Source organism: Phreatobacter sp. AB_2022a (genome assembly GCF_026847585.1).
In the GTDB taxonomy this organism is placed as follows: domain Bacteria; phylum Pseudomonadota; class Alphaproteobacteria; order Rhizobiales; family Phreatobacteraceae; genus Phreatobacter.
This window is the reverse complement of sequence record NZ_JAPSET010000030.1, coordinates 1-57,671: the sequence shown is the minus strand read 5'-3', so window position 1 is coordinate 57,671 and position 57,671 is coordinate 1. Positions and strand designations below refer to the sequence as shown.

At 69.2% G+C, this 57,671-nt stretch carries 49 protein-coding genes (1 of these 49 running past the window's edge); 20 read left to right on the top strand and 29 right to left on the bottom strand.

Annotated features, from left to right (window positions below):
- Positions 1-1,173, top strand: partial view of an efflux RND transporter periplasmic adaptor subunit gene (locus OZ671_RS20640; protein ID WP_442957110.1) — the 3' portion only. Its footprint begins 141 nt before the window's first position; the window shows 1,173 of its 1,314 coding nt (coding positions 142-1,314); its start codon lies beyond the left edge, outside the window; it ends in the stop codon at positions 1,171-1,173.
- Between the two features lie 85 nt (positions 1,174-1,258).
- Positions 1,259-4,456 (top strand): efflux RND transporter permease subunit, encoded by a 3,198-nt coding sequence (locus OZ671_RS20635; RefSeq protein ID WP_268862502.1) that lies wholly within the window; start codon positions 1,259-1,261, stop codon positions 4,454-4,456.
- A 94-nt stretch (positions 4,457-4,550) separates the two neighbouring features.
- Here OZ671_RS20635 and OZ671_RS20630 read toward each other — a convergent pair whose 3' ends face one another.
- Complete coding sequence (locus OZ671_RS20630) at positions 4,551-4,865, bottom strand: YdhR family protein (RefSeq protein WP_268862501.1); 315 nt, start codon at positions 4,863-4,865, stop codon at positions 4,551-4,553.
- Positions 4,866-4,983: 118 nt separating this feature from the next.
- On the opposite strand from OZ671_RS20630, the gene OZ671_RS20625 reads away from it, so the two are divergent.
- On the top strand, positions 4,984-5,571 hold the full coding sequence (locus OZ671_RS20625; protein WP_268862500.1) for a TetR/AcrR family transcriptional regulator: 588 nt from the start codon (positions 4,984-4,986) through the stop codon (positions 5,569-5,571).
- Positions 5,572-5,592: 21 nt separating this feature from the next.
- Here the strand turns inward: OZ671_RS20625 and OZ671_RS20620 are convergent, their stop codons facing one another.
- From OZ671_RS20620 to OZ671_RS20535, 18 genes are all read right to left on the bottom strand, one after another.
- Positions 5,593-6,279 carry an ankyrin repeat domain-containing protein gene (locus OZ671_RS20620; RefSeq protein ID WP_268862499.1) on the bottom strand — a complete coding sequence of 229 codons (687 nt, stop codon included), beginning with the start codon at positions 6,277-6,279 and terminating at the stop codon, positions 5,593-5,595.
- 33 nt (positions 6,280-6,312) lie between these two features.
- Complete coding sequence (locus OZ671_RS20615) at positions 6,313-6,822, bottom strand: GlcG/HbpS family heme-binding protein (protein ID WP_038306040.1); 510 nt, start codon at positions 6,820-6,822, stop codon at positions 6,313-6,315.
- Between the two features lie 106 nt (positions 6,823-6,928).
- Positions 6,929-7,546 carry a response regulator transcription factor gene (locus tag OZ671_RS20610; RefSeq protein ID WP_038305993.1) on the bottom strand — a complete coding sequence of 206 codons (618 nt, stop codon included), beginning with the start codon at positions 7,544-7,546 and terminating at the stop codon, positions 6,929-6,931.
- A complete protein-coding gene (locus OZ671_RS20605) occupies positions 7,543-9,144 on the bottom strand; it encodes a sensor histidine kinase (RefSeq protein WP_268862498.1) in 1,602 nt (533 codons plus the stop codon). Before OZ671_RS20605 ends, OZ671_RS20610 begins: the two co-directional genes overlap by 4 nt.
- A 58-nt stretch (positions 9,145-9,202) precedes the next feature.
- The gene (locus OZ671_RS20600; protein ID WP_268862497.1) at positions 9,203-12,325 is read right to left on the bottom strand and encodes a multidrug efflux RND transporter permease subunit; all 3,123 of its coding nucleotides are present in this window, start codon (positions 12,323-12,325) and stop codon (positions 9,203-9,205) included.
- Positions 12,322-13,653, bottom strand: coding sequence for an efflux RND transporter periplasmic adaptor subunit (locus OZ671_RS20595; RefSeq protein WP_268862496.1), 1,332 nt, complete (start codon positions 13,651-13,653; stop codon positions 12,322-12,324). Before OZ671_RS20595 ends, OZ671_RS20600 begins: the two co-directional genes overlap by 4 nt.
- A 247-nt stretch (positions 13,654-13,900) precedes the next feature.
- Positions 13,901-14,926 carry a glycosyltransferase family 2 protein gene (locus tag OZ671_RS20590; protein ID WP_268862495.1) on the bottom strand — a complete coding sequence of 342 codons (1,026 nt, stop codon included), beginning with the start codon at positions 14,924-14,926 and terminating at the stop codon, positions 13,901-13,903.
- A 1-nt stretch (position 14,927) separates the two neighbouring features.
- Positions 14,928-15,839 carry a Gfo/Idh/MocA family protein gene (locus OZ671_RS20585; protein ID WP_268862494.1) on the bottom strand — a complete coding sequence of 304 codons (912 nt, stop codon included), beginning with the start codon at positions 15,837-15,839 and terminating at the stop codon, positions 14,928-14,930.
- A complete protein-coding gene (locus tag OZ671_RS20580; protein WP_268862521.1) occupies positions 15,836-16,357 on the bottom strand; it encodes a dTDP-4-dehydrorhamnose 3,5-epimerase family protein in 522 nt (173 codons plus the stop codon). Before OZ671_RS20580 ends, OZ671_RS20585 begins: the two co-directional genes overlap by 4 nt.
- A 210-nt stretch (positions 16,358-16,567) precedes the next feature.
- Positions 16,568-17,650, bottom strand: coding sequence for a glycerol dehydrogenase (locus tag OZ671_RS20575; protein ID WP_268862493.1), 1,083 nt, complete (start codon positions 17,648-17,650; stop codon positions 16,568-16,570).
- A complete protein-coding gene (locus tag OZ671_RS20570) occupies positions 17,647-18,423 on the bottom strand; it encodes an SDR family NAD(P)-dependent oxidoreductase (RefSeq protein WP_268862492.1) in 777 nt (258 codons plus the stop codon). The genes OZ671_RS20575 and OZ671_RS20570 overlap by 4 nt, the downstream gene beginning before the upstream one ends.
- 6 nt (positions 18,424-18,429) lie before the next feature.
- Positions 18,430-19,257 carry a carbohydrate ABC transporter permease gene (locus tag OZ671_RS20565; protein ID WP_268862491.1) on the bottom strand — a complete coding sequence of 276 codons (828 nt, stop codon included), beginning with the start codon at positions 19,255-19,257 and terminating at the stop codon, positions 18,430-18,432.
- Positions 19,258-19,262: 5 nt separating this feature from the next.
- Positions 19,263-20,123, bottom strand: coding sequence for a carbohydrate ABC transporter permease (locus OZ671_RS20560; RefSeq protein WP_038306006.1), 861 nt, complete (start codon positions 20,121-20,123; stop codon positions 19,263-19,265).
- Between the two features lie 54 nt (positions 20,124-20,177).
- Positions 20,178-21,494, bottom strand: coding sequence for an ABC transporter substrate-binding protein (locus OZ671_RS20555; RefSeq protein WP_268862490.1), 1,317 nt, complete (start codon positions 21,492-21,494; stop codon positions 20,178-20,180).
- A 27-nt stretch (positions 21,495-21,521) separates the two neighbouring features.
- Positions 21,522-22,592, bottom strand: a complete 1,071-nt coding sequence (locus OZ671_RS20550) for an ABC transporter ATP-binding protein (protein WP_268862489.1) — start codon at positions 22,590-22,592, stop codon at positions 21,522-21,524.
- A 3-nt stretch (positions 22,593-22,595) separates the two neighbouring features.
- Positions 22,596-24,113, bottom strand: a complete 1,518-nt coding sequence (gene xylB / locus OZ671_RS20545; RefSeq protein ID WP_268862488.1) for a xylulokinase — start codon at positions 24,111-24,113, stop codon at positions 22,596-22,598.
- Positions 24,106-25,587, bottom strand: coding sequence for an FAD-binding oxidoreductase (locus OZ671_RS20540; RefSeq protein WP_268862487.1), 1,482 nt, complete (start codon positions 25,585-25,587; stop codon positions 24,106-24,108). The genes xylB and OZ671_RS20540 overlap by 8 nt, the downstream gene beginning before the upstream one ends.
- Before the next feature lie 191 nt (positions 25,588-25,778).
- A complete protein-coding gene (locus OZ671_RS20535; protein ID WP_268862486.1) occupies positions 25,779-26,789 on the bottom strand; it encodes a LacI family DNA-binding transcriptional regulator in 1,011 nt (336 codons plus the stop codon).
- 131 nt (positions 26,790-26,920) lie between these two features.
- On the opposite strand from OZ671_RS20535, the gene OZ671_RS20530 reads away from it, so the two are divergent.
- The 3 genes from OZ671_RS20530 to OZ671_RS20520 all read left to right on the top strand — a co-directional run bounded on the left by OZ671_RS20530 (position 26,921) and on the right by OZ671_RS20520 (position 29,729).
- On the top strand, positions 26,921-28,543 hold the full coding sequence (locus OZ671_RS20530) for an ABC-F family ATP-binding cassette domain-containing protein (protein WP_268862485.1): 1,623 nt from the start codon (positions 26,921-26,923) through the stop codon (positions 28,541-28,543).
- Between the two features lie 10 nt (positions 28,544-28,553).
- A complete protein-coding gene (locus tag OZ671_RS20525; RefSeq protein ID WP_268862484.1) occupies positions 28,554-28,874 on the top strand; it encodes a cupin domain-containing protein in 321 nt (106 codons plus the stop codon).
- Between the two features lie 81 nt (positions 28,875-28,955).
- The gene (locus OZ671_RS20520) at positions 28,956-29,729 is read left to right on the top strand and encodes a crotonase/enoyl-CoA hydratase family protein (RefSeq protein ID WP_268862483.1); all 774 of its coding nucleotides are present in this window, start codon (positions 28,956-28,958) and stop codon (positions 29,727-29,729) included.
- A 17-nt stretch (positions 29,730-29,746) separates the two neighbouring features.
- On the opposite strand, the gene OZ671_RS20515 is transcribed toward OZ671_RS20520, so the two are convergent.
- The gene (locus OZ671_RS20515; protein WP_268862482.1) at positions 29,747-30,364 is read right to left on the bottom strand and encodes a LysE family translocator; all 618 of its coding nucleotides are present in this window, start codon (positions 30,362-30,364) and stop codon (positions 29,747-29,749) included.
- A 144-nt stretch (positions 30,365-30,508) separates the two neighbouring features.
- Positions 30,509-31,612, bottom strand: a complete 1,104-nt coding sequence (locus OZ671_RS20510) for a DNA alkylation repair protein (RefSeq protein WP_268862481.1) — start codon at positions 31,610-31,612, stop codon at positions 30,509-30,511.
- Positions 31,613-31,807: 195 nt separating this feature from the next.
- Here OZ671_RS20510 and OZ671_RS20505 point away from each other — a divergent pair, with 195 nt between their 5' ends.
- The 5 genes from OZ671_RS20505 to OZ671_RS20485 all read left to right on the top strand — a co-directional run bounded on the left by OZ671_RS20505 (position 31,808) and on the right by OZ671_RS20485 (position 36,895).
- Complete coding sequence (locus OZ671_RS20505; RefSeq protein WP_268862480.1) at positions 31,808-32,245, top strand: PaaI family thioesterase; 438 nt, start codon at positions 31,808-31,810, stop codon at positions 32,243-32,245.
- A 132-nt stretch (positions 32,246-32,377) separates the two neighbouring features.
- Positions 32,378-33,352 carry a GAF domain-containing protein gene (locus tag OZ671_RS20500; RefSeq protein ID WP_268862479.1) on the top strand — a complete coding sequence of 325 codons (975 nt, stop codon included), beginning with the start codon at positions 32,378-32,380 and terminating at the stop codon, positions 33,350-33,352.
- Positions 33,353-33,519: 167 nt separating this feature from the next.
- Positions 33,520-35,037 (top strand): aldehyde dehydrogenase, encoded by a 1,518-nt coding sequence (gene adh / locus OZ671_RS20495; RefSeq protein WP_268862478.1) that lies wholly within the window; start codon positions 33,520-33,522, stop codon positions 35,035-35,037.
- Between the two features lie 107 nt (positions 35,038-35,144).
- On the top strand, positions 35,145-35,543 hold the full coding sequence (locus tag OZ671_RS20490; RefSeq protein WP_038306070.1) for a DUF779 domain-containing protein: 399 nt from the start codon (positions 35,145-35,147) through the stop codon (positions 35,541-35,543).
- A 134-nt stretch (positions 35,544-35,677) separates the two neighbouring features.
- Positions 35,678-36,895, top strand: a complete 1,218-nt coding sequence (locus tag OZ671_RS20485) for a glycosyltransferase (RefSeq protein WP_268862477.1) — start codon at positions 35,678-35,680, stop codon at positions 36,893-36,895.
- Here the strand turns inward: OZ671_RS20485 and OZ671_RS20480 are convergent, their stop codons facing one another.
- A complete protein-coding gene (locus tag OZ671_RS20480) occupies positions 36,896-37,756 on the bottom strand; it encodes a DMT family transporter (protein ID WP_268862476.1) in 861 nt (286 codons plus the stop codon).
- 273 nt (positions 37,757-38,029) lie between these two features.
- Here OZ671_RS20480 and OZ671_RS20475 point away from each other — a divergent pair, with 273 nt between their 5' ends.
- Positions 38,030-39,568, top strand: a complete 1,539-nt coding sequence (locus tag OZ671_RS20475) for an amidohydrolase family protein (protein ID WP_268862475.1) — start codon at positions 38,030-38,032, stop codon at positions 39,566-39,568.
- Between the two features lie 4 nt (positions 39,569-39,572).
- Positions 39,573-40,526: a CobW family GTP-binding protein gene (locus OZ671_RS20470; protein ID WP_268862474.1), complete on the top strand. Its 954-nt coding sequence runs from the start codon at positions 39,573-39,575 to the stop codon at positions 40,524-40,526.
- 54 nt (positions 40,527-40,580) lie between these two features.
- Here the strand turns inward: OZ671_RS20470 and OZ671_RS20465 are convergent, their stop codons facing one another.
- The 4 genes from OZ671_RS20465 to OZ671_RS20450 form a co-directional block, all read right to left on the bottom strand.
- On the bottom strand, positions 40,581-41,939 hold the full coding sequence (locus OZ671_RS20465; RefSeq protein WP_268862473.1) for a serine hydrolase: 1,359 nt from the start codon (positions 41,937-41,939) through the stop codon (positions 40,581-40,583).
- A gap of 196 nt (positions 41,940-42,135) precedes the next feature.
- Positions 42,136-43,620, bottom strand: a complete 1,485-nt coding sequence (locus tag OZ671_RS20460; protein WP_268862472.1) for a porin — start codon at positions 43,618-43,620, stop codon at positions 42,136-42,138.
- 720 nt (positions 43,621-44,340) lie between these two features.
- Positions 44,341-45,801: a porin gene (locus tag OZ671_RS20455; protein WP_268862471.1), complete on the bottom strand. Its 1,461-nt coding sequence runs from the start codon at positions 45,799-45,801 to the stop codon at positions 44,341-44,343.
- An 811-nt stretch (positions 45,802-46,612) separates the two neighbouring features.
- On the bottom strand, positions 46,613-47,164 hold the full coding sequence (locus tag OZ671_RS20450; RefSeq protein ID WP_268862470.1) for an NADPH-dependent FMN reductase: 552 nt from the start codon (positions 47,162-47,164) through the stop codon (positions 46,613-46,615).
- Between the two features lie 238 nt (positions 47,165-47,402).
- On the opposite strand from OZ671_RS20450, the gene OZ671_RS20445 reads away from it, so the two are divergent.
- The gene (locus OZ671_RS20445; protein ID WP_268862469.1) at positions 47,403-48,449 is read left to right on the top strand and encodes a DmpA family aminopeptidase; all 1,047 of its coding nucleotides are present in this window, start codon (positions 47,403-47,405) and stop codon (positions 48,447-48,449) included.
- 63 nt (positions 48,450-48,512) lie between these two features.
- On the opposite strand, the gene OZ671_RS20440 is transcribed toward OZ671_RS20445, so the two are convergent.
- The 3 genes from OZ671_RS20440 to OZ671_RS20430 all read right to left on the bottom strand — a co-directional run bounded on the left by OZ671_RS20440 (position 48,513) and on the right by OZ671_RS20430 (position 50,796).
- Positions 48,513-48,830 carry a YbbC/YhhH family protein gene (locus tag OZ671_RS20440; protein ID WP_268862468.1) on the bottom strand — a complete coding sequence of 106 codons (318 nt, stop codon included), beginning with the start codon at positions 48,828-48,830 and terminating at the stop codon, positions 48,513-48,515.
- Positions 48,831-48,993: 163 nt separating this feature from the next.
- Positions 48,994-49,473 carry a methyltransferase family protein gene (locus OZ671_RS20435; RefSeq protein WP_268862467.1) on the bottom strand — a complete coding sequence of 160 codons (480 nt, stop codon included), beginning with the start codon at positions 49,471-49,473 and terminating at the stop codon, positions 48,994-48,996.
- A 129-nt stretch (positions 49,474-49,602) separates the two neighbouring features.
- On the bottom strand, positions 49,603-50,796 hold the full coding sequence (locus OZ671_RS20430) for a GGDEF domain-containing protein (protein ID WP_268862466.1): 1,194 nt from the start codon (positions 50,794-50,796) through the stop codon (positions 49,603-49,605).
- A 370-nt stretch (positions 50,797-51,166) separates the two neighbouring features.
- Here OZ671_RS20430 and OZ671_RS20425 point away from each other — a divergent pair, with 370 nt between their 5' ends.
- From OZ671_RS20425 to OZ671_RS20400, 6 genes are all read left to right on the top strand, one after another.
- Complete coding sequence (locus OZ671_RS20425; RefSeq protein WP_268862465.1) at positions 51,167-53,242, top strand: DEAD/DEAH box helicase; 2,076 nt, start codon at positions 51,167-51,169, stop codon at positions 53,240-53,242.
- A gap of 213 nt (positions 53,243-53,455) precedes the next feature.
- The gene (locus OZ671_RS20420) at positions 53,456-54,259 is read left to right on the top strand and encodes an energy-coupling factor ABC transporter ATP-binding protein (RefSeq protein WP_268862464.1); all 804 of its coding nucleotides are present in this window, start codon (positions 53,456-53,458) and stop codon (positions 54,257-54,259) included.
- Entirely contained in the window at positions 54,256-54,867 is a 612-nt protein-coding gene (locus tag OZ671_RS20415) for an energy-coupling factor transporter transmembrane component T (protein ID WP_268862463.1), read from the top strand. The genes OZ671_RS20420 and OZ671_RS20415 overlap by 4 nt, the downstream gene beginning before the upstream one ends.
- 10 nt (positions 54,868-54,877) lie before the next feature.
- Positions 54,878-55,432, top strand: a complete 555-nt coding sequence (locus OZ671_RS20410; protein ID WP_268862462.1) for a biotin transporter BioY — start codon at positions 54,878-54,880, stop codon at positions 55,430-55,432.
- Positions 55,429-56,898: an AMP-binding protein gene (locus OZ671_RS20405; protein ID WP_268862461.1), complete on the top strand. Its 1,470-nt coding sequence runs from the start codon at positions 55,429-55,431 to the stop codon at positions 56,896-56,898. Before OZ671_RS20410 ends, OZ671_RS20405 begins: the two co-directional genes overlap by 4 nt.
- 10 nt (positions 56,899-56,908) lie before the next feature.
- Positions 56,909-57,671: beta-ketoacyl synthase N-terminal-like domain-containing protein (locus OZ671_RS20400; RefSeq protein ID WP_268862460.1), on the top strand; the 763-nt coding region annotated here is incomplete at its 3' end.

Here is a 57,671-nt window from a genome sequence, read left to right as displayed (position 1 = left end):
ACCGCGCTCGCCGCCGGTGTCGCCGTCTTCGGCGGCCCCGGCGAGAAGGCGCGCGCCGACAATCCCGCCGCCGCCGCGCCGCCGGCCCTGCCCGTGTCGGTCGCGACCGTCGAACCACGCGATGCCATCGCGTGGGACGAATTCTCCGGCCGTCTCGAAGCCGTCGAACGGGTCGATGTCCGCTCGCGCGTCGCGGGCGCGGTCCAGTCGGTGCATTTCCGTGAAGGCGCGCTCGTCAAGCAGGGCGATCTGCTCGTGACCATCGATCCGGCCCCCTATGCGGCCGAGGTCGAAAGGGCGGAGGCGCAGGTCGCTGCGGCCGAGGCGCGCGTCGCGCTGGCCCGCACCGAGCTCGCGCGCGGCCGGCAGCTGGTCGATTCGCGCGTCGTTTCGGTCCGCGATCTCGATCAGCGCACCAATGCCTTCCGCGAGGGCGAGGCCAATCTGCGCGCGGCGCAGGCGGCCCTGCAGTCGGCCCGCCTCAACCTCGGCTACACGGAAGTGCGCGCGCCCGTCGCCGGACGCGTCGGCCGGCTCGAGGTGACCGTCGGCAATCTCGTGCCGGCAGGCCCCGGCGCGCCGCTGCTGACGACCCTCGTATCGGTCAATCCGATCTATGCCAGCTTCAACGCCGACGAGCAGGCGGTGGCCCGCGCGCTCAATTCGCTTGGCGCCGGCAGCAACGTCACCGCCGAGCTCGGCCGGATCCCCGTGGAGATGCTGACCGCGACACGCGGCAGCGAACGGGTGCGCGGCACGCTTCAGCTCGTCGACAACCAGGTCGATGCGCGCACCGGCACGGTGCGCATGCGCGCCGTCTTCGACAATCCCGACGGCACGCTGATGCCTGGCCAGTTCGCCCGGCTGCGCATGGGCCAGGCCCGCGCCGAGCCGGCGCTGCTGATCACCGACCGGGCTGTCGGCACCGACCAGGACAAGAAATTCGTCATGGTGGTCGGCGACGATGGCAAGGCGATCTATCGCGCGGTGGTGCTGGGCGCGGCCAATGACGGGCTGAGGGTGGTCACGAGCGGCCTGCAGCCGGGCGAGCGCATCATCGTCAACGGCCTGCAGCGCGTGCGTCCCGGCGACCGCGTGCTGGCCCAGCCGGTGCCGATGGACCTGCGCAACACCGCCGAGGCACGCGTCACGGCGGCGACGCCCCGGAACTGAACGGGCGGCCGCTCGGCCCCGCCGCGGCGGCCGCTTTTTTCCTCCTTCCAGACAAAAACCTGCCATCCCCTCGCGGGAGGACGTGATGAATCTGTCCAAATTTTTCGTGGATCGCCCGATTTTCGCAGGCGTTCTGTCGGTGCTGATCTTCCTGGCCGGCCTCCTCGCCCTGCGCGTCATGCCGATCTCGGAATATCCCGAGGTCGCGCCGCCCTCGGTCGTGGTGCGCGCGCAATATCCGGGCGCCAATCCGCGGGTGATCGCGGAAACGGTGGCGACGCCCATCGAGGAAGCCATCAACGGCGTCGAGGGCATGCTCTACATGTCGAGCCAGGCGACGACCGACGGCCTGATGACGCTGACCGTCACCTTCCGGCTCGGCATGGACCCGGACAAGGCCCAGCAGCTGGTGCAGAACCGCGTCTCGCAGGCCGAGCCGCGCCTGCCGGAAGAGGTGCGCCGGCTCGGCGTCACCACGGTCAAGAGCTCGCCCGACCTCACCATGGTCGTGCACCTCCTGTCGCCGAACGATCGCTACGACATGACCTATCTGCGCAACTACGCCATCCTCAACGTCAAGGACCGGCTGGCGCGCATCAACGGCGTCGGCCAGATCCAGCTGTTCGGCGCGGGCGACTATTCCATGCGCGTCTGGCTCGACCCGCAGAAGGTCGCCGAGCGCGGCCTGTCGGCGAGCGACGTGGTGCGCGAGATCCGCGCCCAGAACGTCCAGGCGGCCGCCGGCGTCGTCGGCGCCTCGCCCGGCCTGCCGGGCCTCGACCTGCAGCTCTCGGTCAATGCCCAGGGGCGCCTGCAGACGGAGGAGCAGTTCGGCGACATCGTGGTCAGGACCGGCGCGAACGGCGACGTGACGCGGCTGCGCGACATTGCCCGCCTTGAGCTCGGGGCCTCCGAATATGCGCTGCGCTCGCTGCTCGACAACAAGGCGGCGGTGGCGGTGGCGGTGTTCCAGTCGCCCGGCTCGAACGCCCTGCAGATCTCCGACCAGGTGCGCGCCACCATGGCCGAGCTGAAGGGCTACATGCCCGACGGCGTCGACTACCGCATCGTCTACGACCCGACCCAGTTCGTCCGCGCCTCGATCGACGCGGTCGTCCACACCCTGCTCGAAGCGGTGCTGCTGGTGGTGCTGGTGGTGATCCTGTTCCTGCAGACCTGGCGGGCCTCGATCATCCCGCTGATCGCCGTGCCGGTCTCGATCGTCGGCACTTTCGCGGTGATGTATGTCTTCGGCTTCTCGATCAACGCGCTGACCCTGTTCGGCCTGGTGCTGGCGATCGGCATCGTCGTCGACGACGCCATCGTGGTGGTCGAGAACGTCGAGCGCAACATCGAGGAAGGCCACGGTCCGCGCGAGGCGACCTATCGCGCCATGCGCGAGGTGTCCGGCCCGATCATCGCCATCGCGCTGGTGCTGGTCGCGGTTTTCGTGCCTCTCGCCTTCATCACCGGCCTGACCGGCCAGTTCTACAAGCAGTTCGCGCTGACCATCGCGATCTCGACCGTCATCTCGGCGGTCAACTCGCTGACCCTGTCGCCGGCGCTCGCTGCGCTCCTCCTGAAGGGTCATGACGCGCCGAAGGACCGGCTGACCCGCGCGCTCGAATTCCTGTTCGGCTGGCTGTTCCGCGGCTTCAACCGCACCTTTGCCCGCGGCTCGAACGCCTACAGCGCTTCGGTCGGCCGGATCATCTCGCGCAAGGCGCTGATGATGGGCCTCTATGTCGTGCTGGTCGGCCTCACCTTCGGCCTGTTCCGCGCCGTGCCGGGCGGTTTCGTGCCCGGCCAGGACAAGCAGTATCTGGTCGGCTTCGCCCAATTGCCCGACGGCGCGACCCTCGATCGCACCGAAGAGGTGATCCGCCGGATGAGCGAGATCGCCCTGAAGCAGCCCGGCGTCGAAAGCGCCGTCGCCTTTCCCGGCCTCTCGATCAACGGTTTCACCAACTCGTCGAATTCCGGCATCGTCTTCGTGACGCTCAAGCCCTTCGCCGAACGCCGTGCGCCGGAACTGTCGGGCAATGCCGTGGCCGGTGCGCTGAACCAGAAGTTCGCCGCGATCCAGGAAGCCTTCATCGCCATGTTCCCGCCGCCGCCGGTGGCGGGTCTCGGCACGATCGGCGGCTTCAAGCTGCAGATCGAGGACCGTGCCGGGCTCGGCTATGCCGCGCTCGACGAGGCGACCAAGGCCTTCCTGGCGCGCGCCGCGCGCGCGCCAGAGCTGGCAGGCCTGTTCTCGAGCTTCCAGATCAACGTGCCGCAGCTCTATGCCGATATCGACCGGACCAAGGTGCGCCAGCTCGGCGTGACCCTGACCGACGTCTTCGACACGATGCAGATCTATCTCGGCTCGCTCTACGTCAACGACTTCAACCGCTTCGGCCGCACCTATTCGGTGCGCGTGCAAGCCGACGCGCCGTTCCGCGCCCGCGCCGAGGACATCGGCCAGCTGCAGGTGCGCTCGGGCAATGGCCAGATGGTGCCGCTCGCCGCGCTGATGCATGTCAACGCGAGCGCCGGACCGGAGCGGGCCATGCGCTACAACGGCTTCCTGACCGCGGACGTCAATGGCGGCGCTGCGCCCGGTTACTCCACGGGCGAAGCCCAGGCGGCCGTCGAGCGCATTGCCCGGGAGACGCTGCCGCGCGGCATCGCCTTCGAATGGACCGACCTCACCTATCAGGAGATCCTCGCCGGCAATTCCTCGCTCGTCGTCTTCCCGCTCGCCATCCTCCTGGTCTTCCTGGTGCTGGCGGCGCAATACGAGAGCCTGACCTTGCCGCTGTCGATCATCATGATCGTGCCCATGGGCCTGCTCGCCGCCATGGCCGGCGTCTGGCTGTCCAACGGCGACAACAACGTCTTCACCCAGATCGGTCTCATCGTGCTGGTCGGGCTGTCGGCGAAGAACGCCATCCTGATCGTGGAGTTCGCGCGCGAGCTGGAATTTGCCGGGCGCACGCCGGTGCAGGCCGCGATCGAGGCGAGCCGCCTGCGGCTGCGCCCGATCCTGATGACCTCGCTCGCCTTCATCATGGGCGTGCTGCCGCTGGTCACCTCGACCGGCGCAGGCGCCGAGATGCGCCATGCCATGGGCGTCGCGGTGTTTGCCGGCATGCTCGGTGTGACGCTGTTCGGCCTGTTCCTGACGCCGGTCTTCTATGTGCTGCTGCGGCGCCTTGCCGGCAACCGCCGGCTGAAGCACCAAGGCGAGGTGCCGGCCGCGGCGCCGGCGAAGATGCCGGCCGACGCCCACGCGTGAATGAAAGCTCACGATTTCAAAGCCTTGCGGCGGCCTTCCGATTCAGGATCGGAAGGCCGCCGTGGCGTTGAAAGAATATCCCGGCCGGTCCGGCCTATGCGTCCGAGAGAATCTCGTTGGTGACGTTGTCGACCACGATCGGGCTCTCGAAATAGACGATCGAGGGATCGGTCCCGTATTTCTCGCGGACGAAGGCCTTCCAGCTTTCCGTATAGAGCGCCTCGGCATCCGCGCGCGACCGCCAGAGATAGAGGCCGCCGGCCGTCACCCCGTCTTCCGACAGGATGTAGGTCTTGCGCAGGAGGCCCGCGACCCCGCGATATTTGGGGGCCGTGCTCTGAAAAATGCGCTGCGCCTCGTCCCGCGTGATCGGCTTGTGCAGCTTGAACGTCGTGATGCTGGTGATCATCGGATCCCTCCTTGTGCGGTCGAGATGCATGGGACGGCGATGTGATCTTGCACCCGGTGCGCCGACCTGCCATTTTTGTCATTGATGTCAATCTTGACAATGATGTCAAGATCCATCGATGGAGGAGCGATTGGCCGGCGTCAGGCAGTTCGATGAGGCAGCGATGCTCGAGGAGGCGCTCGCACTGTTCTGGCGCCAGGGTGCCGCCGCAACCTCCATGCTCGACGTCGCCGCGGCGACCGGCGTACAGCGCGGCTCGCTCTACAACGCCTATGGCGACAAGGAGGCGATCTTCCTGCGCGCCTTCGACCTCTATGCCGCCCGCTTCCTGGACGGCGCCAGAGCCAGCCTGGAAGGCGACGACGCCGGACCGGTGCTGCGGCGGTTCTTCGACACGGTGATCGCCAACATGACCTCGGGCACGCCGGCGCGCGGCTGCCTGACGACCAAGACCGCCGGCGACGGCAGCCTCGCCAGCGAACGCATCAGGGACAAGCTCGGCGGCTTTCTCGACCGGCTCGCGGCCGTCGTCGAGGCGGCGCTGTCGCGCCCCGCCGTCCGCGCCGGGCTCGCACTGGAGCCGGCCCAGGCGGCAATGGTCGTGGTGACCTTCACCCGCGGGCTCGCCGTGATGGAGCGCGTCCATGGCGATCCGGCGGCGCTCACGCGCGCGGCCGAGGGATTGATCCGGGCGCTCGTCAGATAGCGGCCGCGGAGCGCGCCCGCGTCAGCGCCGTTCGAGGATCTCGACCATGTCGCGATAGCCGCGGTCGCGGGCAAGCTGCAGCGGCGTGTGGCCCTGCCCGTCGGCAAGGTCCCGTCGGGCGCCGGCTTCGACGAGCGCCCTGACCGTCGCGACATGGCGCGGCCCACCGCGGCCGAGGATCACCGCCTCGATCAGCGCGGTCCAGCCGAGATTGTTGACGTGGTCGAGCGGCGCGCCGGCGGCGATCAGGGCCTGCACGATACCCTCGTGGCCGAGATGGGCCGCAGCGATCAGCGCCGTGCCGTCATAGGGACTGGTGACGGCGCGCGGATCGGCGCCCAGCATGAGCCCGAGCCGCAGCGTCGCGAGGTCGTCATTGACCGCCGCGATGGTCAGGATGTCGTAGGACCGGTTTTCGAGCGCGCGCGGATCGGCGCCGGCAGCAACCAACGCCCGCATGGCCGCATGCCGACCGAAAAAGGCGGCGACATGCAGCGGCGCGCGGCCGGCGCCATCGCGCGCATTCAAGTCCACGCCGGTTGCGGCAAGCCGTCCGATCCCGGCAGCATCGTCCCGGGCCGCGGCGGCATGCAGCCCGCGATAGGCGGAAAGCTCGGCGGCCGAGGGCGGCGTCTGCGCCGCGGCCGGGCGATCGGCTGCGGAAAGAGCGAGGACGGCGAGAAGGGCCGTCATGGTCAGATATCGCACGCGGCCCTCCTCTCCCCCCAACCTCGCGCGCCTTCAGCGCAGCTTCGCCTTCACCGCCTCGATGCCGGCATTGGCGCATTCCTCGTCGAGATGGCCGCCCGGAGCGCCGCCGACGCCGACCGCGCCGATCACCTCGTCGCCGACCTTGACCGGCACGCCGCCGCCCAGCAGCAGAAAGCCGTCGATCGCGGCGAGATGGCGGGCGGCCGGGTTGCGCTCGGCTGTCTCGGCAATGGCGCTCGTGACATTGCGCGCCGACGCGGCGGTGAAGGCCTTGGCCCGGCTCGCCTCGATCGTATGCGGACCGGCGCGGTCGGCGCGCAGCACGGCGCGGACCTGGCCGGCCCGGTCGACCACGGTCACCGCGACGTTGAAATTCTTGGCGGCGCAGGCCGCGACCGTCGCCTGGGCGATCTCCTGGGCGATGGCGAGCGGCATGTTGCGCTCGGTCAGGACCTGGGCGCCCGCGGCGGTCGCGAGGGTGGCGGCGGCAAGACCGGCCGCAAGGGCCGCATGGGCGGGGCGAAGGGCGCGGAAGGGCATGGGCTGTCTCCGTTCGAGGCCGGCCGGTCGGCCGCCTTCGGAGCGCAGATAACCCGGCATGCCCGCTGACGGGGATCGGAAACCAGACGGAGCCGCATCGGTAGCGCTACCGAGACGCCGCCGCCTCGTCGAGGAGGAGACGCACCATTTCGGCGACCGAACTGGTGCCGAGCTTCTCCGCGAGATGGGCGCGGTGGGTGTCCACCGTGCGCGGCGACAGCGCCAGGGTCTCGGCGATCTCGCGGGTGGCGAAGCCGCGCGAGACGAGGTCGAGCACTTCCCGCTCGCGCGGCGTCAGGCGCGCCAGGAGGCCGCGCGCCTCGGCCGCCTCGGCGGCCTTCGCCTGCCGCGCCACGGCTTCGGCGCGCATGCCTTCGATCGCTTCGATCAGCGCGTTCTCGTCCACCGGTTTCGACAGGAAGTCGATGGCCCCGCCCTTGAACGCGCGCCGGCAGGCATTGACGTCGGCATGGCCGGTCATCACCAGAACGGGCCGCGGGTCGCCTTCGGCCGAGAGCTGCTCGAGCAGTTGCAGGCCGGACATGCCGGGCATCCGGATATCCATGATGATGCACCCGGCATGATCCGCAGCTCCGCGCCGCAGGAAGGCCGCCGCATCGGCAAAGGCCTCGACCCGGTAGCCCGCGGTCTTCAAGAGGAAGCCGAGCGCCTCGCGCACATCCGCATCGTCGTCGACGAGAAAGATCGTGAAGGGGGTGGTCATTCAGCCGCCTCGCGCTGTTCGTCGGTCGCGACCGTCGGCAAGGTGATGGCAAAAAGCGCGCCGCCGCCGGGCCGGTTGTCCCCTGAGAGGCGGCCGCCATTGGCCTCGACGAGACGCAGCGACAGGGCGAGCCCAAGCCCCATGCCGTTCGGCTTGGTGCTGCGAAACGGTTCGAACAGCCGGGCGGCAAGCTCCGGCGATAGGCCCGCCCCACGATCCCCGACCGCGATCTCGGCCGTCGCACCGGACAGCGTGCCCGAAATCTCGACCCGCCGCTGATCCGGCGGCAGGGCTTCGACCGCGTCGGCGGCATTGCGGATCAGATTGTGCAGGGCCTGCTCGATGGCGATCGGCTCGACCAGAACCCGCGCCTGCGGATCGACCGGCCCGACGACGAGATGCACGCCGCGGCCGGCGAGCTCGGTCTGGCTCAGGGCCACGACATGCGCGATCAGCGCGGCGAGCGATGTCGGCCGGCGATCGGGGACGCCCGGTCTGACATAGTCGCGCAGCCGGTCGAGAATGGCGCCGGCCCGCTTGGCAAGGCGCGCATTGGCGTCGAGCGCCTGGATCACCGCCTGGCGGTCGAGCGGCTCGGCTTTCGCAAGGCGCGCGCCGGCTTGCGACTGGCTGAGAATGGCGGCGATCGGCTGCGCCAGTTCATGGGCAATCCCCGAAGCGAGCTCGCCCATGGCATTGACGCGTGTCGCCTGGGCGAGCCTGGCCTCGTCGGCGCTGAGCCGCGCCCGTCCGCGCGCGGCCTCCGCCCTCCTCCGCTCGGCCAGCACCCGGTGGCCGAGCCAGGCCAAAAGCCCCAGCACGGCGGCAATGCCGCCGATGGTCCCGAAAGGAATGGCCTCGGCGAGCCGGAGATCACGCCGCAGCGACAGCGTCAGGGGCTGGCTCTGGCTGCCCAGAACGCGGGTGAAGTTCAGTCCGAGGCCCTGCCGGGTGTCCGGCGGCGCGAGGATCGGACTGCCGTCCGGCGCGGCGAGGCTGATCGTCCCGGCCGCGACACCAGGTTCCGCTTCCACCAACTGCCCGGCATTGACAGTCAGCACCAGCGCGACCGGCTCCTCGCCCGCCCGCTTGACCATGTGATAGAGGCCCGATGCCGGCGGCCCTGGCAGCACGAGGCTGCGCCCGGGCGGCTCGCCGGCAAGGCGCGTGGCCACCGCTGCCGGCGCCGGAGCCGCCGCGTCGGAGGGATTGGTGGAGAACAGCGCGTGGGGCGCGGCCCCGATATCGACGACGGCGATGGTCCGCACCCGCGGATAGAAGCGCTGGACGCTGTCGGCGAGCAGCACGACCAGATCGGTGCGCAGCGGGCCCGGCGCCCGCACGATGGCGCCGAGGCTGGTGAGCAGCGCATCGTGCTGGTCGGCGCGCTGCGAGACCAGCCGATGCACGGTTTCGCCCTCGGCCACGAAGGCCCCTTCCAGCGCGCGATGGTGGACGCCGATCGCAAGGCCCGCGGCGGCAAGGGCGGCCGCGGCCCAGCCCGCGATCCAGGCGAAGCCGAACCGTCGCGACGCCCCTGCGCCGGCGGCCAGGGGACGGCTGCCATCACCGCCCGTCGTCGTCTCACGCCTGTTCATGCCGCAGCTTTAGCCGGATTTCGCGGTTCCGGCCATGGTTCGCAGGCCGCGCCGCCGGCTACTCGGCCGGCCCGGGCTGCAAGGTCCGCGGGCCGGCGCGCGGCAGTCCGGCCTCGGGCGCGGGGTGACGGCGCACGAACCGGTCGAGGTAGAGATAGACGACCGGCGTGGTGAACAGGGTCAGGACCTGGCTCAGGATCAGGCCGCCGACCATGGTGTAGCCGAGGGGCTGGCGCAGTTCCGAGCCCGTGCCGCTGCCGAGCATCAGCGGCAGCGCGCCGAGCAGAGCCGCCATGGTCGTCATCATGATCGGCCGGAAGCGCAGCAGGCAGCCCTGCCGGATCGCCTCGACCGGCGAGAGCCCCCGTTCGCGCTCGGCATGGATGGCGAAATCCACCATCATGATGCCGTTCTTCTTGACGATGCCGATCAGCAGGAGCACGCCGATCATGGCGATGACCGACAGGTCGAAGCGGAAGGCCATCAGCATGATCAGCGCGCCGACGCCGGCGGACGGCAGGGTCGACAGGATGGTCAATGGGTGGATGTAGCTTTCGTAGAGCACGCCGAGGATGATGTAGACGGCAACCAGCGCCGCCAGGATCAGATAGGGCTGGGTCTTGAGCGAGGCCTGGAACGCTTGGGCCGAGCCCTGGAAGCTTCCCGAAATCGAGGCCGGCATGCCGATCGCCGCAACCGCCTGCTCGACGATGTCCACGGCCTGCCCGAGCGCGACGCCGGGTGCGAGGTTGAACGACAGCGTCACCGCCGGAAACTGGCCGGCATGGTTGACCGAGAGGTAGGAGACCCCGCCCGTGTCGAAGCGCGCCAGTGTCGACAGGGGGATCTGCTGGCCGGTCAGCGGTGACTTCACGTAGATCTTGCTCAGCACGTCGGGATCATCGGCAAGCCCCGGATTGGCCTCGATGACCACGTGATAGGCGTTGAGCTGGGTGAAATACTGGGTCACCTGGCGTTGGCCGAAGGCATCGTAGAGTGTCTGGTCGATCAGCGCCGGCTGGATGCCGAAACGGGCGGCCTGGTCGCGGTCGATCCTGACCGACAGGGTCGTGCCCTCGGCCTGCTGGTCGGTCGCCACCCCGCGTAGCTCGGGCAGCGTCTTGAGCTTCGCCAGGAGCCGTGGCGCCCAGGTGTTCAGTTGGGCGAGGTCGGCGCCGCGCAGCGTATACTGGAACTGCGTGCGCGACAGCTTGCCGCCGACATTCAGGTCCTGCGCCGCCTGCAGGAACAGCGCCGCGCCCTGCACCTTGGCAAGTTCGGGCCTCAGCCGGTTGATGATCTGGTCGGCCGTCGCCCGGCGCTGGTCGCGCGGCTTCAGGGCGATGAACACCGTGCCGGTATTGGTGGCGCGTTGGCCGCCGAGCGAAGCCGACCAGGTCGCGATGTCGGGATCGCGCGCAACCACATCGGTCAGCTTGTGCATGAGCCGGTTCATCTCGGTCGACGAGACGTCCTGGCCGGCCTCGGCGAAGCCGACGATGACGCCGGTATCCTGCTGCGGGAAGAAGCCCTTGGGCACGGCGAGATAGAGCGCTGCCGTGGCGGCGACGGTCAGCAGGAAGACGCCGAGCGTCGCGCGCCGATGGCGCAGCACGACGTCGAGACCGGCCGCATAGCGCGCCAGCAGCCAGTCGAAGCCACGCTCGGTCATCAGGAACAGCCGGCCATGGCGCTGCTCCCGCTCCGGCCGCAGCAGCCGCGAGCACATCATCGGCGTCAGCGTCAGCGACACCACGGCCGAGACGAGGATGGTCATGGTGACGACCATGGCGAATTCGCGGAACAGGCGCCCGACAATGCCGCCCATCAGCAGCAGCGGGATGAACACGGCGACCAGCGAAATGCTGATCGACAGGATGGTGAAGCCGATCTCGCCCGCGCCCCTGTAGGCGGCGGCGAGCGGCGACAGCCCCTCCTCGATGTGGCGGTGAATGTTCTCCAGCATGACGATGGCATCGTCGACGACGAAACCGACGGCGATCGACAGGCCCATCAGCGACAGATTGTCCAGGCTGAAGCCGCAGGCATACATGAGCGCGGCCGTACCGAGCAGCGCCAGCGGCAGCGTCACCGCGGGAATGATGGTGGCCCAGATGTTCCTCAGGAACAGGAAGATCACCATCACCACGAGGACGACGGTGACGATCAGGGTGAACTGCACGTCGTGAACCGAAGCCTGGATCGTCTGGGTCCGATCGATGACCGTCGAGACCTTGATCGAGGCCGGCATGGCTGCGCTCAGCTGCGGCAGGGCCGCCCGGATCGCGCCGACCGTCTGGACCACGTTGGCGCCCGGCTGCTTGAAGACGATCAGGCCGATGCTGGCGCCCTGGGGCACCCAGTTGGCGAGCGTCCGGTCCTCCGGGCCGTCGATCGCCCGGCCGACATCGCGGACGCGCACCGCCGCGCCATTGTGATAGCCGATGATGACGTCGTTCCAGGGCCGCGCCGCGGTCAACTGGTCGTTGGCATAGATGGTGAAGTTGCGCGTCGCGCCGTTGAGCGAACCTTTCGGGGCGTCGACCGTGGCATTGCCGATCGTGCCGGCGACGTCGTCGAGGCCGATGCCGAGGGCGGCGAGCTTGACGGGGTCGAGCTGCACCCGCACCGCCGGCTTCTGCTGGCCGCCGATCGTGACGAGGCCGACCCCGGCAATCTGTGAGATCTGCTGCGACAGGACGTTCTCGGCATAGTCGTCCACCATGGTCAGCGGCAGCGCGTCGGAACGGACGGCCAGCACCATGATCGGCGCATCGGCCGGGTTGACCTTGCGGATGGTCGGGTTGCTCGGCAGGTTCTTCGGCAATTGCGCGCTGGCCGCCGAGATCGCGGCGAGTACATCCTGGGCCGCGGCGTCGATATTGCGATTGAGGTCGAACTGCACGACCACCGACGCGGCGCCGAGCGAACTCGACGAGGTCATCTCGGTGACGCCGGGGATCTGCGCGAACTGCCGCTCGAGCGGAGAGGCGACCGAAGAGGCCATGGTTTCCGGGCTCGCCCCGGGCAACGACGCCGAAACCTGGATCGTCGGAAAGTCGACCTGCGGCAGCGGCGCCACCGGCAGCATCGGATAGGCGACCAGCCCGACGAGGAACAGGCCGGCCATGAGCAGCGATGTCGCGACCGGGCGCTGAATGAAGGGCGTCGAGACGTTCATGACCGATCCCTCGCCGTGGCCGCTGCCCGGGCCGGCTTCGCAGCCACCCGCGTGCCCTGATCGAGCCGATATTGTCCGGCCGTCACCACCACCTCACCCGGCTGCAGGCCGGCCGTGACGACGCTGTCGGTGCCTTCCGTGCGCGCGACGGCGATGGCGCGCATTTCGACCGTCTGGTCGGACCGGACGACATAGGCGTAGAGCCCGTTCGGGCCACGCTGCACGGCTGCCGCGGGAACCGTCGTGACGCCCTCTTCCATGCGCACCAGCAGCCGGACATTGACGAACTGGCCGGGCCAGAGCGCGTTGCCCGGGTTCGGGAAGGTCGCCTTGAGCCGCATCGTGCCGGTGCCCTGGTCGATCTCGTTGTCGATCAGCAGGACGGTTCCCCGGTCGAGTTCGGTTATGCCGTCGCGCGACAGGGCGGCGACCGCGACCGGCCCCGCCGCCATCGCGGCCGCAACGCTCTGCCGCTCCTCCTCGGGCAGGGTGAAGACCACCGAGACCGGTTGCAGCTGGGTGACCACAACGATGCCGGTCGCATCGCCGGCATGAACGATATTGCCGATATCGACCTGGCGGATGCCGGCGACGCCGTCGATCGGCGAGGTGATGGTGGTGTAGTCGAGCTGCACCTTGGCTCCGTCGATCGCCCCCTGGTCGACCCGGATCGTCGCTTCGAGCTGGGCGACCAGCGCCTTCTGGGTGTCGAGCTGCTGGCGCGAGGCATAATTGCTGACGGCGAGCTGCTGGTAGCGCTGCAGGTCGAGCCGGGCATTGGCGAGCTGGGCTTCGTCCTGGGTCTTCTTCGCCACCGCCTGGTCATAGGCCGCCTGATAGGGTGCGGGATCGAGCCGGACCAGCAGGTCGCCCTTGCTGACCTTCTGCCCCTCGGTGAAGGCGATCGTCTGGATCTGGCCGTCGACCCGGGCCTTGATCGTCACCGTGTTGAAGGCCTGCACCGTCCCGAGGCCGCGATCGTAGACCGGCAGGTCGGCGCGCACGACCTCGGCGGTCTCGACGGGGACGGCCGGCGCGGGAGCGGCCGACGAGGCGGCCGGCGGCGCCGGCGCCCACCAGAGCCAGGCCCCGCCCGCCAGCAGCAGCACGAAGGGGCCTGCAAGCCACCGGACGGCCCGCCCGCCGCGCAGCGGCGCCAACACCTCGGCCCGACCGGCTCCGGAACCGGGCCCGGTCGGCGGCGCGCCCGGCGCGTTCGGATCGGGAGGGCCTGGATCAAATCCCGGCTCGCTCTTCGCCGTGACGATCTCGACCGCGTCGCGGCGTTCGTGCGTCGCGTGATCGGACATGTCGGACTGGAATGCCATGGCACCGAAACTCCTCGCGCGAGCGATGAAGCGGAGCCGCCGGTCGGCGCGCGAGGGCATGACCGCGCCAACGGCATATGTGCCCCGTCACGGCGAGTAGACCGGCTGCGACCTGTCTGAACGATGGCCCGCGGATTACCGATCGGACACGATTGATCACATGATCGGGAGATCCGTGCGGTGATCCGGACCGTTTCGGCGAGCACGGCTCAAGCCGTCGCGCGCTCCGCTGGCCCTGGAACGCGCGTCACGGCCGTCTTCCGAGAGCCCTCGCAACCCGCCGCATCGGCGCGGTGATCTTCCAGGAGGTCGAGGCGAGGACCGTCTCGTAGGCTTGCCGCCACGCCTGCACTTGCTCGTTCTGCTGGCACAAGGCGGTATCGTGCGCCTGCTGGCGAGCCTGCAGCCGTTCCTCCAGCTCGAGCAGGGCGGCATCATGCTCCCGACGGAGGGCTTGCAACTCGTCGCCCTGGCCGGCCGATGCCGCGAGCATCGGGCCAAGCTTCCATGCCAGCGTGTTGGCGTTCCAGCTGGCGAGCGCCGCCGCCTGGAAGTCCGCCCGCCCGCGCCGGGACGCGAAACGCGCGGCCATGGCTTGATTTTCAGCCGCGCGCTCCGCCGGCATGAGATGCTGCCTCAGACTCGCGGGAAGCCGCGCGCATTGCACGGCGGGCCGGGTCACGAAGACAAGGTCGGCGCGGATCAGGAACTTCCGCCACATGAAGAGATCGGTCCAGACGTCAGGCGGCGCCGGGCTCCAGCCGACAGGCAGGCGCCGATAGGCCTCCAGCCGATAGCCCGCGCAGGACGGGCCGAAGAAGTTCCAGGCCGTCGTCAGCATCGCCTCGCGGACCGCCGGATCCGCGAGATCGCCCGGATGGGTATGGATCGCGCCGTCGGGCGCGATGTCCGCCTGCAGCAGATTGCCGAAGTCCGCCCGGTCCAGCAGGCTGGCCAGCTCCATCAGATGGTCCGGAAACCAGAGATCATCGTCGCCGAGCTGGGCGACATAAACGCCCCTCGCCGCTTCGAGCGCGCGATGCCGATGCGCCTCGCCGTGACGTTCGCCTTTCGGCAGATCGAAGACCCTGATGCGCGGATCGCGCGCGGCCCAATCCTCGGCACAGGCGACGGTCGCACGCGGCGGCCCGTCGCAAATGACGAACAGCTCGAAGCGCGGCTCGCTCTGGGTCAGCACGCTCTCGATCGCCAGCGGCAGCAGTTCCGGCGAGCGATTGACGGGCAGAAGGACGGTGAAGAGCGGAACGTCCATGTCAGGCGAGTCCCGCGATCCGCCTGATGGCGTCGATGCGCTCGACGATCGTGAGGGCATCGGAAGCCGAGGATTTCGGCGCCGTGCCACCGGCCAGGTAGCGGACGAAGGCTTCCAGCTCGAGAAACAGCGGCATGTCCTTCCCGACCGGTATCTCGCGCGGCTTCGCGCCCGGCGGATCGTTCGCCGCCATCATCAGGACCCGATCGTCATAGCTGTCGGCGAGCTGGGCAGCGCCCAGCCTGCCGGTCACCGTGACCGCGCGACGGGTGGCGGGGTGCCGCTCGGAGATTTCCAGCGTGACGCGCGGACCGGCTTCGCCGTCCCTCAGCACCGCGAAAAGCTCGCCGCTGGCGTGGCAGGCCGGGCCTGCCATGGCGAATGCCGGCTCCGGCAGGTGACCGAGCACCTCCAGAGTGATCGCCAGGTCGTGCGGGAGCAGGATCCAGATGGCGTCGACGTCGTGATGCGGATTGCCCCAGCCGAGCCGGAAGCTGCGCAGCGAGACGATCTCGCCGAGCGCCCCCGAGCGCACGAGGCGCCCAAGTTCGACGATGCCGGGATGATAGCGCCACTTGTCCATCACGAAGATCAGGTCGCGCCCCTCGGCGACGAGCCGGCGCGCCGCCACGACGTCGTTGGTGAGCGGCTTCTCGACGAAGATGGGCCGGCCTCGCGGCAGCAGGCACGCCACGGTCCCGGCATGGAGGACGGTCGGTGTCGCGACGACATAGCCCTCGCAAGGCGGCAGACCCTCAGCCGCCGCGCAGGTGCCTACGGCGCCGGCGGCAGCGGCGGCGGCACGGCACGCCTCGCTCGGGACGGCGACATGGACATCCACGCCGAGCGCCCTCAGGTCGCGGAAGATGAGCTTCCCCCAGCGGCCATAGCCGACGAGACCGATGGTCGTCACGGTGCGCCCGCCCGGGCGGAAACGAGATCGCGGTAGAGCCGACGCATCTCGTCATAGCCCGAGGCCGCCCGGTCGCGTTCCGACAGGATCGGCGCTGTCTCCGGCCATTCCAGGCCGAGCTCCGGACTATCGAAACGGCAGCCAAGCTCGTCCGCCGGATTCCAATATTCCGAGACCGCGTAGACAAGCACCGTAGCACGGGGAAAATAGAAACCGTGGCAGACGCCGGGCGGGATCGACACGGCACGCGGACTGTCGCCGTCAAGGCGCAGGAAGCAGGACAGGCCCGCGGTCTGGCTGTCCTCCCGCAGGTCATGCAGGCCGAGCAGCAGCGTGCCGGCGATCACCGTCAGATAGTCCCAGTGCGTGACATGGACGTGCACGCCGCGCAGAACGCCGGCCCGGCTGTCCACGACATTCCATTGCCTGACCTCGCAGCCGAGCTCCCATTCGTGCCGGAAGAGCTCCATGAGCGAGCCTCGTCCATCCGAATGGCGGATCAGGTCACGAACCTGCATACCGGCGGGGAGACCAGGCACCGAACGCTCCACGAGCCACCCATGACAACGGGCGGAAGGCCGGCTTGTCTCCCGGACGCGTCCGCACGAAGGAACAAGCCGGTTCGCGTGCAGGTTGTCAATCGTCGGCCGGCCGGCGCATGTGGACAATCGCCTGGACCGGAACGATGCCGCCGTGCCGTTGGACAGGGCGCGGGCACGCGCCGTTGGTCACGCCGCCGCCTCGACATGCGCCAGCGCTGCCTTCAGCGTCGCGACGTTCATCGGCGCCTCGATCTGCCTGATATAGGGCGCTTCGCGGATCGTCCGCTCGGCGATCATCGTCAATGCAGCGCCGATCTCGCCGTCCGCGCCGAGATCGGCGAGCTTCAGCGGCAGTCCGAGCGTCCGGTAGAAGGCTCTGATATCCCTCATGAAGGCCTCGTCGCGGCCTTCCATCACCAGCTGCACGATGAGGCCATAGGCGACCTGTTCGCCATGCAGCGCGCCGGCGACCGACGGCAGTGCCGAGAGACCACGGGTCAGCGAATGGGCGAGCGACAGGCCGCCGTTCTCAAAACCGAGCCCGCTCATCAGGATGGTCGCCTCGACGACGCTTTCGACCGCATCGCCCGCTTCGCCGCGCCGCACCGCGGCGGTCGCCGCCTCGCCCTGTGTCCTGATGATCTGGTAGCAGCGGTCGGCAATGGCGAGAGCGATCTCCGGTGGCCGCGCCTTGTAGAAATTCTGCCCGCCGGTGCGGTAGCACTGCTCGGCTTCGAACTTCTTGGTCAGGGCGTCACCGATGCCGGCGATGAAGAAGCGCACCGGCGCGGCGACGATCACGCCGGTATCGACCACGACCGCGTCCGGATTGGTCGGCATCAGGCGGACCTCGCTCAGCACGTGATCGGCCGTGTAGACGATGGCGAGGCGGCTGGTGGGAGAATCGTTGGAGGCGATCGTCGGCACGATGACGAGGCCGCCGCCACGGGCGATGCGCACGCCCTTGGCGGTGTCGATCGCCTTGCCGCCGCCGAGGCCGACGACCACATCCGCGCCCGCCGCGCCCGCCGCCGCCGCCATCCGGTCGATTTCGGCAGCCGTGCACTCGCCGCCGAAATCGCCGAAGACGAGACTGTCGACATGCCCCTGGACCGCTGCCGACAGCCGCTCGCCAAGGAGGCCGGCGACGACCGCGTCGGCGACGACGAAGGCGCGCCGGCCATAGGCTGCGAGGATCGGCCCGAGCTCGGCGAGCGCGCCCGGCCCCTGGATGTAGCGATGCGGTCCGCCGAAGGTCCTGATGGTCATGCATCCCCCCAATGGAAGTCGCGCTTGCCGCCGTCCATGCAGATCAGCGCGCCGTTGATGAAGGCGGCCTGGGTCGAGCACAGGAAGGCGATGAGCGCACCAACCTCCTCCGGCTGGCAGAACCGGCCGAGCGGGTTCTGGCCGGTGACCACGGCCCGCTTTTCCGGCGAGAAGCCGGCGATGAGGTCGGTCTCGACATAGCCGGGCGCGATGGCATTGACGGTGATGCCGCCGGCGCCGACCTCCTTCGCGAGCGTGCGGGTAAAGCCGAGCACACCGGCCTTGGCGGCGGAATAGTTGGTGACGCCGGGCCGCCCGCCGCCCGTCACGTTCATCGAGGAGGTGTTGACGATACGGCCGAAGCCGGCCGCGCGCATGACCGGCACGGCATATTTGCTGCAGAGGAAGGTCGAGCGCAGATGGGTGCGCAGGATGATGTCGAAATCGTCGATCGCCATGTCCTCGGCGCGGGCGCCGAGATGGCGTCCCCCTGCCCCGGCATTGTTGACGAGGATGGCAAGCCCGCCGAGCGCGGCGGCGGCCGCCGCCACCACCCGTTCGGCGCCCTCGGGTTCGGAGACGTCGCCGATCGCGGTGACGGCCTGGACGCCGGCCTCGCGCAGTTCGGCGACCGTCTTTTCGGCCTCGGCCGCGTCGATGTCGTTGATGGCGATGGCGCAGCCTTCACCGGCGAGCGCCAGGGCCTCGGCCTTGCCGATGCCGCGCGCCGCGCCGGTGACCAGCGCCGCCTTGCCCTTCAATCCGAAATCCATGATGCGTCATCCTTTCACGGCGCCGGCGCCGAGCCCTTGAATGAAATATTGGCTGAGCAGCGCAAAGGCGCCGAACAGCGGCAGGGCGATCAGTGTCGAGCCGGCCATGATCTCGCCCCAGCGCAGGTCGAACGAGCCGACCATCGAGGCGAGCCCCACCGGCAAGGTCTTGTTGGCATCCGAGCCGATCATGATCAGCGCGAAGGTGTAGTCGGTCCAGGACAGCAGGAAGGAGAAGATCGCCACCGTGATGAGGCCGGGCAGCGACAGCGGCAGCACGACGCGCAGGAAGGCGCCGAGCCGGGTGCAGCCGTCGACCATCGCCGCCTCCTCGAGCTCGAACGGCATGTTCTTGAAGAAGCCCCAGAGGAACCAGACGCCGAGCGGCAGGGTGAGGGTGAGATGCGAGGCGATGAGGCCGGTCAGGCTGTCGCTGAGGCCAAGCTTGGCGAAGATCGCGAACATCGGAATGGCGATCAGCAGCGGCGGGAACATGTAGGCGTAGAGCATCGCCCCGACGATCAGCTTCTTGCCGCGGATGCGGTGGCGGGTCACGGCATAGGCGATCATGATCGAGAAGATCATGGTGGCGACCACCGTCACCACGGCGACGATGACGCTGTTGACGAAGTGGGCGGGATAGTCGGTCAGTTCCAGGAGGTTGGAATAATATTCCAGCGTGAACGGCCCGGGCGCGAGCGAGATCTTGTGCAGCAGGCTGGTCGGCTCGCGCAGGCTCGACACCACCATCCAGTAGATCGGGAAGGCCGAATAGACGGAGATGACGACGGCGGCGGCGGCAAGCCCGATGCGGGCGCTGAGGGAGCGCGTCATGGCGGTCACTCGGTCTCCAGCGGGAACAGGCGGAAGTAGATGAAGACCACCACCGAGAGGATCAGGAACGAGATGGTGGCGATGGCCGCGCCGCCGCCGATGTCGAACAGCGAGAAGGCGTGGCGGTAGGACAGGATCGCCAGGTGCTCGGTCGCGCCGACCGGCCCGCCGCGGGTCAGCAGCCAGATCACGTCGAACTTGTTGAACATCCAGATCGCCCGGAGCAGCACGACGACCGTCAGGATCGGCTTCAGCATGGGCAGCGTGATATGGAAGAAGCGCTGCACGGCGGTGGTGCCGTCGACCCGCGCCGCCTCGTAGAGCGAGGCCGGCACGGTCTGGAGCGCGGCGAGAAAGCAGGTCGTGACGAAGGGCGTCCACATCCAGACGCTGACGAAGATGACCGAGGTCATGGCCGCGCCGGGGCTCTCGAACCAGTTGACCGGCGGCAGCCCGAGCGCTGCGATGCCGGCCGTGATGATGCCGATCGAGCCGTCGACCATCCATTTGAAGGTGAGCACCACGACGACGGTCGGCAGCAGATAGGGCAGGATCGACAGACCGCGGACGAAGTTGCGGCCGGGAAACACCTCGTTCAGCACCAGGGCGAAGCCGATGCCCAGCACCAGCTGCAGCACGATGGAGCCGAACGAATAGATGAGGCCGTTGGTCAGGGCGCTCCAGAATTCCGGCAGCGACAGCACGGCGATGTAGTTGCCGAGGCCGACCCATTGCGGCGTGCCGACGAACGAATCGAGCCGGTAGAACGACAGGCTGACCGCATAGACCACCGGCGCCACGATCAGCGCCAGCGTCACGGCCATGCCGACGCCGAGGAAGGAATAGATCGTTGCCTTGGAATTCACGAGAACGCCCCGATGAGGAAGCCCGGCCGGCGCGGCCGGCCGGGCCTTTGAGGATCAGGCGATGACTTTGCGCATCTTTTCGGCGGCCGCCTTCAGGGCGTCGGCCGAGGACATGTTCTTCAGGATGCGGTTCTGCAGCATTTCCGGCACGACGAAGGCCTCGAACACCTTGCCGGGCCTGAGATCCGGCTCCGGCCCCTCGGTATCGATGGAGGTGAGGATCATCGCCTTGTCGGTGATGAAGCCGCGCATGGCCTCCACCGCGTCCTTGTGCTTCTCGATCAGCGGATGGGCGCGCCAGCGCTCGTCGTCATAGACGTCGAGGCGCGGCGGCTGGAAGTGCAGCGGCGCCGTGTGCAGGAAGTTGATGTAGTGGTTCTCGGTGAACCAGGCCATGAACTTCATGGCTTCGTCCGAATTGCCGGTCTTCAGCACGACCCAGCCGTCATAGCCGTGATTGACCGCCTTGGCGCGGCCGGCGCTGTCCATATAGGGCGTGATGCCGTACTTGCCGGCAAGCGCGGGCGATGTGCGCTCCAGCGCCTCGATGATGCGTCCGGCATAGGCGGTGTGGGCCACCTTGTCGGAGGCGAAGTTCGACAGGACCTCGCCGAAGCTCGCCTGGCTCGAACCCGACGGCATGGTCTTGTAGAGGTCGGCGAAGAAGTCGAGATAGCGGGTCACCTTCGGCGCCATCTCGGCATTGTCGATGACGACGTTCCACTTGTCGTCGAACAGCCTGACGCCCTCCGCCCACATGAAGCCCGGCGACAGCCAGTTGGTGGCGCCGTTCGAGCCGATCGGGAACAGCGCGCCCGACCGGCCCTCGCCGTTGAGCGTCTGGGCGTTCTTCAGGAAGTCGGCCCAGGTCTTCGGAACCGCGAGGCCTTTCGCCTCGTAGAGGTCCTTGCGGTAGTAGATCCAGGCGAGGTTGTAGTCATAGGGGTACCAGTAGACCTCGTTCTTGATCGGAAACAGGATCTTCGGGCCCCATTGCCGCTTCGAGGTCAGCTCCGTCAGCGGCATCAACTGGCCCTCGGAGGCGAGGATCAGCACGTGGCCGACGAAGGCGAAGGTCGCGATGTCGTAGGGCTGGCCGCCGCGCAGCGAGGTCGTCACCTTGGTGAAGGCGTCGTCGAGCGGCACGCTGTCGACGACGACGCGGGTGCCGTGCTGCCGCTCGTATTCGGCGCAGGCGACGCGCAGCGCCCTGATGCTGTCGATCGAGGTCTCGGTGTTGAGGAACCTCAGCGTCTTCTTGCCCTGGCCGTACACCGCGGGCGCGCCGAGCGCGGTGGTGGCCGCCGCAAGGCCGGCGGCCTTGATCAGCACGCGGCGATCGAGGCCGCCCGGTCCCGTCCTGTTGGTCATGTCATGTCCTCCCCGTTTTGATGTCCGTTATGCGCGGCCGGCGTCCAGGCGCTGGCCGGTGGACTTGGCAAACAGATGCAGCCGGTGCGCCGGCAGGCCGACGGCAAGGCGCTGGTCGGCGCCGAGCGTGTCGGACCGTTCGGTCAGGACCCTGAGGCGCACGCCGGCCGCCTCGCCGATCGACAGGGTCTGGGCGCCGAGCTGCTCGGCGACGCGAATGTCGAAGCCGACGGCGCCGGGCGTCTCGCCCACCGCGACATGTTCCGGGCGGATGCCGAGCACCACCTCCTCGCCGTCGCGCGCCGGCGTGCCCTCGGCAAGCGGCACCGACAGGCCACCGGCGACGAAGGCGCCGCCCGCGATCCGGCCCTCGATGAGATTCATTTCGGGCGAGCCGATGAAGCCGGCGACGAACAGGTTGGCCGGCCGGTCATAGACCTCGAGCGGCCGGCCGACCTGCTGCACATGGCCGTCGCGCATGATCACGATGCGGTTGGCGAGCGTCATCGCCTCAACCTGGTCGTGGGTGACATAGACCATGCTGGTGCCGACCTCCTGGTGGAGGCGCGCGATCTCCTCGCGCATGCGTACCCGCAGCTTGGCGTCGAGGTTCGACAGCGGCTCGTCGAGCAGGAAGACGTCGGGATTGCGCACCAGGGCGCGGCCGAGCGCGACGCGCTGCATCTGGCCGCCGGAGAGCTGCTTGGGCTTGCGTGCCAGGAACTCGTCGAGCCCCAGCATGGCCGCGGCCCGGCGCACGCGCCGGTCGATCTCGGCCGGATCCATGCGCCGGATGCGCAGGCCGAAGGCGAGGTTCTCGTAGATCGTCTTGTGCGGATAGAGCGCGTAGTTCTGGAACACCATGGCGATGTTCCGGTCCTTCGGCTCGAGCCGGGTGACGTCGCGCGCGCCGATGTGGATGCTGCCCGACGTGATCTCCTCGAGGCCGGCGATCATCCGGAGCGTCGTCGACTTGCCGCAGCCGGACGGGCCGAGAAAGACGACGAATTCGCCGTCGGCAATGTCGAGGTCGAAGCCATGCACGGCGACGACGCCGCCATAGGCCTTGCGCACCCGGGCCAGTGAAACCTTGGCCATGGCTCAGCGCCCCCCGACGAAGTCGTGAATACGGTGGTTGATCGGCGCCAGCGCCCGCTGAATGTCGCGGTAGATCGGGAAGCCCCTGTCATAGACGGCCGCCCGCGCGGGCTCCGGCTCGTGCGTCGCGATGATCTTGACCGCATGGGCTGCAGCATCGGTGTCGGCGAAGACGCCGGCACCGAGGCCGGCAACCAGCGCCGCGCCGAACGAGGCATCGGCGACCGCCGGCAGTTCCACCGTCACGCCCAGAACGTCGGCGACGATCTGACGCCAGACCGCCGAACGGGCGCCGCCGCCGGTCAGTCGTGCCGTGGTGAAGCCGAGATCGCGCTCGCGCAGCACCTCCAGACAGTCGCGCAGCGAATAGGCGACGCCCTCGTAGAGCGCGCGCACGAAATGACCGGGGCCATGGTTGAAGCCCGCGCCGACGAAATCGGCGCGCAGCAGCGGATCCCAGTGCGGGCTGCGCTCGCCGTTGAGATAGGGGTGGAAGAACAGGCCTTCCGCGCCCGGAGCGACCGCTGCCGCCAGCCGGTCCATATGGTCGAACACCGGACCGCCCTCCTCGCCGGGACGCTTGAAGAAGGTGTCGCGCAGCCATTTGTGCGCCGAGGCGCAGGAATTGGTGGCGGCGATGACGTACCAGTGCTCCGGCACGACGTGGAAATAGTTGATCAGCGCGAAATCCGGCCGGGCGGTTGGCGACAGCACGTTGACGGTGGCGGCGGTGGCGAGCTTCACGACGCCGAGGCCTTGCCGCACCATGCCGGCGCCGAAGGTCTCGGCCGCCGTATCCGACGTGCCGCAGACGACCGGCGTGCCCTCGGGGATGCCGGTCTGCCGCGCCGCCTCGGCGGTGACCGGGCCGACAACGGCCCCGGGCGCGACGATTGGCGGCAGGCTCGCCATCGGCCAGCCGATCATGCCGCACAGCTCTTCCGACCATGTGCCGGCATGGGCATCCATCATCAACGTGCCGAGCGCGTCGATCGTGTCGGTCTCGAACGTGCCGGTGAAGCGCGAGCGCAGCCAGTCCTTGGCGAGATAGAGCCGCGCGACACGCGCGAAGGCCTCCGGCTCGTGGCGCCGGACCCACAGCATCTGCGGCAGGGTCCAGGTCGGATTGGCGCGGTTGGCGCCGATGTCGAGGATGCGCCTGTCGGCCCGGTCACGCAGCTCCTGCGTCTCGGCCCGGCTGCGCTGGTCGTTCCAGAGGATCGCCGGGCGGATGACCCGGCCGGCGGCATCCTCCAGCACCTGGGTATGGGCGCCGGCGGAGAACGAGATGGCGGCGATCCGCCCGGCCCGGCCGGCGGCCTCGGCGACGACGGGCACGGCGGCGATCACGGCGCGCCACCAGTCGTGCGGATCCTGCTCGCTCCAGCCCGGCTCGGGCGCCGCGGTCGCGACCGGTGCCGAAGCCTCGGCCACCAGGCTGCCGTCGGCGCGGATCGCGCTGACCTTCAGCGAGCCGGCACCGAGATCGATGCCGATGAGGATGGGCTCATGCTCAGCCATGACGGATGTCCACCGCGCCAGCGGCCGGCCTCAGGCCGAGCTTGCCCGGATTGAGCAGATTGCCGGGATCGATGGCGTCCTTGATCGTCTGCAGCAGGTCGAGACCCGCACCGAGCTCGCGCCTCAGCCAGGGATTGCGGAACAGGCCGACGCCGTGGTGGTGGGCGATCGAGCCGCCATGGTCGAGCGTCAGACCTTCGACGGCCTCCCAGAGCCTGGCATGCAGCGGCAGCGCCTCGGCTTCCGGCATCGGCGGCAGGCGGATGGTCATGTATTGGCAGGCACCTTCCGGATAGACGTGCGACCAGTGCGCGCCGAAATGGAGCTTCGGGTGAATGGCACGGACGGCGGCGTCGATGGCGGCATAGAGGCCCGGCAGCACCGACCAGTTGCCGGTGACTTCGATCGTGTCGTTGAAATAGCCGGCGGCATGCCATTTCTGCGAATAGGCGACGTAGCGATTGGCGAGCCAGTGGTCATAGGGATCGCTCGGGCCGACCTCGCCGCCGTGGCGCGCGGCGATCGCCAGCGCCATCTCCTGTTCGGTCGAGACCAGCGGCTCGCAACCGGCGAAGGCGAGCACGGCGAGAAAGGGCTTGGCCTTGAACAGCGCGATGCCGGCCGTGCGGTCGGCGCTCTCCACCGCATCGTAGAGGCGGACGATGCTTGGCCTGATCTCGGCCTGCATGATGTCGCGCGCGGCATCGAGCGAGGCGGCGAGCGTCGGGAAGGCGAGCACCACACCGCGTTCGATCTCCGGCTTCTTCCAGATGCGCAGGGTCAGCTCGGTGATGACGCCGAAGGCGCCCTCGCCGCCGACCAGGATGTCGCGGATCGACGGCCCGACCGAGCGGCGCGCCACGGGACGCACCTCGATCGGCGTCCCGTCGGGCAGCACCGCCTTCAGGCCGACGACGATATCCTCGATCTTGCCGTAGCGGCTGCTCGCCTGGCCGCCGCCGCGGCAGGCCGCCCAGCCGCCGACGGTCGAGATCTCGATCGACTGCGGCAGGTGGCCGGTGGTGAACCCGGCCTCGTTGAGGGCTTTTTCGAAAGCCGCGCCGTTCATGCCGGCGCGCACCGTCACCATGGCATCGGTGGGATTGAGCGCCACGATGCCGTCGAGGCGTCTCAGATCCAGCATCACCTCGCCGCCGAGGGGAATGGCGCCGCCGAGCACGCCGGAACCGTTGCCGTAGGGAATGAGGCGAATGCCGCGCTCGTGGGCGAGGCGCACGACGCGTGCCACCTCGCCGGCATCGGCCGGGCGGACGGCGAGTTGCGGCACCACGCCGGCAAGCTCGCCGATCCGCTCGCGGAACACGGCGTAGGGCAGCCGGTCCCGGGCATAGCCGAGGCGCTCCTCGAAGCCGGCGAGCACATGCTCCGGACCGACGACGGCCGCGAAGGCTTCGGCAAGCGCTGAGGGCGCCAGGTCGCTGGCCCGGGCGGCGGCAATCGTTCGTTCGGTCATGAACACCTCCAAAGGGAGGCGCGGCGTGGCAAGCCCATCGCGCATCCTCCCAGATGCCTTTGTGCATTTTGCACAATCGTTTGTTCAAAAGACTGTCGGAAAGATTCGCGGCCGTCAAGACGGTTCCGTCAGCGCATGGAAGCCGTGCCGAAAGCAGCGCCTGCCGCGGGCTTGCCGCCCTGCCCGCTCCGTCAGGCCGCCGGCGCCGGCCCGGTCGATGCCCGCACGACGAGCTGCTCGGGCGCGAGCGGAGCGACCGGCTCCGGCGTGCCGCCGCCGACCAGCCCGACCAGGATCTCGGCGGCAAGCCGCCCCATCCGGCCGGTCGGCATGCGCACCGTGGTGAGCGCGGGATAGAGCATGGTGGCGACCGCCGCGTCGTGCAGGCCGATCACCGAGACGTCCTGGGGAATGCGCAGCCCCGCCTCGTGCAGCACGGCCATGGCGCCCGCCGCCGACACGAGGGTTGCCGCCAGCACGGCCGTCGGCCGCCGGTCGATCAGCTCGCGCATGGCCGCGGCGCCGCCCTCGGCGGTATAGCCGGCGACAGCGACGAGCTGCGGATCGAAGGCGATGCCGTGCGCGGCAAGCCCTTCGCGATAGCCGGCCAGGCGCTCGCCGGCATTGAAGCCGCCGGGTCGCCCGGCGAGATGGGCGATGCGCCGATGGCCGAAGGCAACGAGATGGTCGAGCGCGATCCGGGTCGCGGCACGGCTGTCGAGCACCACCGAATAGCGCGAGCCGGCGAGCGTGCGGTTGAGCAGGACGTAGTTGGTGCGTGTCGCCTCGAGCTCGCCCAGCAGGACATCGTCGTCGTCGAGGCTCGCCACCAGCAGCCCGTCAACCCGGTTGCCCTCGCTGAGCCGGCGGTAGGCGCCCGCCTCGCGCGCGCCGGGGGCCCGGTGCGCGATGAGCAGCGAGAAGCCGTGTTCGGCGGCGGCCGCCTCGGCGCCCTCGATGGCCGCGGCGAAGACCGGATTGTCGAGCTGCGGCACGACGATGCCGAGCGTCGACGACCGCGCGGTGCGCAAGCCCCGGGCGAAGGCATTGGCGCGGTAGTCGAGCTCGCGCGCGACCTGCAGGATGCGTTCGCGGGTGTCGTCGCGAATGCGCTGCGCCGCCTCCCCGCGCAGCACGCGCGAGGCGGTCGAGACATCCACACCGGCAAGGCGCGCCACATCGGCAAGAGTCGGTCGGGCCATATCGCTGATCGATAGGCCAGGACGCAAAAATGGGGAAGAGGGCCAGGGCCGCTTTGCGTCTCCGGCCTTCCGTCCGCAGCCCGGATCGCCTAAATGCGCGCCGAGATGATGTTGAAGAGATGCGTTTAGGTATGATTCGCCTGGAAAATATCGGCAAGCAGAACGGCCGGCAGATCATTTTCATCGAGGCTTCGGCCGCCCTGCAGCGCGGCGAGAAGATCGGCCTCGTCGGTCCGAACGGCGCCGGCAAGAGCACCCTGTTCCGCATGATCACCGGCGAGGAACTGCCCGACGAGGGGCAGATCTCGATCGATCGCGGCGTCACCATCGGCTATTTCAGCCAGGATATCGGCGACATGTCCGGCCGCAGCGCCGTAGCCGAGGTGATGGACGGCGCCGGGCCGGTCAGCGCGGTCGCGGCCGAGCTGAAGGCGCTGGAGGCGGCGATGGGTGATCCCGACCAGGCCGACGCCATGGATACGCTGATCGAGCGCTACGGCGAGGTCCAGGCGCGGTTCGAGGAGCTCGGCGGCTATGCGCTCGAGGGCCGGGCACGCGAGGTCCTGGCCGGTCTCGGCTTCTCACAGGACATGATGGACGGCGATGTCGGCAAGCTTTCCGGCGGCTGGAAGATGCGCGTCGGGCTTGCCCGCATCCTCCTGATGCGCCCGGATGCCATGCTGCTGGACGAGCCGAGCAACCACCTCGATCTCGAAAGCCTGATCTGGCTCGAACAGTTCCTCAAGGACTACGACGGCGCGCTGATGCTGACCTCGCACGACCGCGAGTTCATGAACCGCATCGTCACCAAGATGATCGAGATCGATGGCGGCAGCCTCACCTCCTATTCCGGCGACTATGCCTTCTACGAGCAGCAGCGCGCCTTGAGCGAAAAGCAGCAGCAGGCGCAGTTCGAGCGCCAGCAGGCCATGCTCGCCAAGGAGATCGCCTTCATCGAGCGCTTCAAGGCGCGCGCCTCCCATGCCGCCCAGGTGCAGAGCCGGGTGAAGAAGCTTGAGAAGATCGATCGGGTGGAGCCGCCGAAGCGCCGCCAGACCGTGATGTTCGACTTCCCGCCGGCGCCGCGCTCCGGCGAGGACGTGGCGAGCCTGAAGGGCATCGCCAAGCGGTATGGCGACCGCGTCATCTACGACGGCCTCGACTTCCAGGTGCGCCGGCGCGAACGCTGGTGCGTGCTCGGCGTCAACGGCGCGGGCAAGTCGACGCTGCTCAAGATGGTCGCCGGCGCCAGCGCGCCGGATGCCGGCACGGCCAGCCTCGGGGCGAGCGTCAAGATGGGCTATTTCGCCCAGCATGCCATGGAGCTGCTCGACGGCGAGCGCACCGTGTTCGAGGCGCTGGAGGACCAGTTCCCCCAGGCCGGCCAGGGCTCGCTCCGCGCGCTCGCCGGCTGCTTCGGCTTTTCCGGCGACGACATCGACAAGAAGTGCCGGGTCCTGTCGGGCGGCGAGAAGGCGCGCCTCGTCATGGCGCTGATGCTCTACGATCCGCCGAACTTCCTGGTCCTGGACGAGCCGACCAACCACCTGGACATGGCCACCAAGGAAATGCTGATCGCGGCGCTGTCGAGCTACGAGGGCAGCATGCTGTTCGTCTCGCACGACCGGCATTTCCTGGCCGCCCTGTCGAACCGCGTGCTCGAGCTCACCCCCGAGGGCGTCCATGCCTATGGCGGCGGCTATACCGAATATGTCGCGCGCACCGGCCAGGAGGCGCCGGGGCTGAGGAGCTGACGCGAGGGAGATGCCGGTGGCCAATCTGTTCGACGATCTGCCCGATCGGGCGGAGGCGGAACTCTTCACCGCGATCCTCGATCGGCCGGGCCTGCGGATCGAGCGGATCGTCTCCACCGGCCAGACGACGCCGGAGAACGAACCCTATGACCAGGACCATGACGAATGGGTGCTGGTGCTCAAGGGTGCGGCACGGCTCTGGCTGGACGGCCGGGGCGAAACCGATCTCAAGCCCGGCGACCACCTGTTCATTCCCGCGCGCTGCCGCCACCGCGTCGTCTGGACGGCAATGGGCGAGCCGACCGTCTGGCTCGCGGTCCATTTCGGCTGACCGGCGGCCCCCGCCATTCGCCTTCCTTGCGCCCGGCACTGGAAAATTGAGACAGTGGCTTTTTTCCAGGAGGCCATGCCAATGACCGGGGATCCGACTTCACCCGTGCTGACCGAAACGCGCGGCGCGGTTCTGATCATCACTCTCAATCGCCCCGAGGCGAAGAACGCCGTCAATGCGGCGCTTGCCGCGGGCATGGCCGCGGCCATCGACCGCCTCGATGCCGACGACGCGCTCACCGTCGGCATCATCACCGGCGCGGGGGGCACCTTCTGTTCCGGCATGGACCTCAAGGCCTTCCTGCGCGGCGAGCGCCCGTCCATCGCGGGCCGCGGCTTTGCCGGCCTGACCGAATCCCTGCCGAAAAAGCCGCTGATCGCGGCGGTCGACGGCTACGCGCTGGCCGGCGGCATGGAAGTGGCACTCTCCTGCGACCTGATCGTCGCCAACCGGGGCGCGAAGTTCGGCATTCCCGAGGTGAAACGGGGGTTGACCGCCGCCGCCGGCGGACTGATCCGCATGCCCCGGCAGATGCCGGTCCGCATTGCCATGGAATATGCGCTGACCGGGGAATTCTTCACGGCGGAGCGCGCCCATCAGCTCGGCATCATCAACCGGCTGACGGACGGGCCCGCGCTGGAGGCCGCGCTCGAGCTGGCGGCCGCGATCGCCGCCAACGGTCCGCTCGCCGTGAGGGCTTCGAAGCAGGTGATCGCGGAATCCCGCCTCTGGCCGGAAGACCAGATGTGGGCGCGGCAGCAGGAGATCGTCGGCCCCATCTTCACCTCCGAGGATGCCCGCGAGGGCGCCACGGCCTTTGCCGAAAAGCGCGCGCCGAACTGGCGCGGCCGGTAGGATCGCGGCGGCGTCGATCAGAGCCCGACGACAACGGTTGCGAGCAGCACCAGCGCGAAGGCCACGTTGATAACGCGCGCGGCGACGGGATGGCGCAGCAGCCGCGCGAAGCTCGCCCCTGCCACCAGCCACGCGACATGGATGACGACGATCATCGCCGTCAGCACCGCGATCTTGACCCCGGCCTCGGCAAGCGGCGGCATGCCGGCAAGGCGCGTGCCGGCATAGACCGCGGCGATCGCGACATAGGCCTTGGGATTGGCGACGGCCAGCAGCAGGCCGCCCGCGAGCGACGGAGCGGCCCCTGCCGGGCCCTCGTCCGACAGGGGCGGCGCCATGGCGATGCGCACCGCGAGATAGACGATATAGGCGGCCGAGAGCCAGAGCAGCACGGGCGCGAGCCGCGGCTGCGACATCAGCAGCGAGACGAGCCCAGCCGCGACTGCCAGCAGCACCGCGGTGGTGCCGAGGATCAGCCCGGCCACATAGGCCGACGAACGCCTGAGGCCGAAGGCCGCGCCCATCGCCGTGGCGCTGACGGTCGCGGGCCCCGGGCTGCCCATGACGACGAGGGCAGCGAGCACCAGGCCGGCGAGCGGCTGCACCAAACCACCCGTCGCATTCACCGTCTCCATGACCCGGCCTCCCCCCTGAACGGACGGCATGGTGGCCGCCGCGGCGGCCGGCGTCTTGAAGGATCGTGCGCGACCGCTGCCCCATGGCGTTTTCGAGCGACGCCGGCGGCGCTCCGCGCGGACAGGACGCGCCGGCACGCGACCCTAGGCTTCGAGCAGGAAACCGCCGTCGGCAAGGCTTCGGCCATTGACCAGAAGCTCGACGCGGTGATGGCCGGCATGATGCTTGCGCGTGGTGAAATCACGAATGACCTGGCTGATCGCCACGGTCTCTTCCATCCCCGGCGCCAGCACGATCTCCCTGAGCTTGAAGACCTTGGGCGCGGCGCGGCCGTTCTTTTTGACGTAGTGCACGGCATAGTCGACGATCAGCTTCTGCGGCTCGGCCGCGGTCGAGACGAGCCTTGCCGACAGGCTCATGCGCTCGCCGAGGGCGATGCGTGCCGGCTCGACCGCGAAATCGGCGACAAGAACCTGCGCCCCGCGCCCGGCCCCCATCAGCTCCAGCGCCCCGGCATCGCCGCGCTTGATCAGGGTCCTCAGCGCCTGCCTGACGATCCAGGCCGTATGCGGCTGGGCCCGCGGCCAGCCGGCCAGCCGCGCGAGCACCCAGGCCGGATGGTCCTTGGTGACGTCGTTGAGATGATTGGCCACCGACTTGCGCACATAGAGGCTCGGATCGGCCTTCAGCGCATCGAGGATCGGCCATGCGCGGGCCGGATCCTCCATGAGCGGCCGCAGCTGGAACGACCAGGGCAGCCGCGGCCGGGCGCCTTCGCTGGCGAGGCGCCGGACATGCTCGTTGTCGTCCTCCGCCCAGGCGGTCATCACGGACAGGGTGCGGTCGAGATCGCGGATGAGGAAATGCCGGATCGCGAACTCCGCCGAGCCGAAGCGGGTGAAAAAGGCGAGCGCCGCCATCGACGCATCGAAGCGGTCCTGCCCGTAGAGCGCGACATATTCGGACAGGGCGATGGCCGCGAAACCATGCTCGATGCGCGGCGCCAGCGCCCGCAGGGTTTCCAGATTGGCCTCGAAGGGGCCCGGCAGCGTCGCGTGAAAGGTTTCGGCGACGCGCCTGAGCCGCTGCATGATGCTCAGATCGTCGAGCCGGTCGCAGGCGAGCGCGAGAAAGCGCTCGGCATCGAAGCCGCATGCGATCGCCTGCGTCTCGACGGCAAAATGCTCCAGCCGCGCGCGGTTGAAGATCTCTTTCAGAGCAGGCGCGCCGGCCGGTGCGTCGGACATCGTGGCCTCGGGAAACGGGACGCTGCGCATAAGACGCGATTCCGCGCGCGCCGTCGCCGGCCATGCGTCAGAGCCGCCGCGCTGCCGACCTGTCTCTCGGCCACGGTGACGCCACGCCGCGCGCGGTTCATCATGCCCAAAGCCTGCCGTTCCGACGGCCGGCTTCGACAACGAACATGCCAAGGGGAGATCACCTTGACCCGATTGCCGGGACGGCTGCAGCACCATCCCTTCGCCGACGTGATCAGGCTGCGCATCGATGCCCAGGGTGCCGGGCGCAGCACCTGCTCGATCGAGATCGTCCCCGAGATCCACCACAATCCGCACGACGTGACCCACGGCGCGGTGCTCTACGCGCTGGCCGATACCGGCATGGGCGTGGCGCTCTACCCGACCCTCGAAGCCGGCGAGAGCTGCGCCACCATCGAGATCAAGATGACCTATTTCCGTCCGGCCCGGGCCGGCCTGGTGCGCTGCGAGACCGAGCTTTTGAATCGCGGCCGCAACATCGCCAATCTCGATTCGCGCCTCTACCTGGACGACAAGCTGATCGCCCAGGCCAACGGCAACTACGCGATCCTGAGGCCGCGGCCGCAGGATCCGAAGACGAGCGCGGCGGAAGATCTGCTGTAGGGGGCCAAAGACACGGCGATTGACTTATCCGCGAAATGGAGCCGAAATAGCTTCAAAATTGCATGCCGGCGATAGAGAACGCTTCTCTCATCGCGAAAATCGACACGAAATCCAGCCAAACTGGTGACGGGCATGATGGCATCCCAGGGACCGCATCACGCCGATCTCGTCTATGCGACGCTGAGCGACAGGGCCGCGGCGGCCCAGTCGGCGGTGGCTGCCTCCTGGTCCCGGTCCCTGCGCAAGCACGGCCTCGACCCCAATCACGACCGGCCGCCACGGCGCCTCAGCGGCGCGGAATTTGCGTTCGCTTTCGAACGGCTCGAGCACCTCGTCCGTCTCGCGCAGCCGGCGATCGACCGGCTGTTCCAGGCGGTCGGAGAGGCCGGCTGCTGCGTGCTCCTGACCGACGGCGCGGGCGTGCCGCTCGACCGGCGTGGCGTCGCCGGCGATGATGTCGACTTCCTCGGCTACGGGCTTTGGACCGGCATGGTCTGGAGCGAGGCCAGCGAAGGCACCAACGGCGTCGGCACATGCCTTGCCGAGGGCCGGCCGCTGACCATCCATCGCGACCAGCATTTCCTCACCCGCAATATCGGATTGAGCTGCACCGTCGCACCGATCTTCGATGCCGACGGCCGGCTTGCCGGCGCCCTCGACGTGTCGACCTGTCGTTCGGACCTGACGCCTGCCATGCTGAAGCTGATCGCGGCGGCGACGGGCGACGCGGCGCAGCGGATCGAGGCGCGCCATTTCCGCGAGACCTACCGCCACGCCCGCGTCGTGGTCGGCCCGGACAATGGTCGCGGCGCCAACGGGCTTCTCGCCGTCGACCGCGAGGACCTGGTGATCGGCGCGAACCGGGCCGCGCGCATGGCCTACGGCCTGACGGAAGCGCGCCTCGCCCGGCCCTTCCCGGCCGACGATCTCCTCGCCGAAACGGCTGCCGAGGACCACGAGGCCTTCGCCGCCGCCGAGCGCGGCGCCGTGCAGCGCGCTCTGGCCCGTGCCGGCGGCAATGTCTCGGCCGCCGCCCGCCTGCTCGGCGTCAGCCGCGCCACGTTGCACCGCAAGCTCGCCCGCCTCGGGCGCGAAGGCGGCCGCTAGCCGTCCCACGCCCGCCGCGGGGCAGAGCCGCCACCGGCGAATGTGTCGCAATCCTGCGACACATCGCCCGCCCCGCCTGCGGCCGCCCGGCTGACGGCGCCCGCGGCCACGGCCGATCCTCCCGCCATTGCCGAAGGCCTTGCGCCCCGGCACTGCTGGAGGAAACCATGAACAAGCCCGAACTCACCCGCACGGCATCGACACCGTTCAAGCCCCGCTACGGCAATTTCATCGGCGGCCGCTGGGTCGAACCCGTCGCCGGCCGCTATTTCGAGAACACCTCGCCGGTCACCGGACGCCTCATCTGCGAGGTGGCCCGTTCCGACGCCCAGGACATCGAAAAGGCCCTCGATGCGGCCCATGCCGCCAAGGACGCCTGGGGGCGCACCAGCGTCGCCGACCGCGCGCTGCTGCTCCATCGCATCGCCGACGTCATGGCGGACAATCTGGAGCTGCTGGCGGAAGCCGAGACGCTCGACAACGGCAAGCCGATCCGCGAGGCCATGGCCGCCGACCTGCCGCTCGCCATCGACCATTTCCGCTACTTCGCCGGCGCCATCCGGGCCCAGGAAGGCGGCATTTCCGAGATCGACCACGACACCGTCGCCTATCATTTCCACGAGCCGCTCGGCGTCGTCGGCCAGATCATTCCCTGGAACTTCCCACTGCTGATGGCGGTCTGGAAGCTCGCGCCGGCGCTCGCCGCGGGCAATTGCGTGGTGATCAAGCCGGCCGAGCAGACGCCGGCCTCGATCATGGTCCTGGCCGAGCTGATCGGCGACCTCCTGCCGCCCGGCGTGCTCAACATCGTCAACGGCTTCGGCCTGGAGGCCGGCAAGCCGCTGGCCTCGTCGAACCGCATCGCCAAGATCGCCTTCACCGGCGAGACCACGACCGGCCGGCTCATCATGCAATATGCCAGTCAGAACCTGATCCCGGTGACGCTGGAGCTCGGCGGCAAGTCGCCCAACATCTTCTTCAAGGACGTCGCGGCCGAGGACGACGACTTCTTCGACAAGGCGATCGAAGGCTTCGTCATGTTCGCGCTGAACCAGGGCGAGGTCTGCACCTGCCCGAGCCGGGCGCTGATCCACGAGAGCATCTACGATCGGTTCATGGAGCGCGCCCTGAAACGCGTCGGCGCGATCGTCCAGGGCAATCCGCTCGACCCGGCGACCATGATCGGCGCGCAAGCCTCCTCCGAGCAGCTCGAAAAGATCCTGAGCTATTTCGACATCGGCCGCCAGGAAGGCGCCGAGGTGCTGGCCGGCGGCGAGCGCGCCGTGCTGGGCGGCGAGCTGGCCGGCGGCTACTACGTCAAGCCGACCGTCTTCAAGGGGCACAACCGGATGCGCGTCTTCCAGGAGGAGATCTTCGGCCCGGTGGTGGCGGTGACCACCTTCAAGGACGACGACGAAGCCCTCGCCATCGCCAACGATACGCTCTACGGGCTGGGGGCCGGCGTCTGGTCGCGCGACGGCACCCGCGCCTACCGCTTCGGCCGGGCGATCCAGGCCGGCCGGGTCTGGACCAACTGCTATCACGCCTATCCCGCTCATGCGGCCTTCGGCGGCTACAAGCAGTCGGGCATCGGCCGCGAGAACCACCTGAGGATGCTCGACCACTACCAGCAGACCAAGAACATGCTGGTCAGCTACGCACCGAAGAAGCTCGGCTTCTTCTGATCCGTCCCCCGACCGCCCGGCCCCGCCGGGCGGCCCTGCCCGGTACGGCACCTCCCGATCCCCGTCGGTCCCGTACCGGGCCTTTTTGCCGGCAAGCGAGCTCCCCCATGACCGAGGCGTCCCTCGACCGCGTGACCGCCACGCAGGCGGCTCTCGACCTCATCGGCGAATTGCAGGCGGCGCACGGGCCGATCCTGTTTCACCAGTCTGGCGGCTGCTGCGATGGCTCCTCGCCGATGTGCTACCCGCAGGGCGATTTCCTGATCGGCGACAGCGACGTCCGGCTCGGCGAGATCGGCGGCGCGCCGGTCTATATCGGCGCGGCCCAATATGCGCTCTGGCGCCACACCCAGCTGATCATCGATGTCGTGCCCGGCCGCGGCGGCATGTTCTCGCTCGACAACGGCACGGAGCGGCGCTTCATCACCCGTTCGCGCGCCTTTTCCGGCGCCGAGATGTGCCGCCTCGACCGCGGTCCCGCACCTGAGCCGCCGTCGCTGTCGTAACAGTGTCAAGAACTTCTGGTCAGCCCTGACGTTGCAAGTGTTGATCCGGCTAAGCCGAATCGGCGCGGCCAGGTGCCCTGGCCGGGCCGACGCGTAGCATCGGCCGTCCGGTCGCCTTGGACAACCGTGTTCGGATGACCAGATCCAACGTGCTGATCGAAATCGTCTATATGGATGCCGGCGGCGGTCATCGCAGCGCCATGAACGCGCTGAAGGCCGTGCTCGCCGAACGCCATCCGGACTGGCAGGTCGAACCGGTCGACCTGCAGAAGCTGCTGCAGCCGATGGATCCGGTGCACCGCATCTCCCGGCGCGTCGCCCGGCCGCTGCAGCGCATCCTCGGCCCGCTGGCGCCGAACCTGGCGCTGGAACCGATCGAAGCGCAGGACGTCTACAACACCGCGCTGAAGCGCGGCACGACCCGCGGTCTCGGCGCGATCCTGCCCCTGCTGCAGGCCTTCATCCGCCACTATGCGCTGGAGCTCGAGGAGCTGTTGCGCCTCTACTGGCTGGAGCCCGGCCGCCGCCGGCCCGACCTCGTCGTGTCGGTCGTGCCCAATTTCAACGGCATCCTGTTCCGGGCGCTGAAGCAGGTCCATCCGCGCACGCCCTACCTGACCGTCATGACCGACATGGTCGACTGTCCGCCGAACTTCTGGATGGAGGACCAGGACCAGATCATGGTCTGCGGCACCCAGAAGGCCACGGAACAGGCCAGGCAAACCGGGTTCTACCAGCCGGCCAACCTGATCGAGGTTTCCGGCATGATGCTGAAACCCTCCTTCTACGGGCAGCCGGAGGAACCGCGGCTGTCGCTGCCCGGGCTCGGCCTCGATCCGGGCCGGCCGACCGGCCTCGTCATGTTCGGCGGCAACGGCGCGCTCGGTGCGACGCTCGGCATCGTCGACAGCCTCGCCGAGGCCCGGCTTGACGTGCAGACCATCGTGCTCTGCGGCAGCAACCGGAAACTGCGCGAAACCCTCGCCGGCCGCGCCGGCTGCCACGCCGTCGGCTTCGTGCAGAATGTCGCCGACTATATGCGGCTCGCCGACTTCGTGATCGGCAAGCCGGGCCCCGGCAGCATCAGCGAGGCGATCCATATGGGCTGCCCCGTCATCGTCGAGCGGAACGCCGCGACCATGCCGCAGGAGCGGCCCAATGTGGACTGGGTGCTGGAGGCCAGCGTCGGCATTGCCGTGAAGAGCTTCGAAAAGCAGATCGCCGGCGCCGTGCAGCGCATGCTGAGCGAGGGCGACGGCTATCGGCGCAATATCCGCAGCAACGTGCCCTACAATTGCGCCGTGTTCGAGGTCGCGACCCATATCGACCATATCGTCGCGGCGGCAGCCTGATCAGGCGGTCTCCGACGGCTCCGCGGCCGGCCTCCGTTCGCGTCGGAACAGCACGAGGCCGGCCGCGACGATGAGGGTGGCGCCGGCCAGTGTCGCCCGTCCGGGAATTTCGCCAAAGGCGAAATAGCCGATCAGCGCGGCGCCGATCAGCTCGACATAGACGAGCGGCGCCAGCACCGAGGCCTCGGCCCGCCGGAAGGCGGCGATCGACAGGAAGTGGCAGAGCGCGGACACGAGCCCGAGCCCGGCAAACAGCACGATCTCGGCGCGGGCCGGCACCGACCAGTTGGCGACGGCCTGCGGCGTCAGCAGCACCGCGCCCGCCACACATTGGAACGCCAGGGTCTTCAGCGCATCCTCGGCCTGTGCCATCCGGCGCGTCGCCACCAGATAGAAGGCGAAGGCCAGCCCCGCTGCGAAAGCCAGGAGAATGGCCGGCTCCATCGCGCCGCCCGGGCGCACGATCACCATGGCTCCGGCAAAGCCGAGCGAAAGGCCGGCCAGCTTCGCCGGCGACAGCCTTTCGCCGAGCATGACGACCGCCAGCGCCACGGCGATGACGGGCGCTGAGAGATAGGCGCTGGTTGCGGTTGCCAGCGGAATGCGCGCGACCGCGAGATAGTAGAGCGACATGGCGAGCACCAGGAACACGGTGCGCAGCAGATGCGAGCCGAGCCGCGCGGTCGGAAACGGCCGGGTGCCATGCACGGCGAGCGACACCGGCAGCACGACCAGTCCGGCCGCCACGCAGCGCGCCCAGCTGAGGAACAGCGGCGAATGGTCGTGGCTGAGATATTTGGCGATGCCGTCGACGACGGGCAGGACCAGCATCGCGATGGTCATCAGGATGACGCCGCCCATTCCGCCTCCGCCCTTCCGCCGTCGCATATGCGGGAAAATGGCGCCGAAGCGCAATGCGTTGCCGGCATTTCCTGAATCCGAACCTCATGCCGCGCCCGCCATCCTGGCGCAACGCGCCGCGATTTCAAGGCATGCGGGCCGTCGCCTGCGGCTGTCGGGATGCTGCCTCCCGAACTGCCATATCGACTTGCCGCGAGCCCCTCGCCTAGGATCGCCGCCGCTCGCGCCGGGGTGCCCGCGCGATCCACAAGAGCTGAGGAAAACGTCCGTCCGATGAACGCCAGCACTTCGCCTTCCGCCGAAAAGAACCAGCCCGGCCCCTATGATCTCGCCATCCGCGGCGGCCGCCTGATCGATCCCGAAACCGGACTGGACGCGACCGGCGATGTCGGCCTGCGCGACGGGCGGATCGTCGCCGTCGGCAAGCTGGACGGCGAGGCCGCGCGCAGCATCGACGCCGGCGGCCTGGTGGTGGCGCCCGGCTTCATCGATCTGCACGCCCATGGCCAGTCGATCGCCGCCGACCGCATGCAGGCCTTCGACGGCGTGACCACGTCGCTGGAGCTCGAGGCCGGCATGCTGCCGGTCGCCCGCTGGTACGAGCAGCAGGAGGCCAAGCGGCGGGTGCTGAACTATGGCGCCGCCGCCAACTGGGCCTTTGCCCGGATCGCCGCCATGACCGGCGCCGAACTGCAGCCCGATCTCGGCTACATGGCGCGCAACAATCACGACAAGCGCTGGGTCGAGAATGTCGCGACCGACAAGGAGGTCGGGGACATCGTCGCCCTCATCGCCCAGGGGCTCGACGAAGGCGGCATCGGCATCGGCATCCTCAATGCCTATGCCCCGGGCGCCGGGGTCAAGGAGCTCTCGGAGGTGGCGAGCCTTGCCGTCCGCTATGGCGTGCCGACCTACACCCATGTCGCCTATGCCTCGAACAGCGACCCCAGGAGCTCGATCGAAGCCTATACCCGCCTGGTCGGCTATGCCGGCTCGACCGGGGCGCACATGCATATCTGCCACTTCAACAGCACCAGCCTGCAGGATGTCGAGCGCGCTGCCGCGCTCATCCGCAAGGCGCAGGCCCAGGGCCTGAAGGTGACGGTCGAAGCCTATCCCTATGGCACCGGCTCGACCGTTCTCGGCGCCGCCTTCTTCGCCGACCCGGCCTTCGTCGAGCGCACCGGCAGCGGCTACGAGGCGATCGAAATGGTCGATACCGGCCGCACCTTCCACAACCGCGAGGAAATCCTGGCCGCCCAGGCGCAGGACCCCGGCTCGCTGGTGCTCTGGCACTTCCTCGACACCGAGGCCAATCCGCGCCACCGCGATCTGCTCGACGTATCGATCCTGTTCCCGGAAGGCGCCATCGCCTCCGATGCCATGCCCTGGTCGCTCGCCGACGGCTCGTTCTACGAGGGCGATGCCTGGCCGCTGCCGAAGGATGCCTCGGCCCATCCGCGCTCGTCGGGCACCTTCACCCGCTTCCTCCGCCACTGGGTGCGCGAGCGTGAGGCTCTGTCGCTGATCGACGGCCTCGCCAAATGCACGCTCATCCCGGCCGACATCCTCGGCGAGAGCACGCCGGCCATGCGCCGCAAGGGACGCCTGCAGCCGGGCTGCGACGCCGACATCGTGGTGTTCGACTACGACAATCTCACCGACCGGGCCGAGTTCAAGGCGATGAACCGGCCCGCGGACGGCATGAAGCATGTCCTGGTCAATGGCGAAGCCGTGATCTCGGACGGCGCGCTCGTCACCACCGCCCGGCCCGGCCGGCCGGTGCGGCGCCCGGTCAAGCGGGCCGGCTGAAACCATGGCCGTCCCGATCCTGCTCGTGTCGGGCTTTCTCGGCGCGGGCAAGACGACCCTGATCAACCACCTGCTGGGTGCCGCCGACGGGCGGCGCATCGCCGCGGTGGTGAACGATTTCGGCGCCATCAACATCGATGCCGAGCTTCTGGCGAACAGCGCCGACGGGGTCGTCGCCCTGCAGAACGGTTGCATCTGCTGTTCGCTGCAGGGCGACCTGCTGCGCACGCTCGGCCGGATCCTGCGGCGCGATCCGCCACCCGAGGCGATCGTCATCGAGACGAGCGGCATCTCCGATCCGGCCGAGATCGTCCGCAGCCTGCTCGATCCGGTGATCTGGCGCGAGGCGTCCCTGGAAACGGTGATCGCGCTCGCCGACGCACGGGCGCTCGTCGACGATCCCGCCCGGCTCGACGATCCGCTCAGCCATAGCCAGATCGCCGCCGCCGACATCATCGCGCTCAACAAGGCCGACCTGGTCACCCCGGAGGAGCTTCAGCGGGCGCGCGCGCTCATCGCTGCGCGCCATCCGGGCCGGGCGATCTTCGACGTCAGCGAAGGCAGGATCGCACCCGAACTCGCCTTTGCCGGCGACATCGACACGCCTCGTCGGCCGGCCGATGCGGCGCCGGGGGCGGCCCGACGCGCCCACGGCTTCTCGACACCCCAGTTCGAGACGCTGTCCTTCACCGCCCGCAAGCCCTTCTCGCTCGGGCGGTTCCAGGCCGCGGTCCAGACCCTGAGCCCGCGCCTCGTCCGCGCCAAGGGCTTCCTCGCCTTCACCGAACAGGGAGGCAAGCCGATGCTCTTCCAGCTCGTCGGCCAGCGCGCCACGCTCGGGCCAGCGCCCGCCGGCCGCGACGGTGCCTGGCCTGTCCGGCTCGTGCTGATCGCCGAGAACGGCAAGCTCGACCGCGACGCGATCGAGGCCCTGCTTCAGTCCTGCCTGCAGGACTGAAGCCGGCTGCCACACCGTTCGGACGCGCGCGCATGGCTGCGCCAGCCCGCCGCGTCAGGCCTCGGGCAGCCGCTCGGCCGGCGCCGTCCCGCCGCCCTGGTGCAGGATCAGGCGCCCTGCCCGGCCGGTGCCGTCCATTTCGAACACGAATTGGGCATCGACCTCGCGCGCGAAGAAGGCGAGCGGGCTTTCGGCGAAGATCTCGATCTTCGGCTGGCCGGTCGCCTGGACGTAGAGCCGCGCGTCCTCGCGCGTCACGGTGAGGATCAGCTCCGGGCTAAACCGATAACGGCCGACATGCGCTTCGAGCCGATCGGCCGCGACCGCGATCGCGACGCGCGGCTTCGGCGGCGGCGTGAGCGGCAGGCGGTGGTCGAGCAGGTGGCGGCCGATGTCGTCAATGCCGAGCTGGGCCGACGTGTTGGAGAGGACGACGACGCCGGTGCCGGCCTTGATGCGGTAGCCGGCGAAGCTGCGATGGCCGCCGGTGCCGCCATTGTGCCAGACCAGCGTGTCGCCCGCGATCTCCTCGATCATCCAGCCGAGGCCGATCGCGGCGCCCGGCAGGCCGGTCGGGCGGCGCAGCTGCAGCATGGCCGCGAAGGCCTCTGCGAGACGGCTTTCACGATAGCCGAGCGCAGCCTCGATAAAATGCATGAGGTCGCGCGTGGTGGAGCGCAGCGCGCCGGCGCCGGCCAGCGTCGGCAGGTCCCAATGCGCGACCGGTGCGAGATCGGCGCCATGGGCGGGCGCGAACCGCTCGGCGGCCTCCCCCGACACCGCGATCATCGTGCTGGTCATGCCCAGCGGCGCGGTGATGCGGGCGGCGACGAGCCCGGCATAGCCGATGCCTGCGCGATGGGCGAGTGCCTGCCCCAGCAGGCCGTAGCCGAGATTGGAATAGCCGAAGGTCGTGCCGATATCGGTGGCCGGCACGAACCGCGACAGAAAGCCGTAGAGCTGGGCCAGCGTATAGTCGGCATAGGGGTTGCCGCTGTCGCCCGGTGCAAAATCGTCGGGCAGGCTCGGCAGGCCGGACGTGTGGGTGGCGAGATCGGCAAGCGTCACGGTGCGGCCGGCACGCACCGGCGCATCGACGCCGCCAGGCAGATATTTGGCCAGCGGGTCGTCGAGCGCCAGCTCGCCGCGCGCGACCATGTCGGCGAGCAGAAGCGCCGTGAAGGGCTTGGTGATGGAACCGATCTCGAACAGCGTGTCGGTCTCGACCGGCCGGGGATCGTCGCGCCCCATCCGGCCATGGGCGACGACGCGGCGGCCATGCGGTTCGATGACGCCGACGACGATGCCATGGCTCTGCCGATGGGCATCGATGCGCGCGGTGAGGATCGCGCGGATCGCCTCGTCCGGCACGATCGGGGCGGAGGTCGGGGTGTCGCGATGATCCGGAATCATGAAAAGGCGCCCTTGCCGTCGATGACCGGCAAGGACGCAGCGCCGCATTGCATGGGCATTGCAGGAACCGTTCCGCGGCGATCCGCCGCGGCGACGCCGGTCGGGCCGGCCGATGCGCCAGGACGCGCCCGCGCCACAGGCGTCCTGGAGTGTTCCCGGCGAGGCCCGCCGGGATCGTCGACGGCGATGCCGAAGGTCAGAAGTTCCGCTGCACGCGTACCATGCCGACCCAGGCCCCCTCCTGTCCGCGGAAGGTGTTGCTCGGCGAAATCACCGGGATGCCGCCGCTCTGCGTGCGCGCCCGGATATTGTGGTAGACCACCTCGACGCCCAGATCGAGATTGCGCACCGGCGACCAGATCGTGTTCACGCCGACGTTCCAGTATTTGACGTCGTTGAGCGTCGACCCGCCCGGCTGGTCGATGTTCGAATAGGCGCCGAAGATCGACGAGCGCAGGGCCGGCGTCCAGAAGTGGCGGAGGCCGGCGGCCAGCGACCAGGCCTTGGTCGTGCGGATCTGGGCGTTGCCGACGAGCGGCGCGCCGCCCGTGCTCGCCGTCACGGCGGCGTCGCGCAGCAGCGAGTTCAGCGCATTGACAGCGGCCGAATTGCCCGCGCCGTAGATGCCCTCGCGATCACCGCCCTGATTCTGGGTGTCGAAGGCGTAGCTGAGGGCACCGTCGGTGTAGACGGCCTGGAGCCACAGCACGTCGCCGCGGGCGAGCATGTCGAGATTGATGCGAAGGCCCGCGCCGACCGCCCAGCCCATCTTGTCGCCGGCGCGCGCGGTCGGAACGTTGACGATGCCGGCATAGCCGAAGTCACGCAGCTGGTGCAGCGCACCCATGACCTGGGCGGAACCCCAGCCCTGGTCGACGCGCAGGTTCGCGACGATGTCGGGGATCTGCTGGCCGGCATAGGTCATGCCCTGGCGGCCCGACAGGGGACGCTGCAGCGACGACGACATGATCGTCCCGGCAGGACCCGCGGCGCCGTACCAGGAATCGCCATTGCCATAGCGGCGATACATGGAATCCTCGATCGAGACCGTGGCCGACAGGCCGGATCCGAACGAGGCGGTATAGGCGAGGACCGTGGTCGAGCGGGCCGTCGCGGCGAAGTTGCCGGAGAGCTGGACGTCGCCCTGGTAGAAGTTGAAGAACGAGGCCGAGAAGCCCGCCGTGAAACCGGCGAACTGGATGAAGGCGCGCTCGACGTTGATGGCGGAAGCGCGCGGCGACTGGCCGGCGCCGGAATTGACGAGGCCCTGCGAGGAGAACGTGCCGCTGAACGGCCCGCGATAGGCCGAGAACTGGCCGAAGGCGCGGAGCAGGCCGTACTCGGTGTTCGAGCGGGCGTCGACGTTCAGCGTCAGGCGAACCGCGGTCGCATAGTTCTGGTCGAAGAACGACGTGCCGAGCACCTGCGCGCCGGGGACGTTCGGATTGTTGTTGACGCGGTTGCCCGGGTTCGTGCTGGCGATGAAATCGGCGCGGACGAAACCACCGATGCGCAGGCAGGTATCGGTGCCGGGAATGAAGAAGAAGCCGACGCCATAGGTGTCGCAGACGCGCACATATTCGGCCGGCGCGGCCTTGCCCGGCAGATCGGCGGCCTGGGCCCCGGCGGCCCCCAGAATGAGGCTCGCGGCGCCGGCGAGCAGTCTGTGCTTGGTTGTCATGATCGGGACCTCCATCTTCCCCTCGATTACGCCCGGCTTCTCGTTCATGGCGCCGGGCATGGCCTGCCCGCACGGCGAGGCCGGCCGGCGCTTGCCTCGCGCCCTGCCGCCTGCCGATCGCAGACATTCTGTCGTCTGAGCTCTGCGAGCCCGGTCCGGCGCGTTCACCGCCCGGTCACGGGTCTTGATCGTCCTGGGCGGACGCCGCGATCCCTCGCCCCGGCGAACTGCCTATCGCAGGCGTCGCATCGGCGCTCCGTCCATCATTCTGACCCGCGCACCGGACATCCGGATCGGCCGTTGCTGGATCATTTCCGCCCCCGTCTCGCCTCGCGCCGGCATGGCGACGGCGCGTCTTCAGATCGATGCTGACGAGGATCGGCGATTCATTCCAGCATAAAAGAATAAATTAAAGCAACAACAGAGGACATGTGTTGGATTCAACACACATGTTACAAAGAAATATTTCGATATATTACAGAACTCAAAGTATTTATTTCAGAAATCACATATAACGACAATAGCGCCCGACCGGCACCGGGTCGCCGGCATAAGATCATGCCTCCAGTGGGCCGGCCGGCATCCGTTTCAGGAGGCACGGGATGCCGGCCGGCACCAAGGGAACGCTGCGGCCCAGGCGGGCACTCCTGTTGGCCGGCTGCAGCGCTCTGCTCCCGGCGGCGGGCCGCCGGGAACCTCGGAACCGCTCCCCCGGGAGGGTCAGAAATTGCGCTGGACCCGCACGGTGCCGATCCAGGCCCCCTCCTGGCCGCGCGGGGTATTGCTCGGCGTGATGATCGGGATGCCGCCGGCCTGCGTGCGCGAGCGGATATTGTGGTAGGCGACCTCGAGGCCGAGATCGAGGTTGCGCACCGGCGACCAGATCGTGTTCACGCCGACCGACCAGTACTTGATGTCGTAGAGATTGAGCGCGGCCGCCGGCTGATCGATGTTCGAATAGGAGCCGAAGATCGACGAGCGCAGCGCAGGGGTCCAGAAGTGACGGAAGCCGGCGGCCAGCGACCAGGCCTTGGTGGTCTGGATCTGCGGGTTGGCGAGCGCCGTATTGACGATCGCGTCGCGCAGCTGGCTCTTCAGCGCGTTGACACCGACGAGATTGCCGGCTCCCCAGATGCCCTCGCGATCACCGCCCTGGTTGGCGACGCCGAAGGCATAGTCGAGCGCGCCGTCGGCATAGACGCCCTGGAGCCAGAGCACGTCGCCGCGGGCGAGCATGTCGAGGTTGAGGCGCAGGCCGCCGCCGACGGCCCAGCCCATCTTGTCGCCGGCCCGGGCGGTCGGCACATTGACAGCTCCGGCATAGCCGAAGTCACGCAGTTGGTGCAGCGCGCCCATGATCTGCGCCGAGCCCCAGGCCTGATCGATCCGCAGGTTCGCCACGATGTCCGGGATCTGCTGGCCGGCATAGGTCAGGCCGTTGCGGCCGGAGAGCGGCCGCTGCAGCGACGAGCCCATGATCGCGCCGGGCGCCCCGACCGTGCCGTACCAGCTGTCGCCATTGCCGTAGCGGCGATACATGGAATCCTCGATCGAGACGGTCGCCGACAGGCCCGAGCCGAAGGCGGCGGTGTAGGCGAGCACCGTGGTGCCGCGCGCGGTTGCGGCGAAGTTGCCGCCGAACTGCACGTCGCCCTGGTAGAAGTTGAAGAACGAGGCCGAATAGCCCGCCGTGAAGCCGGCGAACTGGATGAAGGCCCGCTCCAGATTGATGGCGGAGGCGCGCGGCGAGGCGCCGGCGCCCGAATTGATCAGGGCCTGCGAATTGATGGCGTTGCTGAAGGCGCCGCGATAGGCCGAGAACTGGCCGAAGGCGCGCAGCAGGCCGTATTCCGTGTTCGAGCGGGCATCGACGTTCAGGGTCAGGCGTACCGACGTGGCATAGGCCTGATCATAGTAGGACGTGCCGAGATAGTTGACGCCGGTCGCCGGATTGACGCGATTGCCCGGCGAGGTGTTCATCGTGTAGTCGGCGCGGACGAAGCCGCCGATCCTGAGGCACGTATCCGTGCCGGGAATGAAGAAGAAGCCGGCGCCATAGGTGTCGCAGACGCGCACATATTCGGCCGGCGCGGCCTTGCCCGGCAGGTCGGCCGCATGGGCGCTCGCCGTCGCGAGAACGGCGGTGGCGCTGCCGAGAAGCAGGCTCTGTTTGAAGGTCATGGTCTGAAGCTCCAGATCTTTCCTGAATACTGCCTGACGCTTCTTGATGTCGTCAGGCACGGCTTTTCGTTGCGACAAGCGGTGCAAGCTTCGATTTTTCGAAGTGAACCTCCGGTCGTTGCTTCGATTTTGTCTTTGCGTTGCTTTCAAGCCGCATGGCTACGGCGTCCGACGCTCGGAGCGCGGCCGATTTTCCCACACCATGCGATCGGTGATTTGCGAGGAGACGATCGGCATCAGCCACCGCCGCCACAGCGCCTCAAGATGAGACCGAATTGATCATCGTACAGTTCGATCAGCTACGAACATCTCGAGCACCATTATCCCAGAAAGGCCGCTCTGGCGGCCACCCCCATATTGCCACCTCCGCGAATATTGCATCGCCAGAAAAGTACAACGGCGAATCGATAGGGTCAACTATTTGGAATTACGTCACATTTAGTTGCAGAATGAAATGTCATGTCTTCCAATGCAATAAACTGAATTGAACTACAATATTGCACGTCGTTACGAATGAAATACTTCACAACCAGGACGCGAGAACGCCCGGAACCGTGGGCCCGGCTCTACCAGGGCAGGCAGGAGCCGTCGTTTCCGGCAGCCGCAGGAGAGGCCCGGCCGTTGCGGCACGCCCCGTTCCGGCCATGTGAGACCTGTTCGCAGGGCGCCGCCGCTTGCGCCGATCAGGCCGCTGGAAAACGGATGGCGGACGGCCGTTGCGCGGAAGCGACGGCAGCGGCCCCTCGGGGACCCGCCGGGTCGAGCGGCCGGTCGCGGCGAAGGCCTCGAGCCTTCGCCGCCGGCGGGGCCGTCAACCGTTGTGGCGCACGATCCAGTCGACGAACCGGTCCATCCAGGCCTGCAGGAAGGCGCGGCTGCCCTCGCCGATATGGCCGGCATCGTCGAACAGGCCGTCCTTGACCTGGATGAACACTTCCGGCTGGGCCATGGTCGGCACGTCGAGATAGGCCAGCACATTGCGCAGATGCTGCTGCGACAGGGCCGTGCCGATGGAGCCGATCGAGGCGCCGATGACGCCGGCGGGCTTGCCCGCCCAGGCGTTCTGGCCATAGGGCCGCGAGGCGTGATCGATGGCATTCTTCAGGACGCCGGGTATCGAGCGGTTGTATTCGGCGGTGACGAACAAAAGCCCCTGCGAGCCGGCAATGTCGGCCTTGAGGCGTTTGACCGAAGGCGCCTGGTCGCCATCGTCGTCCTGGTTGTAGAGCGGCAGGTCGCCGATCTCGACCTGATGGAACGAGAAGTTCGGCGGCGCGAGTTCGGCGATGGCGGTCGCGAGTTTGCGGTTGAACGAGTCACGCCGGAGGCTGCCGACGATGACGGCGATCTTGTACTGGGCCATGGCTGGTTTCCTATCGACGGGGAAGCACTGAAGCCGTGCGCGGAGGCCGCCGACGGCGGTCACCGCGCATGCCGGCATCGAGCCTAGCCTCATTCGGACGCCCTGTCCCTTGCTGCGCCGCCTGCGCGCCCTTGCCCGCCGGCAAGCCGATGGCACGGCGCGCCGGGATGGGCGATAAGCAGGCGACCACAGGACCGCCCCGGTCGCATCGGGGCGCCGCAACCAGGACGGCGACCGCATGCCCATCCGCGCCCGTGACTTCGGCCTTGCCTGCGGCCTGCTGCCGCCCGGTCCGCTCAACGCCATCACCGATGTTGCGGGCGTGCGCGTTGGCCACCACACGCTGCGCTCCGGAGCGGTTCGGACCGGCTTCACCGCCATCCTGCCACATGCGGACGACCTGTTCCGCAGCAAGGTGCGGGCCGGCGTCGACATCATCAACGGCTTCGGCAAGAGCGCGGGGCTGATCCAGGTGGCCGAGCTCGGCCAGATCGAAACGCCGATCCTGCTCGGCAACACGCTCGCGGTCGGCACCGGCTTCAACGCGCTGGTAAGCCGGGCGCTGGCCGCCAATGCCGATATCGGCCGCACCACGGGCACGGTCAATCCGCTGGTGCTGGAATGCAATGACGGCTGGCTGTCCGACATCAGGGCGCGGGCGCTCACCGAGGCCGATGCGTTCCGCGCGCTCGATGCCGCGCAGACCGGGCCGGTTGCCGAGGGCGCCATCGGCGCCGGCACCGGCATGAGCGCCTTCGGCTTCAAGGGTGGTGTCGGCACCGCGTCCCGGATCGTCGCGCTCGACGGCCGCGATCATGTCCTCGGCGTGCTCGCCCTCGCCAATTTCGGCAATGCCGGCGATCTCGTCCTGCCCGACGGCCGGCGCCCGGTGCCGCCGGATGGCGCGGACGGCCGGCCGGAACGCGGCTCGGTCATTCTCGTCGCCGCAACCGACATCGCCATGGAGACGCGCCAGCTCAGCCGGGTCGCCCGCCGCTGCGGCGCCGGGCTCGCCCGTCTCGGTGCCTTCTGGGGCCACGGCAGCGGCGATATCGCGCTCGCCTTCTCCACCGCCGGCAGGATCGATCACCACGAGACGGGCGATTTCGTCGCGCTGACGGCGCTCAACGAAAACCGCATCGATCTCGCCTTCCGCGCGGCGGCCGAGGCGACGGAGGAGGCGGTGCTGAACGCCATGCTGGCAGCGCCCGCCACCACCGGCCGCGACGGCCACCACCGGCCTTCGCTGGCCGAGGTTCTCGGCTCGGCGCGACACCGGGATTGACGCCGCGGCCGGACGGCACACCCGCGCGGCTGTCCGGCGACCCGATCCCGTCGCGCCCGGCGGCTAGCGTCCGTGGCTCACCCGCAGCACGCGAGCGTCCTCCCGCGCGATGACGGCGATCGCAACGCCGCCGAGCGCGGCGCGCGGCAGCGATCCCTGCACGGTCCAGCGTCCATCCCGGAGCGTCGCCACATAGGGCCGCTGGCGCCGGATCCTCTCGGCGCCGTAGATCGGCCCCCAGACCGCCACCGCGATCGCGATCGCCGTCTCCGCGTCCGGCACGAGCCCGCCGGCGGGCCTGACGCCATGGTCCTGGGCACCAGCGGGCAAGCCGAAAAGGCTGACCGCCGCCAGCGTGGCCAGAACGATCCGAAAAGCCATTTGCACCCTCCCGCCACCCGCTCTTGACGCCACCTGCATGTCGATCGGCGCCCCGCCGGGAGCGGCGACGCGGCGCCTTGGTCGACGAACCTGCAGGCCAATTGTGGCGAAGGCGCAAGCGGCCGCCGCCGAGCCGCCTCGCGCCGGCATGCCGGAACCGGCGTCAGAGCCAGCGGCGGGTGCGGGCGAGGAGCGCCTCATAGTCCGCGCCGAACTTGGCGGCGAGATAGGCCTCCTCGCGCGCGACGATCAGCCGGTCGAGGGCAAGCCACAGGACGGGCGTCAGGATGATGCCCCATTCGAGCGAGAAGACGAGGCTGGCGCCGAGCACCATCAGCACCATGCCGAGATACATGGGGTTGCGGGTGAAGCGATAGGGACCGCCGGTGACGATGGTCAGCGTCGGCTGCGTCGGCACGATATTGGTGCCGGCCCGGCGAAACAGGCTGGCGGCGCTCGCCGCGCACCACAGGCCGGCGGCCGCCAGCGCGAGGCCCAGGAGAACCTGACCATTGAGGCCGATGGCCGGTGCGAGGATATGGGGCGGCAGCCAGTCGAGGGCGACGGCGGCCAGCAGCGTGACGGCGGGCAGCACTGGCGGCAGCACCGGCAGGCCGGGATTGTCCGCGTTCCGCCCGCTCATCGCCGCCTCCTCCGCGCCGAAGCCACCGCCCCATCTGAAGGCGCCATTGTGGTGCCGGCATGGCGCCCGGCGCCGCGGCAGCGGCAGGGCCGTCAGCGGGGTCGGGGCGGCACGGCCGCGGGGGCGGTGTTATCCGCGGGCCGAGCGCGCGCCGCCGCGGCTGGCCCGGCGGGATCCGCCTTCCACCCTGTCGCGGCCGCCCCGCTTGGCTGTGTAGAGCCCCGTATCGGCCTCGTCGAGCAGATGGCTGAGGCTGATCTTCCGGCCCTTGATGGTCGCGACGCCGATGCTGGCGGAGACGGCGATCGGCATGGTGTCGCCCGGCACCGCCAGGCCGGCAATATGGCTGCGCAGCCGTTCGGCCACCTGGAAAGCCCCGGAGGCTGAGACATTGGCAATGAAGCAGCCGAATTCCTCGCCGCCGATCCGGCCGTAGACGTCCTGGGGGCGGAGCTGGCCGCGGATGGCGCCGGCCACCGCCACCAGTACGCGATCTCCCCCGGCATGGCCGAACGTATCGTTGATCTGCTTGAACCGATCGATGTCGATGACGAGGACGGCCCCGTCCCGCCCGGCGCCCAGGGTCATGGCGAGAGCCCGCTCGGCGCGATCGAAAAAGGCGCGGCGGTTCGGCGCGCCGGTCAGCACATCGGTCTCCGCCGCTACGCGATAGCGGTTCTCGGCCCGATCCTTGGTCAGCGACAGCTGCAGGAAGGAAATGACGGTGAGATGGAACAGCGCTTCGAACAGCAGCAATGTCACCGAGTGGGAGCCGATGACGAGATCGCTCTCCGGCAGCGAGGTCACCATCACGAAGGGGATGCGCACGATGAACACGCAGGCGTGAATGACGAACCAGGTGACGGCGGGGTAGCGCGACACCAGCGGCTCGGCCTTGAAGTTCCAGAAGGTGATGGCGCAGGCGAGGGTCAGCAGGCCGAGACCCGCAGAGCTTGCGATCACCCGCCATTCGACATTGGTGTAGAAGGTCGGCCATTGGCAGAGCAGCAGCCAGAGCACCGCCGGCGCGAGCGCCCAGGCCCAGGGCACCGGCAGCCGGCAGAACCGGCGCGCGCCGGCCCAGTTCAAGGCATAGCCGAGCATCAGGATGGCATTGGCCGCGTCGATGCTCAGCCGATCGGAAGCGACCCCCCTCATGCCGAGCAGCACGAGCCCGACGGCACCGATCAGATTGGCGATGCCCCAATAGACGAGCGAGGTCTCGTCGCGGTTCTGGCGCGAGGAGATGAGCAGGAGCAGGCCGGTGGAAAGCGCGATCGCCACCAGCGAGAGCAGCAATGTCGTCGAATGGAGCGGCGGCATCGACCCGTGTCCCGGCTCTGACATGTGCCTGCAATCGATATCAGGCGCGGCGCGAATGTCACAGCCGAAGCGACACCCGCGACCGATAGAACCTCATGTCCTGTTTCCTTGCCGCGCTCCAAGTCCCACAGCGACCGCGAACGCGCGAAAGAAACACCACACGGGGGCACCCGACACAGTGCAGACCGAGCCCCCCAACACGCCCTCGGCCGGCTCCGCTCCTTATCATGAACCAGCCGGCGTGCTGACTGGTTAAGTTCGGGACAGATCAGCCCCGCATGGTAAATTATTCGCGCGAAGGCTGGCCGCCCGGGCCGACACATGCTAGCCCGCCCGCCTCGACCCGGCCAGACGTGAAGGATCCTGCCGCGTGACCTATGACGCCGCCCGCGCGCTCGAACTCCTGCGGAGCGGCTCGGGACGGCCCGATGCCGCCTTCCGCGACGACCAGGAGGCCGCGATCCGCCACCTGGTCGAGGGTCGCGGCCGCCTGCTGGTGGTCCAGAAGACCGGCTGGGGCAAAAGCTTCGTCTATTTCATCGCCACACGCCTGCTGTGCGAGGCCGGCCTCGGCCCGGCGCTGCTGGTCTCGCCCCTGCTGGCGCTCATGCGCAACCAGATCGCCGCCGCCGAGCGCATGGGCCTCAGCGCCGCCACCATCAATTCCGACAATCCGGAGGACTGGAGCGACATCGAGGCGCGGCTCGCGCGCGGCGAGATCGATATCCTGCTCATCTCGCCGGAACGGCTTGCCAATGAGCGGTTTCGCGCCGAGGTGCTCGACGACATCACCGCGCGGGTCTCGCTGCTGGTGATCGACGAGGCCCATTGCATTTCCGACTGGGGCCACGACTTCCGGCCGCATTACCGCCTGCTGGAGCGCATCGTCCGCCGGCTGCCGCCGGATCTGCGGCTGCTGGCCACGACGGCCACGGCCAATGACCGCGTGACCGCCGATCTTTCAGGCGTGCTCGGTCCGAACCTGATGATCTCGCGCGGCCCGCTCAATCGCGGCTCGCTGACCCTGCAGACCATCCGCCTGCGCAGCCAGGCCGAACGCCTGGCCTGGCTCGCCGCCGCGCTGCGGCGCCTGCCCGGTCATGGCATCGTCTACACCCTGACGATCAGCGACGCCGAGCAGGTGGCGGCCTGGCTGGCCAGCCGCGGCTTCGAGGTCGCCGCCTATAGCGGCCAGACGGGCGACGGCCGCGCCGATCTCGAACTGGCCCTGCTCGACAACCGGCTGAAGGCGCTGGTCGCCACCACGGCCCTCGGCATGGGCTACGACAAGCCGGATCTCGCCTTCGTCATCCACTATCAGAAGCCAGCCTCAGTGGTGGCATACTACCAGCAGGTCGGCCGCGCCGGCCGCGCGCTCGATACCGCCTACGGCGTGCTGCTGAGCGGCGACGAAGAGGACGACATCAACGACTGGTTCATCCGCAGCGCCTTCCCGACGCGCGAGGAAGCCCGCACCGTGCTCGACGCCCTCGCCGCCGAACCCGACGGCCTGTCGGTGCCGGCGCTGCTCGGCCGGGTCAATCTCGGCAAGGGGCGGATCGAGCGGGCCATCGCGCTCATGTCGCTGGAGGAGCCCGCGCCGATCGTCCGGCAGGCGAGCCGCTGGCAGGTGACCGGCGCGCCGCTCGGCGAGGCGTTCTGGGCCCGCGCCGAACGGCTGACCGCGCTGCGCCGCGAGGAACAGCAGCAGATGCGCGACTATGTGGCGCAGCCCTTCGGCGCCCATATGGGCTTTCTCATCGCCGCGCTGGACGGCGACCCGGCCCTCGCCGATCCGCCGGCCCTGCCCGCGCTGCCCGATCACGTCGAACCGGACCTGGTCGAGGCCGCGATCACCTTCCTGCGCCGCAGCGACCTGCCCCTCGAACCCCGGCTGCAATGGCCGGCCGGCGGTCTGCCGCGCCAGCGCCTGAGCGGCCGGATCCAGCCCGGCCTGCGCGCCGAGCCCGGCCGGATCATGAGCATCTGGGGCGATGCCGGCTGGGGCAGCGAGGTGCGGCGGGGCAAGCTGCACGACCACCGCTTTCCCGACACGCTCGTCGCGGCGGCGGCCGCCCTCGTCCGCGACTGGGGCCCCGCCCCCTCGCCGACCTGGGTCACCGCCGTGCCCTCGCTCCGCCACCCGGATCTGGTGCCCGATTTCGCCGAAAGGCTGGCGGCATCGCTCGGCCTGCCGTTCCGCATGGCGCTGGAGCGGACCGCCGAGCGGCCCGAGCAGCGGCGCATGGCGAATGCCACGCAACAGGCGCTGAACGTCGACGGCGCGCTGGCCGCGACCGGCGAGCCGATCCTCGAAGGGCCGGTGCTGCTCGTCGACGACACGGTCGAGTCGCGGTGGACGCTGACCTTGGCCGCCTGGCTCCTGCGCAGGCAGGGCAGCGGCCCGGTCCTGCCGTTCGCCCTCGCCCGCACCGGCCGCGACTGAGCCACGGGCTGAACGGCGGATGTTCCCGACCAGACCGGTCTCGCTTAGATTGCGCCGCCCGAACCGCCCCGTGCCTGGCGCGCGGCCGGCAGGTGCGGGCTGGCGGCCATCAGGCGGGATCCGGCCCGCCTTGTCGAAGATCCCGCGCGGTATCGGGCCCCGGCCGATGCCGGCGAGCCCGTGCCGGCAGAGGCGAAACGCGAGAGCCAAGGCGTGAAATTGCTCGACATGCTCAGGCCGAAACGGCGCCAGGCCCGACCATACGATCCGGCGGTCGAAGCACGGCCGGGTGATGCCGCAACCGCCGGGCTGGCCTTCGACCGCGTCGCGCTCACGCGCGGCGCCCTGCCGATCTTCGCCGATTTTTCACTCGTCCTGACCGAACCGCGCATCGGCCTCGTCGGCGACAACGGCTCGGGCAAGAGCACGCTTCTGCGGCTCGCCAACGGCCTCGTCGCACCCGATGGCGGCGGCGTCTCGGTCAACGGCCGCGACACGGTCCGCGACCGCAAGCAGCTTCACGACGAGATCGGCTTCGTGTTCCAGAACCCGGACCACCAGATCATCTTCCCGACCGTCGGCGAGGAGATCGCCTTCGGGCTCACCGAACGCGGCGTTGCCCCCGGCGAAGCCCAGCGCCGGGCCGAAGCCCTGCTCGCCGCCCATGGCTGCGCCGGCTGGGCCGGACGCGCCGTCCACGAACTGTCGGAAGGCCAGAAGCAGCTTGTCTGCATTCTTGCGGTCATCGCCCCGGAGCCGGCCATCATCCTGCTGGACGAGCCCTTCGCCAGCCTCGACCTGCCGATGCGGCTGTCGCTGTCGGCGCGCCTGGCCGCGCTGCCGCAGCAGATCGTCATGGCGAGCCACGATCTCGACCTCATTGCCGGTTTCGACCGCATCGTCTGGCTCGAGCGTGGCCGCATCGCTGCCGATGGCCCACCCGCCGAGATCCTGCCGCGCTATCGCGCCCATGCCGAGGCGCGCGGACGGGCGCTCCTCACGGAGCGCGCGCCATGATGGGCGGCTATCTCGCCGAAACGACCTGGGCGCACCGGCTGCCGGCGAGCCTGAAGCTCGCGCTGCTGGCCGCGCTCAGCATCGGCCTCCTGCCCGTCGACGACTGGCGCGTCCTCGCCCTGGCGCTCGGCCTCGTCGGCGCCGCCTATGCCGGCCTCGGCCGGCGGGCGCTGGGCCGTCTCTGGCTGTTCCGCCCGCTCCTGCCGTTGCTTGCCGTCATCTTCGGCCTGCAGGCCTATGCGGCCGGCTGGAGCTACGGCGCGAGCGCGGTCCTGCGCCTTGCCGTCATGGTTCTGGCGGCCGATCTCGTCACCATGACCACGACCATGACCGCGCTGATGGCGGCGATCGAGCCGGTGCTGCGGCTTGGCCGGCCGCTTGGGCTCGATCCGCGCAAGATCGCGCTCGCCGTCGCGCTGGTCCTGCGCTTCGTGCCGGTGCTGCTCGCCAACTGGCGGGCCCGCGAGGAGGCTTGGCGGGCCCGCTCGCGCCGGCGCGTGCCGCTCCGGCTCGTCGGTCTGTTCCTCGTCGAAACCCTGCGCCTTGCCGATCACGTCGCCGATGCGCTCGATGCCCGCGGCTACGACCGGCCATCGCGCAACAATTGAGAGATCCACCATGGAAACCCGCGCCCTCGTCCGCATTGCCCTGTTCGCCGCCCTGATCGCGGTGCTCGGCCTGCTGCCGGCCTTCCAGCTCGCCTTTGCCGGCGGCGTGCCGATCACCGCCCAGACGCTCGGCGTCATGCTCGCCGGCATCGTGCTCGGTGCGCGCCAGGGAGCGCTCGCCGTGCTTCTCCTGATCCTGGTCGTCGCGCTGGGCGCGCCGCTGCTCGCCGGCGGTCGCGGCGGTCTCGGCGTCTTCTTCGCGCCCTCGGTCGGCTTTCTCATCGGCTGGGTGCCTGGTGCCTTCGTCACCGGGCTCGTCATGCAGAGGCTTTCGCGCCTGCCGGTCTTCCCTGCCGCCCTGCTCGCGGCCATCGTCGGCGGCATTGTCGTCATCTACGCCTCGGGCATTCTCGGCCTGATGGCGGTCGCGCGGCTCGCGCCGCTCCAGGCGCTGATCGCGGTCACCGCCTTCATTCCGGGCGATCTCCTGAAGGCGATCGCCGCAGCGCTGCTGGCCGAGGCGGCCGGCCGGACCTATCCGGCCGCCCTCGGGCGCGCCCGATGAGCGTCACGGCCGCGCTGGCCCGGCATGCGGCGGAGCGGCCGGATGCGGAAGCGCTGGTGTTCGAGGACATCAGGCTGAGCTGGGCGGCGCTCGACCGGGAGATCAGCCGGTTGGCACGCGCCATCGCCGGGACGAGCCCGCCGGGCGGCGGCATCGCGCTGCACCTGCCGACCGGTCCGGTCCTCGCCATCGCCTTCCTCGCCGCCGCGCGCGCCGGCCGCGAGGCACAGGTGCTGGATCCCGGCTGGCCGCCGGCGCTGACGCGCGACATTCTCGCGGCGCTGCGGCCGGCCCTGACCTGGACCACGGATGCCGGCCTCGCGATCGAGGGCGCGGTGCTCGTCGCCGACCCCTTCGCCATGCCGGCCTGGGCTCCGGCCTCGGGCAACGCCGCGATCGATGAACCCGACGAGGCCTTGCCTTTTTATGTCGGCTTCACCTCCGGCTCCACCGGCCTGCCCAAGGGCTATCGCCGCAGCCATCGCTCCTGGACCGAAAGCTTCCGCGGCGACGCGATCGAATTCGGCATCGGCAGCGGCGACGTCGTGCTGGCTCCGGGCACGCTCACCCATTCCCTGTTCCTCTACGCCCTGGTCCACGGCCTGCATGCCGGTGCGCGGGTGATCCTGTCGCGCCGCTTCAGGCCGGACGCCGCCCTGCGCCTTGCCGAGCGCGAAAGGGCGAGCATCCTCTACGGCGTGCCGACCCAATTGCAGATGATGATCGCGGCGGCCGGCGAACGGTCCTTGCCGGCCATGCGCTGGGTGCTCTCCTCGGGTGCCAAATGGCCGCACGCGGCGCGCGGCGCCCTCGCCCGCCTTTTCCCAGGCGCACGTTTCGCCGAGTTCTACGGCGCATCCGAAACGAGCTTCATCACCGTCGCCAAGGCCGACGAACATGTCCCCGAAAGCTCGGTCGGCCGCGCCTTCGCCGGTGCGACCGTCACCATTCGCGACCGGACCGGCCGGCGCCTCGCGCCCGGCCGCACCGGTTTCGTTTTTGTCGAAAGCCCATTCCTGTTCATGAACTACGCCACCGGCGACAGCACCGACCTGATCCATCGCGACGGTGCCCTGTCGGTCGGCGATATCGGCTTTCTCGACGCCCACGGCTTCCTGCATCTCGTCGGCCGCGCCGCCCGCAAGATCGTCACCTCGGGCAAGAACGTCTATCCGGAAGAGGTCGAGCGGGTGCTGGAACGTCACCCTGCCGTCGCCGCCGCAGCGGTATCGGGCCTTGCCGACACGCAGCGCGGCGAGCGGCTCGCCGCGCTGCTCGCGCTGCGTGTCGGCGCGACCGTGACGCGCACCGATCTCATCGTCCATGTCAGGCAGGCGCTGCCGCTCTACAAGGTGCCGCGGCTCTATGGCGTGGTGGAGGACTGGCCGCTGACCCGCTCCGGCAAGACCGATTTCGAGGCGCTCGCCAAGGCCTGGCCGGCCGGCGGCTTCAGGCCCCTCGCGTGACGGGTGGATCATGACGGGGCCTGGTCGAGAGGTCTTCATCGTCGCCGCGCGCCGGACGGCGGTTGCGCCGCGGCACGGCGCGTTCGGCCCGATCGAAGCCCACGCGCTGGCCGCAGCGCCGATCGGTGCCGTCCTGGCGGCAGCCGGCGCCGCACCCGATGCCATCGACGGGGTCATCCTCGGCAATGCCCTCTATGGCGGCGGCAATCCTGCCCGGGTCGCGGCACTCGCCGCCGGCCTTGCCGAGGCCATGCCGGCCGTCACGGTCGACACCCAGTGCTGCGCCGGGCTCGACGCGATCCTCGCCGCCACCGCCGAGATCAGAACCGGCGAGGCCGACCTCCTCGTCGCCGGCGGGGTGGAGAGCTTCAGCCGTTCGCCGCTGCGCTTCCGCCGGCCGCGTACCGCGGATGAAGGCCCGCAAGGCTACGAGCGGCCGCCGTTCACCCCCTGGGCCGACCGCGACCCCGACATGATCCCGGCCGCCGCACGGCTTGCCGCCGAACTTGCGATCAGTCGCGGCGAACAGGAAGCCTATGCGATCGATAGCCATCGCAAGGCGCTCGGCGCGACCGGGATCGGCGCCGAAATCGCGCCGCTTGCAGGGCTTGCGCGCGACAGCTTCACCCGCCGGCTCGAGGCGCGCCTCTGCGCCCGGCTGCCGGCCCTGTCGGGTGACGCCGCCCACGCCGTCACCGCGGCGACGACGGCGGTGGAGGCCGATGCGGCGGCGGTCGTGCTGCTGGCGTCCGAAACCGGACTGCGGCGCATCG

Bases quoted from the DNA above. Each gene is read 5' to 3' on its own strand.
- OZ671_RS20635 (WP_268862502.1), top strand. From the start codon at position 1,259: ATGAATCTGTCCAAATTTTTCGTGGATCGCCCGATTTTCGCAGGCGTT.
- OZ671_RS20630 (WP_268862501.1), bottom strand. From the start codon at position 4,865: ATGATCACCAGCATCACGACGTTCAAGCTGCACAAGCCGATCACGCGG.
- OZ671_RS20625 (WP_268862500.1), top strand. From the start codon at position 4,984: ATGGAGGAGCGATTGGCCGGCGTCAGGCAGTTCGATGAGGCAGCGATG.
- OZ671_RS20615 (WP_038306040.1), bottom strand. From the start codon at position 6,822: ATGCCCTTCCGCGCCCTTCGCCCCGCCCATGCGGCCCTTGCGGCCGGT.
- OZ671_RS20610 (WP_038305993.1), bottom strand. From the start codon at position 7,546: ATGACCACCCCCTTCACGATCTTTCTCGTCGACGACGATGCGGATGTG.
- OZ671_RS20605 (WP_268862498.1), bottom strand. From the start codon at position 9,144: ATGAACAGGCGTGAGACGACGACGGGCGGTGATGGCAGCCGTCCCCTG.
- OZ671_RS20600 (WP_268862497.1), bottom strand. From the start codon at position 12,325: ATGAACGTCTCGACGCCCTTCATTCAGCGCCCGGTCGCGACATCGCTG.
- OZ671_RS20595 (WP_268862496.1), bottom strand. From the start codon at position 13,653: ATGGCATTCCAGTCCGACATGTCCGATCACGCGACGCACGAACGCCGC.
- OZ671_RS20590 (WP_268862495.1), bottom strand. From the start codon at position 14,926: ATGGACGTTCCGCTCTTCACCGTCCTTCTGCCCGTCAATCGCTCGCCG.
- OZ671_RS20580 (WP_268862521.1), bottom strand. From the start codon at position 16,357: ATGCAGGTTCGTGACCTGATCCGCCATTCGGATGGACGAGGCTCGCTC.
- OZ671_RS20575 (WP_268862493.1), bottom strand. From the start codon at position 17,650: ATGACCATCAGGACCTTCGGCGGACCGCATCGCTACATCCAGGGGCCG.
- OZ671_RS20570 (WP_268862492.1), bottom strand. From the start codon at position 18,423: ATGGATTTCGGATTGAAGGGCAAGGCGGCGCTGGTCACCGGCGCGGCG.
- OZ671_RS20565 (WP_268862491.1), bottom strand. From the start codon at position 19,257: ATGACGCGCTCCCTCAGCGCCCGCATCGGGCTTGCCGCCGCCGCCGTC.
- OZ671_RS20555 (WP_268862490.1), bottom strand. From the start codon at position 21,494: ATGACCAACAGGACGGGACCGGGCGGCCTCGATCGCCGCGTGCTGATC.
- OZ671_RS20550 (WP_268862489.1), bottom strand. From the start codon at position 22,592: ATGGCCAAGGTTTCACTGGCCCGGGTGCGCAAGGCCTATGGCGGCGTC.
- xylB (WP_268862488.1), bottom strand. From the start codon at position 24,113: ATGGCTGAGCATGAGCCCATCCTCATCGGCATCGATCTCGGTGCCGGC.
- OZ671_RS20540 (WP_268862487.1), bottom strand. From the start codon at position 25,587: ATGACCGAACGAACGATTGCCGCCGCCCGGGCCAGCGACCTGGCGCCC.
- OZ671_RS20535 (WP_268862486.1), bottom strand. From the start codon at position 26,789: ATGGCCCGACCGACTCTTGCCGATGTGGCGCGCCTTGCCGGTGTGGAT.
- OZ671_RS20530 (WP_268862485.1), top strand. From the start codon at position 26,921: ATGATTCGCCTGGAAAATATCGGCAAGCAGAACGGCCGGCAGATCATT.
- OZ671_RS20525 (WP_268862484.1), top strand. From the start codon at position 28,554: ATGCCGGTGGCCAATCTGTTCGACGATCTGCCCGATCGGGCGGAGGCG.
- OZ671_RS20520 (WP_268862483.1), top strand. From the start codon at position 28,956: ATGACCGGGGATCCGACTTCACCCGTGCTGACCGAAACGCGCGGCGCG.
- OZ671_RS20515 (WP_268862482.1), bottom strand. From the start codon at position 30,364: ATGGAGACGGTGAATGCGACGGGTGGTTTGGTGCAGCCGCTCGCCGGC.
- OZ671_RS20510 (WP_268862481.1), bottom strand. From the start codon at position 31,612: ATGTCCGACGCACCGGCCGGCGCGCCTGCTCTGAAAGAGATCTTCAAC.
- OZ671_RS20500 (WP_268862479.1), top strand. From the start codon at position 32,378: ATGATGGCATCCCAGGGACCGCATCACGCCGATCTCGTCTATGCGACG.
- adh (WP_268862478.1), top strand. From the start codon at position 33,520: ATGAACAAGCCCGAACTCACCCGCACGGCATCGACACCGTTCAAGCCC.
- OZ671_RS20490 (WP_038306070.1), top strand. From the start codon at position 35,145: ATGACCGAGGCGTCCCTCGACCGCGTGACCGCCACGCAGGCGGCTCTC.
- OZ671_RS20485 (WP_268862477.1), top strand. From the start codon at position 35,678: ATGACCAGATCCAACGTGCTGATCGAAATCGTCTATATGGATGCCGGC.
- OZ671_RS20480 (WP_268862476.1), bottom strand. From the start codon at position 37,756: ATGGGCGGCGTCATCCTGATGACCATCGCGATGCTGGTCCTGCCCGTC.
- OZ671_RS20475 (WP_268862475.1), top strand. From the start codon at position 38,030: ATGAACGCCAGCACTTCGCCTTCCGCCGAAAAGAACCAGCCCGGCCCC.
- OZ671_RS20470 (WP_268862474.1), top strand. From the start codon at position 39,573: ATGGCCGTCCCGATCCTGCTCGTGTCGGGCTTTCTCGGCGCGGGCAAG.
- OZ671_RS20465 (WP_268862473.1), bottom strand. From the start codon at position 41,939: ATGATTCCGGATCATCGCGACACCCCGACCTCCGCCCCGATCGTGCCG.
- OZ671_RS20460 (WP_268862472.1), bottom strand. From the start codon at position 43,620: ATGACAACCAAGCACAGACTGCTCGCCGGCGCCGCGAGCCTCATTCTG.
- OZ671_RS20455 (WP_268862471.1), bottom strand. From the start codon at position 45,801: ATGACCTTCAAACAGAGCCTGCTTCTCGGCAGCGCCACCGCCGTTCTC.
- OZ671_RS20450 (WP_268862470.1), bottom strand. From the start codon at position 47,164: ATGGCCCAGTACAAGATCGCCGTCATCGTCGGCAGCCTCCGGCGTGAC.
- OZ671_RS20445 (WP_268862469.1), top strand. From the start codon at position 47,403: ATGCCCATCCGCGCCCGTGACTTCGGCCTTGCCTGCGGCCTGCTGCCG.
- OZ671_RS20440 (WP_268862468.1), bottom strand. From the start codon at position 48,830: ATGGCTTTTCGGATCGTTCTGGCCACGCTGGCGGCGGTCAGCCTTTTC.
- OZ671_RS20435 (WP_268862467.1), bottom strand. From the start codon at position 49,473: ATGAGCGGGCGGAACGCGGACAATCCCGGCCTGCCGGTGCTGCCGCCA.
- OZ671_RS20430 (WP_268862466.1), bottom strand. From the start codon at position 50,796: ATGCCGCCGCTCCATTCGACGACATTGCTGCTCTCGCTGGTGGCGATC.
- OZ671_RS20415 (WP_268862463.1), top strand. From the start codon at position 54,256: ATGATGGGCGGCTATCTCGCCGAAACGACCTGGGCGCACCGGCTGCCG.
- OZ671_RS20410 (WP_268862462.1), top strand. From the start codon at position 54,878: ATGGAAACCCGCGCCCTCGTCCGCATTGCCCTGTTCGCCGCCCTGATC.
- OZ671_RS20405 (WP_268862461.1), top strand. From the start codon at position 55,429: ATGAGCGTCACGGCCGCGCTGGCCCGGCATGCGGCGGAGCGGCCGGAT.